Origin of the sequence: Bacillus sp. ISL-51 (assembly GCF_018613535.1) — a bacterium.
GTDB lineage: Bacteria > Bacillota > Bacilli > Bacillales > Bacillaceae > Bacillus.
The window spans coordinates 56996-114666 of record NZ_JAGGQB010000002.1; the positions used below are offsets into that span (position 1 = coordinate 56996).

General features: G+C 46.2%; 55 protein-coding genes and 2 pseudogenes (1 of these 57 cut by a window edge). 24 read left to right on the forward strand and 33 right to left on the reverse strand.

The features are described 5' to 3' along the window. Positions 1-283 precede the first annotated feature (283 nt). From J7E26_RS00430 to J7E26_RS00440, 3 genes are all read right to left on the reverse strand, one after another. The gene (locus J7E26_RS00430; protein WP_214800599.1) at positions 284-1270 is read right to left on the reverse strand and encodes a tRNA dihydrouridine synthase; all 987 of its coding nucleotides are present in this window, start codon (positions 1268-1270) and stop codon (positions 284-286) included. A gap of 401 nt (positions 1271-1671) precedes the next feature. Then, entirely contained in the window at positions 1672-3072 is a 1401-nt protein-coding gene (gene rlmD / locus J7E26_RS00435; RefSeq protein WP_214800399.1) for a 23S rRNA (uracil(1939)-C(5))-methyltransferase RlmD, read from the reverse strand. A 107-nt stretch (positions 3073-3179) separates the two neighbouring features. Continuing rightward, positions 3180-4055 carry a DNA-3-methyladenine glycosylase family protein gene (locus tag J7E26_RS00440; RefSeq protein WP_214800400.1) on the reverse strand — a complete coding sequence of 292 codons (876 nt, stop codon included), beginning with the start codon at positions 4053-4055 and terminating at the stop codon, positions 3180-3182. A 105-nt stretch (positions 4056-4160) separates the two neighbouring features. Between J7E26_RS00440 and corA the strand changes: the two genes are divergently transcribed. From corA to J7E26_RS00455, 3 genes are all read left to right on the forward strand, one after another. After that, positions 4161-5120, forward strand: coding sequence for a magnesium/cobalt transporter CorA (gene corA / locus J7E26_RS00445; RefSeq protein WP_214800401.1), 960 nt, complete (start codon positions 4161-4163; stop codon positions 5118-5120). 61 nt (positions 5121-5181) lie between these two features. Continuing rightward, positions 5182-5823, forward strand: a complete 642-nt coding sequence (locus tag J7E26_RS00450; protein ID WP_214812864.1) for a hypothetical protein — start codon at positions 5182-5184, stop codon at positions 5821-5823. Positions 5824-5876: 53 nt separating this feature from the next. Next, on the forward strand, positions 5877-6755 hold the full coding sequence (locus J7E26_RS00455) for an NAD(P)-dependent oxidoreductase (RefSeq protein WP_311379895.1): 879 nt from the start codon (positions 5877-5879) through the stop codon (positions 6753-6755). Positions 6756-6790: 35 nt separating this feature from the next. On the opposite strand, the gene pdaA is transcribed toward J7E26_RS00455, so the two are convergent. Together pdaA and J7E26_RS00465 are read right to left on the reverse strand one after the other, a co-directional pair. Further along, positions 6791-7582, reverse strand: a complete 792-nt coding sequence (pdaA, locus tag J7E26_RS00460; protein WP_214812868.1) for a delta-lactam-biosynthetic de-N-acetylase — start codon at positions 7580-7582, stop codon at positions 6791-6793. Between the two features lie 100 nt (positions 7583-7682). Next, positions 7683-7868, reverse strand: coding sequence for an SE1561 family protein (locus tag J7E26_RS00465; protein ID WP_003155558.1), 186 nt, complete (start codon positions 7866-7868; stop codon positions 7683-7685). A 145-nt stretch (positions 7869-8013) separates the two neighbouring features. On the opposite strand from J7E26_RS00465, the gene yfkAB reads away from it, so the two are divergent. Both yfkAB and J7E26_RS00475 read left to right on the forward strand, forming a co-directional pair. Beyond that, positions 8014-9135 carry a radical SAM/CxCxxxxC motif protein YfkAB gene (gene yfkAB / locus J7E26_RS00470; protein ID WP_214800405.1) on the forward strand — a complete coding sequence of 374 codons (1122 nt, stop codon included), beginning with the start codon at positions 8014-8016 and terminating at the stop codon, positions 9133-9135. 6 nt (positions 9136-9141) lie between these two features. Then, positions 9142-9975 (forward strand): mechanosensitive ion channel family protein, encoded by an 834-nt coding sequence (locus tag J7E26_RS00475; RefSeq protein ID WP_214800406.1) that lies wholly within the window; start codon positions 9142-9144, stop codon positions 9973-9975. A 27-nt stretch (positions 9976-10002) separates the two neighbouring features. Here the strand turns inward: J7E26_RS00475 and J7E26_RS00480 are convergent, their stop codons facing one another. Both J7E26_RS00480 and cax read right to left on the reverse strand, forming a co-directional pair. Further along, positions 10003-10797 (reverse strand): YfkD famly protein, encoded by a 795-nt coding sequence (locus tag J7E26_RS00480; protein WP_214800407.1) that lies wholly within the window; start codon positions 10795-10797, stop codon positions 10003-10005. A 70-nt stretch (positions 10798-10867) separates the two neighbouring features. Then, complete coding sequence (gene cax, locus J7E26_RS00485; RefSeq protein WP_214800408.1) at positions 10868-11923, reverse strand: calcium/proton exchanger; 1056 nt, start codon at positions 11921-11923, stop codon at positions 10868-10870. A gap of 160 nt (positions 11924-12083) precedes the next feature. On the opposite strand from cax, the gene J7E26_RS00490 reads away from it, so the two are divergent. Then, positions 12084-13262: an MFS transporter gene (locus J7E26_RS00490; RefSeq protein WP_214800409.1), complete on the forward strand. Its 1179-nt coding sequence runs from the start codon at positions 12084-12086 to the stop codon at positions 13260-13262. Between the two features lie 186 nt (positions 13263-13448). Here J7E26_RS00490 and J7E26_RS00495 read toward each other — a convergent pair whose 3' ends face one another. Genes J7E26_RS00495 through J7E26_RS00505 form a run of 3 tightly spaced genes read right to left on the reverse strand, consistent with a single transcriptional unit; the run spans position 13449 to position 15117 of the window. Then, the gene (locus J7E26_RS00495; RefSeq protein WP_214800410.1) at positions 13449-14288 is read right to left on the reverse strand and encodes a YihY family inner membrane protein; all 840 of its coding nucleotides are present in this window, start codon (positions 14286-14288) and stop codon (positions 13449-13451) included. A gap of 11 nt (positions 14289-14299) precedes the next feature. Continuing rightward, positions 14300-14629, reverse strand: coding sequence for a hypothetical protein (locus tag J7E26_RS00500; protein ID WP_214800411.1), 330 nt, complete (start codon positions 14627-14629; stop codon positions 14300-14302). 14 nt (positions 14630-14643) lie between these two features. Next, positions 14644-15117, reverse strand: a complete 474-nt coding sequence (locus J7E26_RS00505) for a low molecular weight protein-tyrosine-phosphatase (RefSeq protein WP_214800412.1) — start codon at positions 15115-15117, stop codon at positions 14644-14646. 155 nt (positions 15118-15272) lie between these two features. Between J7E26_RS00505 and J7E26_RS00510 the strand changes: the two genes are divergently transcribed. The 5 genes and pseudogenes from J7E26_RS00510 (at position 15273) to J7E26_RS00530 (ending at position 19667) form a co-directional block, all read left to right on the forward strand. Then, a complete protein-coding gene (locus tag J7E26_RS00510) occupies positions 15273-15488 on the forward strand; it encodes a DUF1128 domain-containing protein (RefSeq protein ID WP_214800413.1) in 216 nt (71 codons plus the stop codon). Between the two features lie 312 nt (positions 15489-15800). Beyond that, positions 15801-16791, forward strand: a pseudogene (locus tag J7E26_RS00515) (MFS transporter). Between the two features lie 26 nt (positions 16792-16817). After that, the gene (gene aroD, locus J7E26_RS00520) at positions 16818-17579 is read left to right on the forward strand and encodes a type I 3-dehydroquinate dehydratase (protein ID WP_214800414.1); all 762 of its coding nucleotides are present in this window, start codon (positions 16818-16820) and stop codon (positions 17577-17579) included. A gap of 41 nt (positions 17580-17620) precedes the next feature. Then, positions 17621-18505: a shikimate dehydrogenase gene (locus J7E26_RS00525; RefSeq protein WP_214800415.1), complete on the forward strand. Its 885-nt coding sequence runs from the start codon at positions 17621-17623 to the stop codon at positions 18503-18505. 133 nt (positions 18506-18638) lie between these two features. After that, positions 18639-19667, forward strand: coding sequence for a LacI family DNA-binding transcriptional regulator (locus J7E26_RS00530; protein WP_214800416.1), 1029 nt, complete (start codon positions 18639-18641; stop codon positions 19665-19667). A 19-nt stretch (positions 19668-19686) separates the two neighbouring features. Here the strand turns inward: J7E26_RS00530 and J7E26_RS00535 are convergent, their stop codons facing one another. Further along, a complete protein-coding gene (locus J7E26_RS00535) occupies positions 19687-20202 on the reverse strand; it encodes a type 1 glutamine amidotransferase domain-containing protein (RefSeq protein WP_214800417.1) in 516 nt (171 codons plus the stop codon). 224 nt (positions 20203-20426) lie between these two features. Here J7E26_RS00535 and J7E26_RS00540 point away from each other — a divergent pair, with 224 nt between their 5' ends. Next, positions 20427-24704 (forward strand): multifunctional 2',3'-cyclic-nucleotide 2'-phosphodiesterase/3'-nucleotidase/5'-nucleotidase, encoded by a 4278-nt coding sequence (locus J7E26_RS00540; protein ID WP_214812870.1) that lies wholly within the window; start codon positions 20427-20429, stop codon positions 24702-24704. Between the two features lie 36 nt (positions 24705-24740). Here J7E26_RS00540 and J7E26_RS00545 read toward each other — a convergent pair whose 3' ends face one another. The 4 genes from J7E26_RS00545 to treP form a co-directional block, all read right to left on the reverse strand. After that, the gene (locus J7E26_RS00545; RefSeq protein WP_214800419.1) at positions 24741-25406 is read right to left on the reverse strand and encodes an NAD(P)H-dependent oxidoreductase; all 666 of its coding nucleotides are present in this window, start codon (positions 25404-25406) and stop codon (positions 24741-24743) included. A 134-nt stretch (positions 25407-25540) separates the two neighbouring features. Then, positions 25541-26257 (reverse strand): trehalose operon repressor, encoded by a 717-nt coding sequence (gene treR, locus J7E26_RS00550; RefSeq protein WP_214800420.1) that lies wholly within the window; start codon positions 26255-26257, stop codon positions 25541-25543. A gap of 23 nt (positions 26258-26280) precedes the next feature. Then, complete coding sequence (gene treC / locus J7E26_RS00555; protein WP_214812873.1) at positions 26281-27966, reverse strand: alpha,alpha-phosphotrehalase; 1686 nt, start codon at positions 27964-27966, stop codon at positions 26281-26283. 75 nt (positions 27967-28041) lie between these two features. Continuing rightward, positions 28042-29457: a PTS system trehalose-specific EIIBC component gene (treP, locus tag J7E26_RS00560; RefSeq protein ID WP_214812875.1), complete on the reverse strand. Its 1416-nt coding sequence runs from the start codon at positions 29455-29457 to the stop codon at positions 28042-28044. A gap of 276 nt (positions 29458-29733) precedes the next feature. On the opposite strand from treP, the gene J7E26_RS00565 reads away from it, so the two are divergent. The 3 genes from J7E26_RS00565 to J7E26_RS00575 are packed head-to-tail and all read left to right on the forward strand — an operon-like array spanning position 29734 to position 30696. Next, positions 29734-29994 (forward strand): spore germination protein, encoded by a 261-nt coding sequence (locus tag J7E26_RS00565; RefSeq protein ID WP_214800423.1) that lies wholly within the window; start codon positions 29734-29736, stop codon positions 29992-29994. Between the two features lie 13 nt (positions 29995-30007). Continuing rightward, complete coding sequence (locus J7E26_RS00570; RefSeq protein WP_214800424.1) at positions 30008-30250, forward strand: spore germination protein; 243 nt, start codon at positions 30008-30010, stop codon at positions 30248-30250. 14 nt (positions 30251-30264) lie between these two features. Beyond that, positions 30265-30696 (forward strand): Hsp20/alpha crystallin family protein, encoded by a 432-nt coding sequence (locus J7E26_RS00575; protein ID WP_214812877.1) that lies wholly within the window; start codon positions 30265-30267, stop codon positions 30694-30696. 10 nt (positions 30697-30706) lie between these two features. On the opposite strand, the gene J7E26_RS00580 is transcribed toward J7E26_RS00575, so the two are convergent. Beyond that, positions 30707-31084 carry a DnaJ family domain-containing protein gene (locus J7E26_RS00580; protein ID WP_214800426.1) on the reverse strand — a complete coding sequence of 126 codons (378 nt, stop codon included), beginning with the start codon at positions 31082-31084 and terminating at the stop codon, positions 30707-30709. Between the two features lie 247 nt (positions 31085-31331). On the opposite strand from J7E26_RS00580, the gene ltaS reads away from it, so the two are divergent. Next, a complete protein-coding gene (gene ltaS / locus J7E26_RS00585; RefSeq protein WP_214800427.1) occupies positions 31332-33269 on the forward strand; it encodes a lipoteichoic acid synthase in 1938 nt (645 codons plus the stop codon). Between the two features lie 38 nt (positions 33270-33307). Here the strand turns inward: ltaS and J7E26_RS00590 are convergent, their stop codons facing one another. Together J7E26_RS00590 and nagE are read right to left on the reverse strand one after the other, a co-directional pair. Further along, positions 33308-33754: a YfmQ family protein gene (locus J7E26_RS00590; RefSeq protein ID WP_214800428.1), complete on the reverse strand. Its 447-nt coding sequence runs from the start codon at positions 33752-33754 to the stop codon at positions 33308-33310. Positions 33755-33885: 131 nt separating this feature from the next. Then, positions 33886-35262 carry an N-acetylglucosamine-specific PTS transporter subunit IIBC gene (gene nagE / locus J7E26_RS00595; protein WP_214800429.1) on the reverse strand — a complete coding sequence of 459 codons (1377 nt, stop codon included), beginning with the start codon at positions 35260-35262 and terminating at the stop codon, positions 33886-33888. Positions 35263-35426: 164 nt separating this feature from the next. Between nagE and map the strand changes: the two genes are divergently transcribed. The 4 genes from map to J7E26_RS00615 all read left to right on the forward strand — a co-directional run bounded on the left by map (position 35427) and on the right by J7E26_RS00615 (position 37096). Further along, positions 35427-36176 (forward strand): type I methionyl aminopeptidase, encoded by a 750-nt coding sequence (map, locus tag J7E26_RS00600; protein WP_214800430.1) that lies wholly within the window; start codon positions 35427-35429, stop codon positions 36174-36176. A gap of 56 nt (positions 36177-36232) precedes the next feature. Beyond that, positions 36233-36544 (forward strand): DUF3243 domain-containing protein, encoded by a 312-nt coding sequence (locus J7E26_RS00605; protein WP_214800431.1) that lies wholly within the window; start codon positions 36233-36235, stop codon positions 36542-36544. An 82-nt stretch (positions 36545-36626) separates the two neighbouring features. Next, positions 36627-36782 carry a hypothetical protein gene (locus tag J7E26_RS00610; protein ID WP_214800432.1) on the forward strand — a complete coding sequence of 52 codons (156 nt, stop codon included), beginning with the start codon at positions 36627-36629 and terminating at the stop codon, positions 36780-36782. A gap of 179 nt (positions 36783-36961) precedes the next feature. Next, positions 36962-37096 (forward strand): YflJ family protein, encoded by a 135-nt coding sequence (locus J7E26_RS00615; RefSeq protein WP_214800433.1) that lies wholly within the window; start codon positions 36962-36964, stop codon positions 37094-37096. A 41-nt stretch (positions 37097-37137) separates the two neighbouring features. On the opposite strand, the gene J7E26_RS00620 is transcribed toward J7E26_RS00615, so the two are convergent. Continuing rightward, positions 37138-37800: an MOSC domain-containing protein gene (locus J7E26_RS00620; RefSeq protein WP_214800434.1), complete on the reverse strand. Its 663-nt coding sequence runs from the start codon at positions 37798-37800 to the stop codon at positions 37138-37140. Positions 37801-37866: 66 nt separating this feature from the next. On the opposite strand from J7E26_RS00620, the gene J7E26_RS00625 reads away from it, so the two are divergent. Beyond that, a complete protein-coding gene (locus J7E26_RS00625) occupies positions 37867-38139 on the forward strand; it encodes an acylphosphatase (RefSeq protein WP_214800435.1) in 273 nt (90 codons plus the stop codon). Here the strand turns inward: J7E26_RS00625 and nosA are convergent. From nosA to J7E26_RS00675, 10 genes and pseudogenes are all read right to left on the reverse strand, one after another. Continuing rightward, positions 38133-39224, reverse strand: coding sequence for a nitric oxide synthase oxygenase (gene nosA / locus J7E26_RS00630; RefSeq protein WP_214800436.1), 1092 nt, complete (start codon positions 39222-39224; stop codon positions 38133-38135). The genes J7E26_RS00625 and nosA overlap by 7 nt on opposite strands. A 124-nt stretch (positions 39225-39348) precedes the next feature. Next, entirely contained in the window at positions 39349-40143 is a 795-nt protein-coding gene (locus tag J7E26_RS00635; protein WP_214800437.1) for an MBL fold metallo-hydrolase, read from the reverse strand. Between the two features lie 51 nt (positions 40144-40194). After that, entirely contained in the window at positions 40195-41493 is a 1299-nt protein-coding gene (gene citM, locus J7E26_RS00640) for an Mg(2+)/citrate complex secondary transporter CitM (RefSeq protein ID WP_214800438.1), read from the reverse strand. Positions 41494-41688: 195 nt separating this feature from the next. Then, positions 41689-42651: a tripartite tricarboxylate transporter substrate binding protein gene (locus tag J7E26_RS00645; protein WP_214800439.1), complete on the reverse strand. Its 963-nt coding sequence runs from the start codon at positions 42649-42651 to the stop codon at positions 41689-41691. A gap of 12 nt (positions 42652-42663) precedes the next feature. Further along, positions 42664-43344, reverse strand: a complete 681-nt coding sequence (locus J7E26_RS00650; protein ID WP_214800440.1) for a response regulator — start codon at positions 43342-43344, stop codon at positions 42664-42666. Continuing rightward, entirely contained in the window at positions 43341-44945 is a 1605-nt protein-coding gene (locus J7E26_RS00655; RefSeq protein ID WP_214800441.1) for a sensor histidine kinase, read from the reverse strand. The genes J7E26_RS00650 and J7E26_RS00655 overlap by 4 nt, the downstream gene beginning before the upstream one ends. A gap of 304 nt (positions 44946-45249) precedes the next feature. Further along, positions 45250-46498 (reverse strand): annotated as a pseudogene (locus J7E26_RS00660) (IS1182 family transposase). 121 nt (positions 46499-46619) lie between these two features. Beyond that, entirely contained in the window at positions 46620-48056 is a 1437-nt protein-coding gene (locus J7E26_RS00665; protein WP_214812878.1) for an anion permease, read from the reverse strand. 124 nt (positions 48057-48180) lie between these two features. Beyond that, positions 48181-49446 (reverse strand): pectate lyase, encoded by a 1266-nt coding sequence (locus J7E26_RS00670; RefSeq protein WP_214812879.1) that lies wholly within the window; start codon positions 49444-49446, stop codon positions 48181-48183. Between the two features lie 268 nt (positions 49447-49714). Further along, entirely contained in the window at positions 49715-50062 is a 348-nt protein-coding gene (locus tag J7E26_RS00675; RefSeq protein WP_214812880.1) for a YflT domain-containing protein, read from the reverse strand. A 196-nt stretch (positions 50063-50258) separates the two neighbouring features. Here J7E26_RS00675 and J7E26_RS00680 point away from each other — a divergent pair, with 196 nt between their 5' ends. Together J7E26_RS00680 and J7E26_RS00685 are read left to right on the forward strand one after the other, a co-directional pair. After that, positions 50259-50600 carry a DUF3212 family protein gene (locus tag J7E26_RS00680; RefSeq protein WP_214800600.1) on the forward strand — a complete coding sequence of 114 codons (342 nt, stop codon included), beginning with the start codon at positions 50259-50261 and terminating at the stop codon, positions 50598-50600. A 712-nt stretch (positions 50601-51312) separates the two neighbouring features. After that, entirely contained in the window at positions 51313-52320 is a 1008-nt protein-coding gene (locus J7E26_RS00685) for an NADP-dependent oxidoreductase (protein WP_214812882.1), read from the forward strand. 33 nt (positions 52321-52353) lie between these two features. Here J7E26_RS00685 and J7E26_RS00690 read toward each other — a convergent pair whose 3' ends face one another. After that, positions 52354-53484, reverse strand: a complete 1131-nt coding sequence (locus J7E26_RS00690) for a DEAD/DEAH box helicase (RefSeq protein ID WP_214812888.1) — start codon at positions 53482-53484, stop codon at positions 52354-52356. A gap of 168 nt (positions 53485-53652) precedes the next feature. Between J7E26_RS00690 and J7E26_RS00695 the strand changes: the two genes are divergently transcribed. Further along, positions 53653-55209, forward strand: a complete 1557-nt coding sequence (locus J7E26_RS00695) for an ABC-F family ATP-binding cassette domain-containing protein (RefSeq protein WP_214800447.1) — start codon at positions 53653-53655, stop codon at positions 55207-55209. 164 nt (positions 55210-55373) lie between these two features. Here the strand turns inward: J7E26_RS00695 and J7E26_RS00700 are convergent, their stop codons facing one another. From J7E26_RS00700 to J7E26_RS00710, 3 genes are all read right to left on the reverse strand, one after another. Next, positions 55374-56558 (reverse strand): MFS transporter, encoded by a 1185-nt coding sequence (locus J7E26_RS00700; protein WP_214812890.1) that lies wholly within the window; start codon positions 56556-56558, stop codon positions 55374-55376. 63 nt (positions 56559-56621) lie between these two features. Continuing rightward, on the reverse strand, positions 56622-57044 hold the full coding sequence (locus tag J7E26_RS00705) for a MerR family transcriptional regulator (RefSeq protein WP_214800449.1): 423 nt from the start codon (positions 57042-57044) through the stop codon (positions 56622-56624). A 121-nt stretch (positions 57045-57165) separates the two neighbouring features. Continuing rightward, on the reverse strand, positions 57166-57671 hold the 3' end of the coding sequence (locus J7E26_RS00710) for an ABC-F family ATP-binding cassette domain-containing protein (protein ID WP_214812892.1). 1384 nt of this gene lie beyond the right edge of the window; only the last 506 of its 1890 coding nucleotides appear in the window; its start codon lies off the right edge, out of view; the stop codon is at positions 57166-57168.

Below are 57671 nucleotides of genomic sequence, written 5' to 3' on the forward strand. Positions count from 1 at the left end.
TCCCCTTATGTAGTTTCTCATATCAATGTACCATTGTTTCCTTATTTCTGCATGTCTAAACGATAAAAGAGAGAGTGACCGCTCCAGCGGCTGGATACTTCTCGGCAGACAGAAACCCTTGGCGAACGGGACATAGATCTGTGCTTTCTGTAATCAGGGTGTCATTTCACCTTTTTTGCTTCTCCGATTAGAGAAGGATTCGAGAAAAGGCAGGCTGGAAGGCTGAACACAAAAAGACCCGGAATTCGTACCGAAATCCAGGTCGGATGAGGAATTGTTTATGTCACTTCTGCTGCTCCATCCCATCAAGATACTTTCTCTCAAAGTCATCGAGCAATGCACGCACTTCATCTGTTGACTTTGTATTCATGCATTGATTTCTTAATTCACTTGCTCCCCGGAATCCACGGAGATAAATCTTGAAAAAGCGGGGAAGAGGTTTGTATGGACGGGCTTCTAATTTTGAATATTTATCATGAAGATCCAGATGCAGCCTTAAGAGATCAAGCAATTCCTTACTGCTATGCTCTTTCGGCTCCTTTTCAAAGGCGAATGGATTTGTAAAAATACCTCGTCCAATCATAATTCCATCAACACCATATTGTTCGGCAAGTTTTAAGCCGGTTTCCCGGTCAGGGATATCCCCATTGATCGTCAAAAGGGTATCTGGTGCTATCTCGTCACGAAGTTTCTTGATTTCCGGAATCAGTTCCCAATGCGCATCTACTTTACTCATTTCCGCTCTAGTACGCAGATGAATGGAGAGGTTAGCAATATCCTGCTTCAATACGTGTGTCAGCCAGCCGCGCCATTCGTCTATATCCGTGTAGCCAAGTCTGGTCTTCACACTTACTGGCAGTCCTCCTGCTTTCGCTGCTTGTATTAATTCGGCTGCAACTTCAGGACGGCAAATAAGTCCGCTTCCCTTTCCATTCCCCGCCACATTAGGTACAGGACAGCCCATATTGATATCTAGACCCTCAAACCCTAATTCCGCCATCCCAATACTCATTTGGCGAAAGTTTTCAGGCTTATCTCCCCATATGTGGGCAACCATCGGCTGTTCATCCTCCGTGAAAGTCAAACGGCCGCGCACACTATCCTTCCCATCCGGGTGACAATAGCTTTCCGAGTTTGTAAACTCCGTAAAGAACACATCGGGTCTGCCTGCTTCACTCACAACATGGCGGAAAACAACATCCGTCACATCTTCCATTGGTGCCAGTACAAAAAATGGCCGTGGTAATTCACGCCAGAAATTATCTGTCATAACAAATCCAAATCCTTTCATGATGGGATACAGCCAAACCTTTATCCCAAAATTAAAAAACTGACCATGCTTCTTTTACACTTATAGCATGTGTCAGCACTTCTTATCAAACGATAGTAAATTTTGAACATTTAAATCTTTACTAAATAACACACATAAATTGTATCAGTTGAAACAAATCATTCACGGTATTCTTATTGAAAAAAAATCGAGAAATTATTTGATACAAAAGCGAAAAATTAAGAGTTTACTTTTTACGTCAATTTTCATCTTTTAAAATAAAGATCTCTGAAAAGAAATTCTAGAAAAGACAGTCAGGACAAGGGCTGCGCATGAAAAAGACCCGGAAAGCGGCAATGTTCATTCTGCCGAAATCCAGATCTGATGAGGAATCGTTTATATTAATGAGACGATTTCAATACAAGCTTCGCCACAGCTTCCACATGAGCCGTCTGCGGAAACATATCAACAGGCTGAATATATTCGACGCGATAGTCCTTCGACAGCGCCTGCAAGTTTTTCGCAAGTGTGGAAGGATTGCAGGATACGTAGACGAAGCGTTTCGGCTTTACCTTTTTGATGGTGTCTAGGAACGTTTTGTCACAGCCGGTTCTTGGCGGGTCAACGATGACAACGTCAGGACGGAAGCCTTCTTTTGTCCATCTCGGTAGCCAGTGTTCGGCGGTTCCGGTAACGTAGGTTGCGTTTTTGATGCCGTGTTTTTTGGCGTTTTTCTTGGCGTCGTCGATTGATTCTTTGATGACATCCATGCCGCGGATTTCTTTCGCTCCGCTTGAGACCCACATGCCAATGGTTCCGACGCCGCAGTAGGCGTCAACAACTTTTTCTTTTCCAGAGAGGTGTGCGGATTTTTTGACTTCGTCATACAGCTTGACCGTCTGTTCAGGGTTGAGCTGGAAGAAAGCGCGTGCGCTCAGTTCGAATGACACGTCGCCAAGCACCTCTTGAATGGCGTGGCTTCCGGCAAGCGCTTTTGTTTTGTCTCCGAAGATGACGGATGTCCGCTCGCCGTTGACGTTTTGAATAATGGATTTCACTTCAGGCAGACGCTTTTGGATAGCTTGTACGATTTCGTCTTTATTCGGCAGTGTCTCTTTCGCAGTGACAAGCACGACTTGCACCTCACCTGTTTCGAAGCCGACTCTCGTCACGATTGTGCGTACATCGCCTTTTCGCGTCCGTTCGTTATAAACAGAAACATTATGCTTCTCTAAAATACGGCGGACGATGCCGGTTGTTTTGTTTGTTGCCGGATGCTGCACAATGCATTCTTTGATCGGGACGATTTTATGTGAATCCAGCCCGTATAATCCGGCGATGATGCTGCCGCTTTGGGAACGGCCGACTTGAAATTGGCTTTTGTTCCGGTAATTCCATGGGTTGTCCATGCCGATCGTTTCTTTAATGTCCATCTTACTGACGTCAAATCTCGTATGGCGTTCCAAAGATTGAATGACGATATCGCGTTTTTCCCGAAGCTGCTGGGCGTAGGCAAGATGCTGAAGCTGGCAGCCGCCGCATTGATCATATACCGGACATGGCGGTGTGACGCGATGCTCTGATGGTTTGCGGATTTTTTTGATGCGTCCTTCTGAAAACTTCGGCTGGACGTTTGTCGCTTCGACAACCACCTCTTCGCCCGGCAGCGCGCCGGGCACGAAGACCACTTTTTTCTTGAAATAGCCGACGCCCTCTCCATTGATGCCGAGGCGTTTGATCGTCAGCGGAAATGTCTGTCCGGCTTTCAGCTCAACGGGCGTCTTTTTATGTTGTTGGTTCACGTTATTTCTCTCCGTTTCTATATGAAGCTTTCCGTATTTGGAAAGTGATTGACTAAAACATCACATCTTTCTAGTATAACACGCAGCCGGCACTTCCATCATGTTTTTCAGGAAGATGATGATTCAATGCTCCTCCACAAATACAAGGACGCATAGCTTAAATACGGCTCCCATTCCCTGCTCACCTCAAGCATCTTTTCTTTTGACGGCTTTTCAGCGAGGCCGAATCGGCGTTTGACCGCTTTTTGCAGGCCGATGTCTGCTAAAGGAAACAGATTAGGACGGCCAAGGCCGAACATGAGCACGTTTTGCACAGTCCACGGTCCGATGCCTCTGAGTGTGATCAGTTTTTTCATGATGTCTTCATCCGATAAAAAGGAGAGTTCCGATAAATTGAGTGTTCCGTCTGCGATCATCCGTGAGGTGTCAATGGCATATTCCGCTTTTCTCATGCTGAACTGGAGCTCCCGCAAGTCCTGATAATCAAGCGCCGCTATGGTTTCCGGCTGCGGATAGCACCAGACGCCGTCTTTTTGTTCGCCAAAGGCATGAACGAACCGTTCCGTTAAAGTGAAGGCAAAAGACAGATTGAGCTGCTGGTGAATGATGCATTTCATAAGGCAGTTGTACACACTGTACTCAAGCACGAGAGGCGTTCCCGCATGTTCTTCAAAAAGCGCTGACAGATTGGTTTTGGAGAAATGATCATGCACGGCTTGAAGCGATTTTCCCCATTGAAAAATCTCCTTTATCCGTTCCATCATCTCCTGCTGATTTGTTTCGCCGCTGACGAGAAAGACTGGTTCTGACGCGGTTCCTTCGGCTCGTACGGTTACGATGCATAATTCCCCGGCACCGCTTCTGACCGGCACCTTTACTGATCTCTCCCTGAGATCCACGGCGTTCAGCGGATCGAGTGACAGCCTTTTCAGCACACGGTCAAAATGATACGGAGGCGTAACGGAGACGGTTTCTTTCCACATGAAATCACCCCTTTTTGTCCCAGTATATCATGAAGCGGCAAAGAGGCCATTCGTATACTTTTCTTCATAACGCCGCATGATATAATGACAGGCGGAGGGTTGTTTATGATACACATTACCGCAATCACAACACACAATCAGATATTAGAAAATATCCCCTTATCACGCATAGAACAACCGGACATCGCATGGTACTGGATTGATTTTTTCGGTGCGGAGGTGCACGAAACCGCATTGTTACGAGATTATTTTCATTTCCATCCTCTCGCGATTGAGGATTGTTTTCAGCATATGCAGAGGCCGAAAATCGATCATTATGACGGCTATCGCTTTTACGTGCTCCATGCCCTGAACCCGGATACGCTGGAAACGGAAGAGGTGGACATCTTTCAATCGGATCGTTACGTCGTCAGTTTTCATTTACATGAATCGCTCGGCATCTCAAAGGTCAAAGAGCGGCTTCTCGCTTCCCCGGAGATTGTCAAAAAAGGGCCCGGACACATTACATATATGATTATGGATCAGCTTGTCGATGAATATTTTCCCGTGCTGTATAAAATTGAAGACCGGCTGAATGAAATTGAGGACAGCCGGACCCATAAGTCATACGGCACTTTAATGAGTGAAGTGTTTGAATTGCGGACTGATCTCTTGCACCTCAGACGGACCATAATCCCGATGCGCGATTTGATGTACCGGGTTTTGAGCCTTGACCATGTGAAAGAAAGCCGCGAAACAAAGGCGTATTTCAGCGATATTTATGATCATCTCTTAAAACTGGCGGAGCTGATTGAATCAAACCGTGATATGACGTCTGATTTGCGGGACAGCTATGTGACGCTGAACTCAAACCGGATGAATTCCATTATGATGACGCTGACCATCGTCTCCACCATTTTTATCCCGCTGACATTTATTGCAGGTGTATACGGCATGAATTTTGACAACATGCCGGAGCTCCATTGGAAATACGGGTATTTTATCGTGCTGGGCGTTATGGCCGCCCTTGTGGCCGCGATGCTGTTTTGGTTTGCCCGTAAAGGCTGGTTTAAAATTTTCAAGTAAGAACGGCTGAGGCTGTTCTTTTTTTTGATGACACATGATATGGTGGTAAAAAACGGAAGGGGTGTTCGCCATTACATTCTTTTCTCAAAAAACCGTTTCACTCTTTCTCCTTCTTAGCGGTCTCTTTTCCTCCGTCACATTATACAACGGTTACACGATATCTGATTACATCTTTCAGTTAATCGGTTTTTCCGCCTGGTCAAAAACGGGGACACATCTTTCCGTCATTCCCGGAATCACGCTTTATTTCGGGGCATTGATATGGTGTTCCATTCTGTTCAGACGGACTCTTCCCGCCGCCGCGTTTTCTCTTTTTCTCCTCAGTATGGGGACTGCTTCCTGTGTTCAGCCTGTAAGCGAAAAAATTGCTTTTATTGTGATGCAGGGCGCCTCAGAAAAACAAGCGGTCGAGTACATTAAACCCGACAGTGAATGCAGCCATTACGTGGCAGGAAGGACCGCTCGCATGTCGTGCACCATTCATGTCAATCATTATGGAAAAGAAGAACAAACCATTTCGGTTGTTCCTGCTTTATCAAAAGACATAAAGGGAGTAACATTCTATCCAAAAACATTTACCGTACAGCCCCGTTCGAAAGCGATTATTCATACACGGTTTACGGGTGTTAATAAAGGCAGGATTCAATCAGGTTCGGGTTACAGTTCCGGGCCGGAGGTAATCGTAAAGGCAGCACATCGGTAATCATAGAGTAAGCATTTTCCAAGTCTTTTCTTTATAATGATGGAAAAGGGATCATAAGGAGGAACAAGCGCATGAACATAGGAATGGTGGGACTCGGCAATATGGGACGCCCCATTGCTGAAAATGTGATGAAAGCAGGATATAAACTGACTGTGTATAACCGGACGAAAGAAAAAGCGGCAGAGCTGTTGGAAAAAGGGGCCGATTACGCGGAAACACCCAGAAAGGCAGCTGAACGTGCGGACATTGTGCTCTCAATGCTGGCGGATGACGATGCCGTAACGGACGTTACCTTCGGGGCTGACGGCATTATCGCCGGATTATCTGAAAACGGCATTCATATTTCGATGAGCACCATCAGCGCGGCGCTGTCCGAACAGCTTTCCGCGGCACATTCGAGCAGAGGGCAGTCCTTTATTGCCGCTCCTGTGCTCGGCCGTCCCGACGCCGCTGAGAAAGCCGATCTCCGCATCATCACAGCAGGGCCGAAAGAAGCAAAGAAAACGGCCGAACCCCTTCTCAAAAGCTTGGGACAGCAAATATTTGATGCAGGCGAAGAATCAAAAACGGCAAATGCCGCTAAAATCAGCATCAACTTTTTACTCGTCTCAATGCTTGAAGCATTATCTGAATCATTCTTATTGGCGGAACAATACGGCTTGGAACAAAAGCACTTTTTAGAAATTGCCAACTCTCTGTTCCGCTCCCCGGTGTACGAAAATTACGGAACGATCATGGCCGAACAGACATTTGAGCCGGCGGGCTTTAAGATGAAGCTTGGACTGAAAGATACAAACTTGGCGCTGGCTGCGGCTGATAAGGTGTCTCTTCATCTTCCTCTTGCGGAATTGGCAAAATCCCATTTCGAACACGGGATAGAGAACGGGCTCGGTGAATTGGATTGGGCCGCTTTAATTAAATGCGTGAAATGACAAAAACCTCTCCCTTTTATCGGAGAGGTTTTTTATTACAGCCGCGGCAGCTTCATTTCTTTCTCAAACATCAGGTCATCAATGCTTTTAAACGTGTATCCTTCTTTCTTTAAGTCCGTTATCGCATCATCAAGCGCCTCTGAATTGTCCTTTGAGACGGTATGAAGGAGGTAGATTGCACCGGGGTGCGCCTGCTTCATCATATGATCATAGGCGTATTTCTTCCCTTTTTGCTGGTCGACCTTCCAATCGACAAACGCGACGGACCAAAATACGGTTTGGTATCCGAGCCTTTTTGTTTCTTTCAGCACATATTCGCTGAATACGCCGCGCGGCGGGCGCAGATATAGGTTATCCCGCTTTCCTGTGATGTTATACACCGCCTCGCTCACTGAATCAAGTTCATCTTGAATCTGATCCCCCGTTTTTGTCGTCAGATCAGGGTGATGAAAAGAATGATTGCCTATGATATGGCCTTCCTTAGACATCCGTTTAATCAGACCTGGCTGCTCTTTCACAAAATGGCCCGTGACAAAAAAGGTTCCCGTGACGTGATGCTTTTTCAAAACATCAAGCACTTTCGGGGTATACCCATTTTCATATCCATTATCAAATGTTAAATAAATGGTCTTTTCTTTCGTGTTGCCCAAGTAAAAGGCATCATATTTTTTGACCAGACTGTCCAGCTGTTTGCCGGCATCCGGCGGCTGATGATTAACGCTGCGTTTAAATCCCCAACTAATCGGTTCATTCGGCACGGCCTCTGCGCTTTTTATTCCGCCTGCAAGCAAAACGGCCATGCAGCATACTGAACAAAACCATTTCATGACCAGCACTCCTTCTGCATTTTTCCTTATTTTGCAGAAGCTCTTCTCCTTTTATACAGCCGCTTTATGGAAAGAAAAAAACCCCGGCGCCTGCCGAGGTTTATTCCCAATCCTTTTTAAAGCGTTCGTATTTCGCTTCGAGGTCATCAAGCATCCCGATGAGCCGGTCTATATCTTCAACATCAGTTGATTCAGGGTCTAACGAATCAATGACATTCATAAACATATCGAGTCTGTTCTTTAAATAATCAAGCTGCTGATCTTTGCTGTTTACTGCATTCCCCATGTTTCCACTCCATTCATTTTTTATTATGGTAGCGCATTTTTTGCTGTTTTTCAATCGCTTCGCTACTTGCGATCTTGATGGATCAGGTCTAAAATTAACAGTTGGCAGACGTTAGTATGCCCATTTATAAAGGAGTTAGATAGTCATGACACAAAACACGAAACTGCGTCCGATTACGCCGGAGTACGATCCTTGGGAAGCGTACATGGATGTGGACCAGTATGGAGATATGAAACTCACGAACGTCGAATTTACGACGACGACCTTATGCAATATGAGATGCGAGCACTGCGCCGTCGGCTACACGCTGCAGCCTAAAGATCCGAATGCGCTGCCGATTGACCTGTTATTAAAACGGCTCGAAGAAATTCCTCTTTTACGCTCAATCAGCATTACGGGCGGCGAACCGATGCTTTCATTAAAATCGGTAAAGGAATACGTTGTCCCGCTTTTAAAATACGCGCACGAACGCGGTGTGCGCACTCAAATAAACTCAAACCTGACGCTTGATATTGAGCGCTACGAATGGATTATCCCTTATTTGGACGTCCTGCATATTTCTCACAACTGGGGAACCGTGGAGGATTTTGCCGAGATCGGCTTCGCGATGATGGACAAGAAACCGACCTTACAGCAGCGCGCGCGCTATTTTGACAAGATGATTGAAAACAGCCGCGCGCTTGTCGAGGCCGGTGTCATGGTATCGGCAGAAACGATGCTGAACAAACGTACGCTGCCTCATATCGGGCATATTCACCGTCAAATTACGGAAGAGATGAAATGCCAGCGCCATGAAGTCCACCCGATGTATCCGAGTGATTTTGCCAGCGCTCTTGAATCGCTCAGCCTGACAGAAATGAGACAGGCCATTCATCATTTGCTGGACATTCGTGATGAAAAGACATGGATGCTGTTCGGCACGCTGCCGTTTTACGCCTGCAGTCCGAATGACGAGGACCAGAAGCTCCTCAGCCGCCTGCGCGGAGCTAAAAACGTAACGGTCAGAAACGACCCGGACGGCCGCTCACGCCTGAATGTCAACATTTTCGACGGGAATATCATCGTGACGGATTTCGGCGATACACCGCCGCTCGGCAACATTAAAACAGACAGCCTTCCTGAAGCTTACGGCAAATGGAAAGAAACGAAGCTGAGCAAAGAGCTGAACTGCCACTGCGCTCATGTTCGGTGCCTCGGCCCAAACGTTCTCGTCAAAAACAGCTATTATCAGGATACGGATTTTTCATTACGGCAAGCCAGGAGATAAAAGAATATGGAAACAACGGTTATGGACATTTTGAAAAGTAAAGTGGTTGAAGTGATGATCGTCGCTTTGCTGCTGTATGCCGGCGTGTTTATCATCAACCGCTTTGTGCAGCTGTTTTTTAAACGCACTGATTTCTTAGAGGAGCGGAAAGGGAAAACCATTGAGAGCCTCGTCCGTTCCATCACACAGTATACGGCGACGATAGGGTTTATCTTTTACGTCATTTCTTTATTTGTTCATGATTTCGGCAGGATTTTAGCCGGGGCGGGCGTTGCCGGTATCGTGATCGGTTTCGGCGCCCAGTCCTTGATAAAAGACATTCTGGCGGGCGTGTTTTTAATATATGAACGCCAGCTTCATAAAGGCGATTATGTGACAATCAACAATCTATTCAACGGCACAGTCGAAGAAATCGGCCTCCGCTCGCTGCAAATCCGCGAATGGAGCGGCAAGCTTCTCACGATTTCAAACGGTGAGGTCAGGCAGCTTCAAAACTATAACATTGATTTCATGCGGATTACCGAATCGGTGGTCATCAGCTTTAAGGAGGACCCCGAGCGGGTATACGCGGTTTTAGAAAATGCCTGCGACATGCTCAACGATGAACTGCGTGATTCACTCAAGCGGGATGAATTTCTGAATGCGGCGGAACCGTTTCAAGTACACGGGATTATGAGTTTAAATAAGGTGACGAGAGGCATTGAACTTACCGTAAAAGGCATGGTGCAGGACAAAGATTATTTCTCAGCGAGCCTGACGGTCAGACGGGTCCTCGCCCGTGAGCTGTACAAAAACAATGTGCAATTGCTTGAAGAAACATATCGCATGGAAAAAAGCTGATTCCGAAGCAGGAATCAGCTTTTTTATTTATCTTGGCTGCGCGGTAATCTGAAAACCGAATGTCACGTGATCCTGAACCGGAATCCACGCGCCGATGCCTTGTGAGGTTACATTTTTCACGACAAGTTTCCGTTTGCTTCCTTTCAGCACCAAATACACTTCTCCGTACGTCACTTTCCCTTTTTCATTAACCGCAGGGGCATAGGCGTGTAAATAGCCGAGCCGCTGCGGTGAGATTTTATAAATTTGATCGCGTTTCGTCCCGGCGCCGATGACTGTTTCAAATGCGAGCGGCAGGTTCGTTTTTTTCATCGCCTTTTGCATCATCATGCTTTTGACATCTTCTGCGTTCGGCACCTTCGCTGTCAGTCCGCCTTTAATTCTGTATTTCTGCTCTTGCGTATATTTGATTTCCGCCGCCTGCTGTCCGCCGCGGTTATCGGCTCTGTTCGTATTGATTTTTTTATATTCCCAGTTGGCCACGGTTTCGTTCGATTGATATCCGAGCGGCCATTTCCCAAGAAATATTGTCGCACGATAACCGACGGCAAGCGGTGAGCCGGATAGTGAGGATTCGTTCAGCATCTTGATCAGATGCGGGTTTTCGATGTTGATTTCTGATGTATCTAACAATTCCTTAGCCAGTTTACTCGGCTGAAGCGTCGGCTGATCCTGGGAAGCATTCGGATAGGTATTTTCCTTTGAAATGCTTACGACAGAGTTCGGAACCTTAAACGGTTTTTTCGCGTCAGCAGATGGTACACCGAAAAAACTAAAGGATAACAGCAGAATAAGTGTGGCATGAATTAGCTTTTTCATCATATCACTCTTTCTATAGCATTTTCCCTTAGTCTTTTCCTCTCTCAATGTTGTTATCCGCACTTTTTACAGGTTAAAGCAGGAAAAATCCGATCCCCATAATGATGTAAGCGGCAAGGAGCGTGGCGCCTTCAAACCAGTTTGAATCGCCGTCGTTTGAAATCATGGTCATCAATAGGACTGATGATATCATCGCGACAAGTTCCGGAAGTGTAAAGACGAGCGGCATACTCACCGGGAAGAACACAGAACAAATCACAAGAACCGGCGCCACAAACATCGCGATCTGCAGCGTCGAACCGACCGCAATTTCTACGGCGACATCCATTTTATCTTTGTAGGCCATAATAATGGCCGATGCGTGTTCTGCGGCATTCCCGACGATTGCCACGATAATGACCCCGATAAACAGCTCGCTCCAGCCGAACTGTTCGGCAACCGCATGAAACGTATGGACAAGATTTTCAGATATGTAGGCGACAATGACGGTGGCCGCAAATAAGACGGCTGTTGCCCTTTTTCCCGACCACTCAGGCTTTTCTTCTTCCTCCTTGGCTGCGGGCTGGTTCGGCTGGTAAACGCCGCGGTGCGTGACAAGCTTGAAGTAAAGGGCCGCAACATACAGGAGAATCATAATAATACTGATGCCGACGCTTAAATTAAGCTTGCTTTTTTCTCCCATGTCCATCGAAAACACTTCAGGAATGACAAAAGCCACAACAATCGCAAAAATTAACAGGCCAGAATTGTGCCGGGCATCATGAATATTGAACTCCTGCCGCTTATATTTCAGGCCGCCGATAAAAAATGACAGACCGGCGACGAGAAGAAGATTGCCGAGCACCGAACCAGTCAATGAAGCGAGAACAATGCCCGTCAGGCCCTCCTTTAGGGCAAACAGCGAAATAATCAGCTCAACCGCATTGCCGAACGTGGCATTCAGCAGACCGCCGATCCGCGGGCCCGCTATTATGGCCAGCGATTCAGTCGCCCGTCCCATATAACTGGCAAGCGCAATAATCGTTACACAATAAATAATAAACAAAATAGCTGACGGCCAATGCATCAGACTGCCTATAACCGAAAGCGGCACACCTGCCGCGGCCGTAAAGAAAAAAATCCGATTCATGTTTTCACGGGCTCCTTTTTTCGAATGATTATTTTTATATCCTTCTCAAAAACATCCGCGATTACACTTCCCGTGAAAAGCCAAATTGGCATTTTCAGGTTGCCGCCTAGCGTAAATCAGTGTACGATCAAGAAAGATACTGGTGAAGGAGAAATATGCGATGTCTCGACTGCATTTCTTTATTCTGATCCTGCTTGTTTCGATCTCCGGGTTTTCCCAAGGGATGCTTTTGCCGGTGATCTCCGTTATTTTTGAAACGAATGGAGAATCTGCCTCCATGAACGGATTCCACGCCACCGCCCTATACATCGGTGTCCTTTTGGCGTCGCCGTTCATGGAGGCGCCGCTTAGAAAGCTTGGGTTCAAACCGCTGATTGTAACAGGCGGATTTCTTGTCATCATAAGCTTATTCAGTTTCATATGGCTTCAATCCATATGGATTTGGTTTTTTCTGCGCCTTCTTGTCGGAATCGGGGATCATATGCTTCACTTTTCGACGCAGACGTGGGTGACCTCAAGATCAACGGCGCAAAACAGAGGCAGAAATATTTCGCTTTACGGGCTGTCATTCGGTCTTGGATTTGCTTTCGGACCGTTTATGGTTCCTCTCGTGAAAGCAAGCCCGTCGCTGCCGTTTATCGTTTCAGGCTGTATCAGCCTCGCTGCCTGGCTGTTTGTGTTTTTCTTACGTAATGAGTTCCCCGCCGCCAGTCCTGACGAAACATCCGGCGACAACAGCGCAAGACGTTTTTACCGGGCCGTGCTTTTGGGCTGGGTCGCTTTTCTGCCGGCATTCGGCTACGGTTTTTTAGAAACAGCATTAAACGGGAGCTTTCCCGTTTACGCCTTGCGCTTGGGCATTTCTATCGATGCCGTCGCGCTGATACTCCCAGCGTTTGCGCTCGGAAGCATTTTGTTCCAATTTCCGCTTGGCATCTTAAGTGATAAATATGGGAGAAGGCACGTCCTGATTGTCATTTTGATAGCGGGCGCCTTATGCTTTTTCACAGCCGGATTGTATCCGACTCCTTATGTTATCGGCGGCTGCTTTTTCATGGCCGGGATGGCGGTCGGCTCCATGTTTTCCCTCGGCATCAGCTATATGAGCGACCTTCTTCCGTCCCACTTGCTTCCGGCGGGCAATCTGCTCTGCGGCATTTCTTTCAGTCTCGGAAGCATGATCGGCCCTGCGGCAGGGGGCTGGTACATGCAGCGGTTTGAAAGCGCTAATTTGTTTTATTTTATTACGGTGATCCTGATCGGTATTTGGCTTGCGCTCATCTTCGGAAAAACGAAGGAGACGCCGACGGCCGACGGTTATTCCTCCTCTGCTTCATAAAAAAATCCGCCTGATAAATTCAGGCGGATTTTTTCTAGTGATATCCGTTTTGTCCGTTAGCGCTTCCGCTTGTTTTATTCTTCGAACCGTTTTTTGAATTTTGTTTATTGTGGCTTCCGCCTTTTTTCGTATGCTTGGTCATGAACGATTTCCTCCGTTTTTTAGGTTTGAACGTCTTTCGTTCACTTATAGTTTGCGCTCGCGATAGGGATTTTCATCAGGAAGCTTTTTACGTTTATGTAAAAGCGCATTGATTTCTCCGCCTAAAATCAGTAAGGTTCCGGTTAAATAAAACCAGATCATAAGAACGATAATTCCCCCGATGCTTCCGTATGTCGCGCTGTAGTTGGCAAAGGTGCCCACGTAAAATGAAAACAGCATGCTGACGATAATCCAGCCGGCGGCGGCAAAAACAGCGCCGGGAAGCACAAAACGGAAAGACAGCCTTTTATTCGGAGCGAAAATGTAAAGCGCAGTAAACACAATCAGAAGAATGAGCGGACTGATCACCCAGCGGACAACAGACCAAACATTTAAAAACAGATCGGGGGCGCCGATAAAATCAGCGGCCAGCATTCCGATTTCTCTGCCGAATACAGGCAGCAAAAGGGCGATTAAAATCGTGATCACCATCGCAATGGTTAAAAAAATTGAGGTTAGACGAATGATAATAAATGAGCGGTTTTCCTCGACTTCATATGCATGATTAAACGCCCTTACGATGGCGTTCATCCCGTTAGAGGCCGACCAGAGCACGGCGATAACCCCGAATGACAAAAGCCCGCCGCTGCGGTTGTTTAACGTTTGCTCCGTAATGGATTTCACCATCGACATCGCGCTGTCGGGCGCGTATTGATCGACTGCGCCGAGCACGTCTTCTGTTGATATGGGAAGATAGGCGGTGAGCGTCAGCATAAAAATCATTAACGGAAACAAAGACAGAAGAAAAAAATACGCCAGCTCCGCAGATTTACTTTGCCCTTCGTGAAGAGAAAACCTTGCTAACAGCTCCTTTATAAAGCTCATGACATCCCACCTCAATTAATGGTCTTTTTTGAAAAATGCTCCTTCGTTTCTTTCAATAGTTCAATGACTTTCGGCGTCGTTTGTTTCAGCTCGGTGATCTGCCTGTTCAAAAAATCCAGATCATTCGACAGTGTATTGGCGATTTTTTTCGCTTCAGCGATCTTTGCGGCCGCGTCCTCTCTCAATAAGGCCGAGTCACTTCGGTAAAGCTTCACCCGTTCTTTGCATACCTGCATGCTGCGGGCGCATGCTTCTCTTGTCGGCTTATGTAAAAGGGATAATGCTCCGCCGGCGGCAGCGCCGATCAGCATCGCTTTAGCCATCATACGTCTTTGTTTCATCTGTCCGATCCCCCTTATAATTGATGATCTTTTTTAATGGATTCAAGCAAATGGCTGCAGCCGGACTCGACCAAAGCGTACACTTCGCTGAAATTCCCGGTATAGTACGGATCAGGGACATCCGCAAGGTCCGCATCCGGTACGTAATCAAGCAGCCGGGCGATACGGGGGGCCGCTTTTTTATAACCGGCCATGCTGCGCAGATGCCCGATATTTTCAGCATCCATCGCAATCACATAATCAAAATCTGTCAAGTCAGAATCACGCACCTGCCTTGCTGTGATGCCGCTTGTACTGATCCCTTTTTGCTTGAGAATATCCCGTGTTCCTTCATGCGGCGGATTTCCCGTATGCCAAGCGCCGATTCCTGCTGAATCCATTTTAATCTGCCCTTCAAGCCCGTTTTTCTTCACCATATCAGAAAATACCGCCTCTGCCATAGGCGATCGGCAAATATTCCCTAAACAGACAAACAACACATGTATCATATCGATAACCTCCCTATTCTTTCCCCATATTTTGAGGATCAGAAACCTTACCATCATCTTAGCAACTTTTTCACCCTTTCGGAAATAAGCTTTTATTCTAAATGAATTCTGTTAGAATAAAGGATACGAATACGGTCATGAAAGGATGCATGAAATTGCCGAGCCAACAAACAGAAACATTAAACCAAATGATTGAAGATATTTCGCAAAAACTCAACATGCTCAATGTCGGCGTCATCAAAGCGGAAGACTTCAGCGATGAAAAAATCGAAGATCTGACATACCTTCATCAAATGGTAATGAAAAAAGAGTCATTCAGCCCGAGTGAAATGCAGGCCATTGCTCAAGAACTCGCCTCTCTTCGGAAATAGTGTTTTCATACAGACTTGCCGTCAGCGGCGGGTCTTTTTTATGCTAGCTGCTTAAAAAAGTAAAAAATAATGTTCATGCATTTGACATATAAAAAAAAGAAGGAGTATGATAACCCTGAAGTTGGTAGAACGATATACCCGCCTATTAATTTATATTCTCAGCAGGAAGTGTGTTTCCCGCTTGCCCCATATTCTGTTTTATCAATCCAGTTTACAAAAGAAAGGCTGGTTCAATTAAAGGGGATTGTTTCTCGTTTTTTCAATTTAAAAAGGTGATTTAATTGTTAATTAACTATATTAGGGGATGTCATCATGAAGAACAAATACACCAATATGGCAGCGGGGCTTTACATCAACTATTTCCCGCTGGGCATGATCCATATTATCATCGCTTCTAATATGGAGTCATTATCAAAACAGCTCCATACCTCAGCAGCCGGCATCAGCCACTTGGAATCTGAAAGCTGATTCCGCTCCTGTTCGCGGGAAAGCCCTCGGACATTCGGAAGACGTCCGTTTATCGTGTCAGGCGCGTTTATTTATCTTATTTTTCTTATCGGTATTCCGCTCTCAACCAACTATACGGCTGCCTTTATTTTTGCGATTTGCGCGGGGATCGCTAACTCCTTCTTAGATTCTGGAACATACCCGGCTCTTGTTGAAGGTTCCGCTTCCGAATCATAAACAGAAAGAAGATGGCGAAGCTGCCCCATCAGAAAATCAATTCAAGACACAGCCTTCTATTTGGCGCAAAGGTCTTGCCATTATCATTTTAGGTTTTTCATCCACCTCGCTGTTTATGCTTGTTCAAGTATGGCTTCCTAAGTTCGGGCAATCTGTTTTAGGCATGCCTGAAGTACAAGCTGTGAAATTATTAAGTTATTACAGCATCGGCTCACTTGTTTCTGTTATTTTGCTGGCCGTGTTATTAAACAGAGTCATTAAACCGATTACGGTGATGGTCTTGTATCCGGTGATTGCAGCCGTTGCGCTGCTTGCTCTCATTTCTATTCATCAGCCGGCCGCATCCGTCATCAGCTCGTTTGTCATCGGCCTTTCAACTGCGGGCATTCTGCAATTGGCGATGACGGTCATGGCCATTTTATTCCCTAAAAATAAAGGAACTATCACATCTTTTGTTAATATAGCATCAAGCTTATCTTTTATTGTCATTCCGCTTGTAACAGGAGCGATTTCAAAAGCAGCGGGTCTGACGCCTGTATTCCTGCTTGATATCGGGATCGTCAGCGTCCTTCTCGCTTTGTTTATCGGCATCGGCTTTAAACAAGTGATGAAAGCCTAACTATTTTTTAAGGGAGAGGATTTATCATGAATTCCATTACAATCAAAAACAAGGTCATCGGTGAAGGACTTCCGAAAATCATTGTGCCTTTGACGGCATCAGGAGAGAACGAACTTCTTCAAGAAATTGAAGACGTCCATACACTTCACCCTGACATTATTGAATGGCGGGTTGATGTGTACGAGCATGTTGACAGCTTAGACGCCGTTAAGGACATGATTCAGAAAGTGCGAAAAGCGGCGGGTGACACACCTCTGCTCTTCACTTTCAGAAGCCATAAAGAAGGCGGAAAGAAAGTCATTGAAGACAGCTTTTACGTTAAATTGGTGAAAACAGCGATAGAAACAAAGCAGATTGACCTCGTTGACGTTGAATTGTTCACGGGTGAAGCCGAAGTAAAATCGATTGTGGCAACGGCGGAAGCGAACGGCGTGTACGTCGTCATGTCGAATCATGATTTTCATAAAACACCGGAAAAGGAAGAAATCATCTCCCGCCTGCGCAAAATGCAGGAATACGGCGCGCACATTCCTAAAATTGCGGTAATGCCGCAATCTACGGAGGATGTCCTCGTATTATTGGACGCCACACATACGATGAAAACCAAATACGCAGACCGGCCGATCATCACGATGTCTATGGCCGGCACAGGCCTGATCAGCCGCCTTGCCGGCGAAGTCTTCGGCTCCGCGTGCACATTCGGCGCAGGCAAAGAAGCATCTGCGCCCGGACAGATTCCTGTTGATGAACTGCGCAGTGTATTAACGGTTTTAAACAAAAACATGTAATCAAAACCTGAAAACCGCATTGACTAACGGAGGAATACATCATGAAGAAAGACTTAGGACGGATTAACGGAAAAACACAACTCGTCGGATTGTTTGCCACACCGATCGGACACTCATTATCTCCGACGATGCACAACCTGGCATTTAAAAAATTAGGGCTGAACTACGCCTACCTCGCTTTTGAAGTCGGGAATGAACAGCTTCAAGATGTGGTAACAGGCATGCGTGCATTAAACGTAAGAGGCTTTAACGTATCAATGCCGAACAAAATGAAAATCCTTCCTTACCTTGATGAACTCGCCGATTCAGCGAAATTCACCGGGGCGGTTAATACCGTTGTCAATGAAAACGGCACATTGATCGGCCATTCAACAGACGGAATGGGATACGTCCGCAACTTAAAAGAGCACGGCATTGATATTACAGGCAAAAAAATGACGCTTGTCGGCTCCGGCGGCGCGGCTACTCCGATTGCGATCCAATCCGCATTGGAAGGTCTCGGTGAAATTTCCATCTTCGCCCGCAATGACGCCTTTTTCGAAAGAGCGAAAGAAAATGTCCGCATTATTAACGAGGATATGAAAGATTCTCATTGTAAAGCGAATATTTTCCCCCTCGAAGATAAAGAAGCGCTGCGTGCCGAAATCGCATCAAGCGACATTTTCGCAAACGGAACGGGCGTCGGCATGAAGCCGCTGAAAGGCTTGAGTGTCATTGAAGATACTTCGATGCTCCGCCCGGATCTGATTGTGACAGACGTTGTGTACAACCCCGTGAAGTCTAAATTGCTCGAACAAGCTGAAGAAGCAGGCTGCCAAACCATTAACGGCCTCGGCATGATGCTTTGGCAGGGCGCCATGGCGTTTGAATACTGGACAGGCCGGGAAATGCCGGTTCAATACATTAAAGAGCAAATGTTTGAATAAGAAATCATCCAGAAGCGCTGAGAGACACATCGTCTCCCGGCGTTTTTTCATTTTCGCCCTCTCCCCTTTCTTCTCAGACAAGAAAACGATTATAATGGTTGTAAGAATCCATACCAAGTGAGGAATGCGACGTATGAAACAACAAAAAAAACGGGTGACCCTGCAGCAAGTGGCTGAGCATGCAGGCGTGTCAACATCCACCGCCTCTCTGATCGTCCGCAATAATCCGAGAATTTCAGAAGCGACCCGAGAAAGAGTGCTCCAATCCATGCGGGATCTGGGTTATGTATATGATCGGGTCGCCGCGAATTTACGATCACAGACGTCGACGACTGTAGGACTGATCATTACTGACATTTCCAATACATTTTTCTCAGAGTTTCTGATCGGGGTTCAAAATACGCTAGAAGAAGTCGGATTAACGGTGCTATTAGGAACGACGTTCGATTCTGTCGCCAAGCAGGATCAGCTGATTTCAACCATGCTGGAACACCGTGTCGGCGGATTGATTTTGTGTCCTGTTTCAGGAGCAGCCGAGGAGACGCTTTTACGCCTTGAGCAGCTTGATATTCCGGTGGTGCTCGCCGTCAGGGAAATTGCCGATGCCGACTGTGATTTTGTCGGAGCTGATTATGAAGAAGGAACCTATAAAGCCGTTCATCACTTAATAGAAAAAGACCATAAGGACATTGCGTTTCTAGGCGGAGTGAAAAACTCCTCTACATGGACGAAACGAATGAAAGGCTTTGAAAAAGCGCTTCATGAAGCAAATCTTGAGGTAAGGAATGAATTTGTAATTGACAGCGCTCCGACCCGCGAGGAAGGATATGAAGCTGTGATGAAGCTGCTCCGTCAGCCGGCTCGCCCCTCCGCGATTTTCTGCTTCAGTGATTTGGTTGCGTTCGGCGTGATGCAAGGGGTAAGACAGGCCGGTCTCATACCGGGAGAGGATATTGATATTGTCGGATTTGATAACGTGCCGGAAGCTGAGATTTCCTATCCCCCTCTCACCACCGTTTCATCATTTCCTCGGCAGTCAGGCAAGGAAGCCGCTCAATTGCTGCATCATAAGCTCACCGATTCCCAGCACAAAAAACAGCGCATCATCCTGCCGCCTGAGCTGGTCGTCAGGGAATCCTCATCAAAAAAGCGGAACGCCTAAGGGGCGTCCCGCTTTTATTTTAAGCAAGCAATTTTAAAGATTCGCGATTAAACGCAGGAATGTCATCTGGCGTACGGCTTGTGACCAGCTGATTTTGGCAGACAACGACTTCTTCATCCACCACGTTCGCGCCGGCGTTTTCCATATCAATCCGAATGGACGTGAATCCCGTCGCTTTCCGCCCGTCCAATGTTTTCGCGTTGATTAGGAGCTGAGGGCCGTGGCAAATGGCGAATACCGGTTTTTTATCATCCATAAATGTTTTAGCAAATTGAACGAAGCGGTCATCCGCGCGAAGCATATCCGGCGAGAATCCGCCTGGGATCAGCAGTGCATCGAAGTCTTTCGGATTGACATCATCGATGGACGCGTCCACTTTCACTTCCGCTTCCCCTTGCTTGCCCTTTACTGTTTTTCCTTTTTCCTGTTCAATGACCGTTAATTCATGACCTGCATCTTGAAAAGCTTTTGCAGGCTCAGTATACTCGACATCCTCAAAATAGTCTGTTAACACAACTGCAATTTTTTTACCCATGGTTATACTACCTCCTGCTTGATGAAGTCTACATAAAACAATGTACCCCAGCCACACTAAAGTAAAACATACAAGACATCGCCCTCACCATCCGGTTTTACATAGGTCATTATCCTCATTTTTCATCTTTTCACAAGAATCATCATGAAATCTATATAAAGTTTCACAAAATATTCTTACAATGGAACTGCATAACAAAAAATTTGTTGAAAGGTGGAGAACAGGTGAGAATACAGAAAAGACGATGCAGCGTCTATATGACACTCCGTATTCTGCTGCCCCTAGTTATGATAATTAGTCTAATCCTCCCCACATCACCCATTAAAGCAGAAGAAAACAAATCCTCCCGTGTGAACCTTAGTATTTTAGCGACAACTGATGTTCATGCCAACATGATGGATTATGATTACTACAGCGACAAAGCAACAACTGAATTCGGGCTTGCCAGAACAGCTCAGCTGATTTCAAAACACAGGCAGGAAAACCCGAACACACTGCTTGTCGATAACGGAGATTTGATCCAGGGAAACCCTCTTGGAGAATACGCCGTAAAATATGAGAAAAACGATATTATCACAGGCGCGAAGACCCATCCGATTATTGAAGTGATGAACCAATTGCACTATGACGCGGGAACACTCGGCAATCATGAATTTAATTACGGGCTCGACTTTTTGGACGGCACAATCAAAGGCGCTGACTATCCGATCGTCAACGCCAATATTAAAACAATGAGCGGCAAGAACCGCTTTACGCCGTATGTGATTCAAGACAAAGCGGTGACGGATGAAAACGGAGTAAAGCAGCAGATTAAAGTGGGCTATATCGGCTTTGTCCCGCCTCAGATTATGACGTGGGATAAAAAAAATCTCGAGGGCAGCATTCAGGTGCAGGACATTGTCGAATCCGCCAAAGAAACCATTCCGAAAATGAAGGCTGAAGGCGCCGATGTCATCATCGCCCTTGCGCACAGCGGAATTGAAAAAAAGGCGCAATCCGCCGGAGCGGAAAATGCCGTTTTTGATCTGGCTACAAAAGTAAACGGAATAGATGCGATTGTATCCGGCCACCAGCACGGGCTTTTCCCTGATGCGGAATACAAAGGCGTTGATAAATTCAACGTGGATAAAGGAACGATTAACGGCATCCCTGTTGTCATGCCAAGCAGCTGGGGCAAATATGCGGGCGTCATCGACCTCCAGCTCGAAAAAACAGACGGCGAGTGGCACGTGTCTGATTCGAAAGGCAGTATCGAGCCGATCGCCGGCAATGTGACTTCAGAAAACGAAACCGTCGTCAATACGGTAAAAAAAGCGCATGAAGGCACACTGAAATACATCAGAGAACCCGTCGGCCAAACAAAAGCCGGTATCAACAGTTTCTTCGCCCAAGTCAAAGACGATCCGTCCATTCAAATCGTGACGGACGCGCAAAAATGGTATGCCGAAAACAAGATGAAGGATACGGAATATAAAAATCTGCCCATCCTCTCGGCAGGCGCTCCGTTTAAGGCGGGCGGCCGAAACGGCTCCAGCTACTACACCAATATTGCAGCCGGCAATCTTGCCATTAAAAACATTGGTGATTTATACCTGTATGACAATACGGTTCAGATCGTCAAACTGAACGGAAGCGAAGTCAAAGACTGGCTTGAAATGTCCGCTGGGCAATTTAATCAGATTGACGCCGCAAAAGGCGGCAGCCAAGCGCTTCTGAATGACGATTACCGCTCTTATAATTTTGATGTCATTGACGGCGTCACCTATCAGGTCGATGTCACCAAACCGGCCAAGTACAACGAAAACGGGACGGTAATCCATCCTGACTCAAGCAGAATCGTCAATCTTTCTTATAAAGGAAAACCCGTCAGCGCGAATCAGGAATTTCTGATCGTCACAAACAATTACCGCGCTTCAGGAGGCGGCGGCTTCCCTCACTTGAGCAATGATAAAATCGTTTACTCATCAGCCGATGAAAACAGACAAGTATTAATGGATTATATTATCCAGCAGAAAACGATTAATCCGAAGGCCGATAATAATTGGTCCATCCTGCCGGTCAAAGGGACAAACCTGACATTTGAATCCTCCCTGTCTGCGAAACCTTTTGCCGACAGGGCAGACGACGTCGCTTATATCGGCGAATCAAAAAACGCGGGCTACGGACAATACAAGCTGCAATTTAAAGATGAGGAGCCCGGCACAGATCCGCCGAAAGATGAGACGTGGAAGCTCACCGTCATGCATACAAATGACACGCACGCCCACCTGGATAACGCGGCGAGGCGGATGACGAGAATCAAGGAGATCAGAAGCGAAACCGACCGCAGCATTTTGCTCGATGCGGGAGATGTATTCTCCGGTGATCTCTATTTTACAAAATGGCAAGGGCTGGCCGACTTGAAGATGATGAATAAAATGGGCTATGACGCGATGACTTTCGGGAACCATGAGTTCGATAAAGGCCCGGCTGCTCTCGCCAGCTTTCTCAGCGGCAACGGCAGCGCCGTTGATCCGGCCGGCAAATACAATTTTCAAGCGCCGGATTTCCCGATCGTCAGCGCAAACGTTGATGTCTCCAAAGAGGCAAAGCTGAGTCCGTTTATTAAAAAGCCGGACACCTTTACAGCGGGGAAAAAGAAAAAAGCAGGCATCCATCCGTACATTTTGCTTGATGTCAACGGCGAAAAAGTCGCCGTATTCGGCTTAACGACAGAAGACGCATCCACCACATCAAGCCCCGGGAAAAGCATTGTGTTTAATGACGCCTTTGAATCAGCGCAGAAAACGGTAAAAGAAATTCAAGACAAAGAACATGCAAATAAAATTATCGCCTTGACCCATATCGGCCATCAGCGCGATCTCGATCTGGCCAAAAAAGTAAAGGGCATTGACTTAATCGTCGGCGGCCATACGCACACCTTGGTTGACAAAATGGAGGTTGTGAAAAACGAAGAGCCGACCATTGTGGCCCAAGCGAAGGAATATGGCGAATATTTAGGGCGGGTTGATGTCGCCTTCGATCAAAACGGCGTCGTACAACCGGGACAATCCTCCCTTCAAGCGCTGCCGATTGACGAACAGACAAAAGAAGATCCGGACATAAAAAAAGAGCTCGATACGTTTAAAAACGAGCTCGTATCGGTCAAAAATGAAAAAGTCGGCTATACAAAAGTGGCGCTGGACGGCCAGCGCGAGCATGTCCGCTCAAAAGAAACAAACCTCGGCAATTTTATCGCTGACGGCATGCTGCAAAAAGCGAAGGAAGCCGCGGGCGCTCAATTCGCCATCACAAACGGAGGCGGTATCCGAGCAGGGATTGACAAAGGAGACATCACGCTCGGAGAAGTTTTGAATGTGATGCCGTTCGGCAATACGCTTTACGTTTCGGATTTAACCGGAAAACAAATAAAAAAAGCACTGGAACAAGGATTAAGCGGCATTGAAGCTGAAGGCGGCGCCTTCCCTCAGGTTTCCGGATTGACATACACGTTCACGCTGAATCATAAGCCGGGAAACCGCGTTCTTAACGTTGCAGCCGTGCAAGATGACGGCAGCACACAGCGTATTTCCGATGACAAAACCTACAGGGTCGCCACAAATAACTTTGTCGGCGCGGGCGGAGACGGCTATTCCGTTTTTAACGAGGCTTCTCATAAAGAAGATCTGGGCTTTGTCGACTATGAAATTTTCACGGAGCAGCTTGAAAAATTGGGGAAACAGGTCGAACCGAAAGTAGACGGCCGCATTCAGGAAGTCTATCTTCCGACAAAACAAAAAGACGGAACGTGGACGCTTGAAAATGATGACGCGTTTTCCGTCTATGCGAAAAACGCCAACACACCAATTGTTTATTATGATAAAACTGACGGTGCAAAAAAACCGATTGACCTGAAAGTGACTAAAAAGCAGATCGGCCTGTTAAAGGACAGAGAATCCGATCCTTCTCTCACGATATTTCATGACAAGTTCAGCATGAAAATGCCGATGGCCAATGTGAGCGCGGCCGACACCCGATTCGGTGTGACGCCAAAAGGAAAAATGAACGCTGCTCTGTCAAATGTGTACGATTTTAATATGAAGCAAAACAACAAAGAAGTGAAGACATTCAAAGCGCCGGTCAAGCTCACCCTGCGCATTGACAATACGAAAAAAGCAAACCACCCCGGCATTTATCATGTAGACCGGAAAAAGAAAATCTATACGAAAACAGACAACGGCTCGGTCTCACATGATGTCGCCACTGGCTATACCAATCACTTCAGCGAATACACGGTGTTAAATGCGAATGCAAAGAGCATTCCGCCGACAAGCGGAGATAACGGCTCCGGAAAGCAGCCTTCTTCCGGCACCAAACCCGGCGGACATTTGCCGGGCGGCTTATTGCCTGACACCGCTACAACCATGTATTCCATCCTCCTTGCCGGATTTATCATCAGCGCACTCGGTACAGCGCTGTATCTGTATCAGAGAAGAAAAGGAAAAAAGGCAAGCCAGGCATAAAAAAAAAGCCGCTCAGATCGAGCGGCTTTTCTATTTTCACACCCACTTCACAACATCTTCAACGGCAGATCTTGTTTTCGGACGCGGTTCTCTGACCCGGTAGCCGAATGCAGCCATAACGGAGATGTCGAAGCTTCCGTTTTCCAAGAGGCCTTCTTCCTCCAGGATACGGTGAATTTCTTTGTAGTTGAACCCTTCAACCGGGCAGGAGTCGATGCCGATTTGCGCAGCGGCCGTCATCATATTGCCGAGAGCAATATACGTTTGTTTTGATGCCCAGTCAAACATCGCTCTGTCGGATGCAAGCAGATTGAAATCATTTTTCTGGAATTCTTCAGTTTTGCTTAAATAGCCTTCATACATGTCATCCGGCATTTTTTTGACTTGTTTCAAATGATTTTTGACATAGTCGGAGTCAAAGCGAATATCCTTAGCCGTCCGAGCAAGCAGCACAACAAAGTGGCTGGCGGTCGGAAGCTGCTTTTGAGCGCCCCATGTAAATTCACGAAGTTTTTCACGAAGCTCGGGATTCTGGACAACGACAAATTTCCAAGGCTCCAGTCCGAGTGAACTCGGAGACAATCTTCCCGTTTCTAAAATGAATTCAAAATCGCTTTCTGAAATTTTTTTCTCCGGGTCAAATTCCTTTGTGGCGTGTCTGAACTGATACGCTTCAAGGATTTGCTGTTTTTTTTCTGACATACGGTATCTCTCCTTTAGCTGATGTTATGTTCTATTGTAGCCATTATTTTTGAAAGTACCAGTACGCACATTTGTGTTGGATAGTATCCATTTTGATACTTAATAAAAAAACGGGCTGCCGGAGCAGTCCGTTTTTATTTTTCTCTGCGCGCAAAATCGACAAACCGAAATTTATCGAGCCTGTGCCGGCTTTCTGTATATTGAAAGAGGCTGGTGTCTTCCAAAAAGACCCGGTTTTTCACAACCGCCATGTGGCTGTATCCGCCAAGGTCCAAATACTCGCGGTCTTCCTCCGTTGCCGGCTCTACGACAATTTCCTTTTGCGCATAGCTGATGGAAAGACCAAGCTCCCCTTCAAGATATTCGTAAATCGAATCTTCACAAATAGCCTTCGTCAAGAGCGGCACATGCTTTTTGACAAAGTAATCCTTGTCCAAGATGATATGTTCCCCGTCAATGCGCCTCGATCTGACGACTTCCCACACCTCTTCATTCATCTCCTGCTGAAGCTCCTTCGCGACAGAAACCGCAGGCAGTATCAGCCCGAGACGGTGAACCGTTGTTTTCGTCTTTTTGCCGAGCGTCTCCGCCAGCTCCTTAAAACTGATAAGACCGGAGACAGGAAACTGCATTTTTTCTCTGTTTAAAATGACAGAGCCTTTTCCTTTGATTTTCTGGATGTAGCCGTTTTGCGCCAGCATATTGAGCGCTTTGCGGACGGTTTCTCTTGATGTGCTGTATTGATCGCACAATTCATTTTCAGACGGAAGAATGTCTTCAGCCTTCCGCTGTTCGCTTTCGATTTGCTGCACAATGTCTTTATAGATTGTGATATATTTATTCACTTTCATTTATGACCACCCAGATTAGTTTATCACGGTTTGGTGAGATGATAAACGATCGACTCATACGGGCGGAGCGTCAATTGCTTCAGGCTGCCTTCTCTCGGTTCGTCATTTGTCAAAAGCACGGTATACCGCCAGCCGTCCCGGTCTTCAAACGGAAGCGTAAAATCTGCTTCTTTTCCATAGAAATTATTGACCGCCAGCAGCTTTTCATTCGTTCCGTGTCTGATATACGCCAGGATAGCCGGATCGTCCTCAGCCAGCAGTTCAAACGTCCCTTCGGTTACGATGTCATAATCCTTTCTGAGCCTGATGAGCTTTTGATAATGATAGAAAATCGAATCCGGGTCTTTTAAAGCCGCTTCAGCATTGATTTCCCGATAATCGTCTGAAACAGGTATCCACGGCGTTCCGGTCGTGAAACCGCCGTAAGGCTCACTGTTCCATTGAACGGGCGTTCTTGAATTGTCTCTTGATTTTTGTTTTAAAATGGCGATAATGTCTTCCTCCGGCCTTCCCTCTTCCTTCATCTGCCTGTAGATATTCAGTGATTCGACGTCACGGTATGAGCTGATGTCCTCGAACTTCGGATTGCCCATGCCGAATTCCTCGCCTTGATAAATGTAAGGTGTGCCCTGCATCATATGAATGGCCGTCGCCAGCATTTTGGCGGACTTTTTCCGGTACATCCCGTCGTCGCCGTACCTGGAAACGACCCGGGGCTGATCGTGGTTGCACCAGAATAACGCATTCCAGCCCCCGCCCTTATGCATCTCCGTCTGCCAAAACGCCAAAATCTGTTTCAGCTTCAGAAAGTCAAACGGAGCGAGCGCCCATTTTTCGCCGTTCGGATAATCCACCTTTAAGTGATGAAAGTTAAAGGTCATATCAAGCTCTTCATTTGCCGGATTTGTGTAGCGGACACAGTGTTCAGCCGTTGTCGAGGACATTTCGCCGACTGTCATGCTGTCGTATTTTGAAAACACCGCTTGATTCATCTCATGCAGAAATTCATGCACACGCGGGCCGTCGGTATAGTAGGGACGCCCGTCATGGCGATTCTTTGCGTCAGGAAACGATTGATCCTTGGAAATAAGGTTGATGACATCAAGCCGGAAGCCGTCGATCCCCTTTTGAAACCAAAAATGCATCATCTCATAAATCCGCTTTCTCATCTCTTCATTTTCCCAATTCAAGTCAGCCTGAGACACATCAAACAGATGCAAATAATGCTGGCCGGACGCCTGATCGAGTTTCCATGCGGAGCCGCCGAATTTTGATTCCCAATTGTTCGGCGCCGCGCCGTCACCCTTCGCATCTTTCCAAATGTAAAAATCGCGATACGGGCTGTCAGGTGAAGCTATGGCTTCTTTAAACCATTGATGCTCAACAGATGTGTGGTTTACAACGAGGTCCATGACGACCTTTATTCCCCTTTGATGCGCCTCATCCAGCAGGCGTTCAAAGTCCTCCATTGTTCCGTATTCTTTATAAATGCTGTAATAATCGCGGATGTCATAGCCATTGTCATGCTGAGGAGAATCGTAAATCGGCGTAAGCCAAATGACATCAATCAGAAGTTCTTTTATATAATCGAGTTTTTCTATAATGCCGTTCAGATCGCCGACACCGTTTCCGGTCGTATCATTAAAGCTCTTCGGATAAATTTGATACACTGCCGCCTTTTTCCACCATGGTGTTTTTGCTGTTTTCATTTTCATCACCGCCTGTAAAAGTTTGAGTTGAAAGGGAAAAGGGACAGCCTGAAAAGAAGGCGCCCCGAGATTCCTCTATTTTTTTTGCTTCAGCCGCGCATACCCGTATGTTCCTGCAAACGGGAGAATCAGCACGATCAGCATTCCGATCGCAAATGCCCCCCAGTACTGGCTCATAATGGAGAAAATGCCCGGCACGCCGCCGACACCGACTGAGCTTGCCAGAACCCCTTTTACGGAAATGTACATCCCTGCGATTCCCGAGCTGATCATGGCGATCACAAACGGAAATTTGTAGCGCAGATTCACACCGAAAATCGCCGGCTCCGTAATGCCCAAATAAGCGGAAATCCCGGCCGTCAGCGACAGGCCTCTTTGTTTTTTATCTTTGAGAATCAGCATCATTGCCAGCGCAGCCGAGCCTTGCGCAATATTAGAGAGCGCAAGCATCGGCCATAAAAATGTGCCGCCGAGCTTTGAACCGATCAATTGAAGATCAACCGCAAGGAACGTGTGATGCATGCCTGTGATAACGAGTGCAGAATACAAGCCCCCATACAATAAGCCGCCAAGAGCTGAGAATTTTCCGAAAACCGCAATCAGCCCGGATGTCAATGCGTTTCCGATTGCAAATGTAATCGGGCCGATGATAACAAAAGAAAGAAATCCGATCACCAGAAGTGTCACCGGAGCGACGACTAACAGCTGAATGCCTTCTGGCGTCCGCTTTGTCAAAAAGAGCTCCAGCTTGGCAAGCAAATATGATGCAAGCAAAATCGGAAGCACCTGTCCTTGGTAACCGACCTTCTGAACCTCTAAGCCGAATAGATTCCAAACCGGAATATCGCCGCTTTGCTCGGCGGCCCCGTACCCCCATGCGTTCAGCAAATCAGGATGCACAAGCATAACCCCGAGCACAATACCTAAGAGCGGACTTCCTCCGAACCGTTTCACCGCCGACCAGCCGATTAACGCCGGCAGGAAAGTAAAGGCCGTTCCCGCAATCAGGTTAATCATATTAGCGAGATCCGCCCACTGCGGATAAACTTGAACGATGGATTTCGAGCTGAAGAAAATGCCTTCCGCCGTTAATATGTTGTTAAGCCCCATCAAAAGCCCCGCCGTCACAATGGCAGGCAAAATCGGGATAAAAATATCCGCAAGCATTTTCACTGCACGCTGCAAAGGATTCATTTTATGCTCAGAGGCCTTCTTCACTTCCTCCTTCGACGCTTCGCCGATCCCTGTTTCCTTCACCAATTCTGCATATACCTTATTCACGGTCCCTTGCCCGATCACGACTTGAAACTGCCCGTTCACAGCAAACGAGCCCTTTACAACGTCTATCTCATCAAGCACTTTTTGATCCACTTTGCCTTCATCTATTAACGCAAACCGCAATCGCGTAACACAATGAGTTGCCGCCGCAATATTGTCGATTCCTCCGACGGCATCGACAATCTGCCGTGCAGATCGGTTAAGCTCACCCATGCCAACCCCTCCGTAACCGTTTTCATTTTGTCTCATAAACTTGTATATACATGTTTACGACTCTATTGTAATGCTGTATATACATGTCGTCAATCTATTTTTATAGCGCTTTCATCACAAATATACTCCAAAAGGCCTTAAGGGATTAAAAAAAGGCCCCTCTGGCGCCGGGACCTTGTTCGCTTATGTTCTGAAATGCCTGTCCGCATGATCATTCACAACGGAAGCACAAGAAGCATACAGTACTGTACAACTAAGATAAAGAGGTGTGAAGAGATGCCATCCACTGTTATCAACCTGTACTATTTGAAGATTAACAGTATTTCAGGCAACGGATCTATTACGATCGGGGAAGCGGCATACAACAGTCCCACCACCAATAACAAATCACAAGGGCTTAACTCTTCATTCGGTGATACGTCACCTATAGAATCAATGATGGAGAACTTCTTAAATGATCCTGATGTAAACGACCAGACTGCAATCGGAACCGCAGATACCGCAAATATTACTCCGGTGCCGCCCATTATAGATTAAAGGAGTTTTTCATATGCCTTACCAAATTAACGTCGTCAATATAAAGGTAAACGGGGCTACGCAAAACGGGAACGTTGATATCGGCCAGACGGTGCAAAACAGCCACACCGCAAACAGTAAGTTTGTCGGTGCGAACTTTTCCTTAGGAGATTTTTCACCTCCGGCCGGATTTTTAAATTCGGGCCATCTTGATCCTGATGTCAGCGATCAAGACCAGATTGCCAATCCGTCCATGCCGATTGCAAATCAAATTTAGGGGAGTCTGCCGTTATGGATCTTGAAAAAATGAGAAAATGGCTTGAGATTACCAATGAGCACAAGCCAAGCGAATTTTGGACCAATGTCCTGAAACAAAAATCTCCCGAGGATTTTTTCGCCTCACAACAAGACACCCTGATTTACGATGTCTATCAGGATGAACAATACAATTTTATTATTGTTGAGATGCCCGGTGTATATGAAGAAGAATTAACGATGAGGCTGATATCAAAAACACAGCTGAACATTAAAGGAACGGTCACGCCTCTTTTCCCCGCAAATATGGAGCTGCGGCGGAAAAGGCAATACGGGGAATTTGATGAAACGATTCAGCTCCCTGAACCGGCTGAGCCGCAGCTTCTGCAGGCGCAGTGCCTAAACGGCTTATTGCATATTTCTTATCCGAGGCTCGTGGAGCACATCCCTTTTCATAAGAAAATGTGAACGAAAGCGATTACGTGCGTCCGAACCGCTGATATACTTTCTCCTTATAATGAGAGGATGCGGGTTTTGAGAACATATCTTTTTTCTCAATCAGCCGATCGAGTCTGACTTGTTTTTCCGTCCGTTTCTTCTCGAGATGCTCAAGTTCCGTTTCATTACGGCACTTCGCAATCAAATGGTCTAACGTCATCAGCTCTTTTTTCAGTGCCCCTTCATCCTCAGCCATTCCGGCATTTTTTAAAAGGCGGTAGCCCATTCTGAGCGATTCCGGAAGATGTGCGGCATCGTCTTTCGGCAGGGGCTTTCCCATTCCTTTGATGCTCTGAAATTCTCCGTCTGTTATGGCACGCTTAATTTTATCTTCCGCAACAATATGGGCAATATCCATATATGGTCACCTCTTTTTCCGATAATGAAATATGATATCATACACACGCTTCAATCCCCAATTTATTCCTTTTCCGCATTTTCCAAGACAGCATTCTTCAGACAAACCGCTTATGCGACAGCGTTTTTCGCCTCTTTTCCGATGTGACTTTTCCACCTTTTCTATTTGCTGGTTTCATGGTATATTGATTACGTTCGTTTTTTCTATCGTTCCGTTTAAACCGTGATCGGAAAAAAGGAGTGTAACAATGAAAACATTTATAAAAGAAAGAGGACTTGCGTTCTTCTTGATAGCGGTCGTGTTATTGTGGGTGAAGACATATGCTGCTTATATTTTAAACTTTAACTTAGGCATAGACAACACGATCCAGAAAATATTGCTTTTTGTGAATCCATTAAGCTCCAGCTTGTTCTTTCTTGGATTTGGGCTTCTATTCAAGAAAAAATTACAGCAGACAGCCATTATTGTGATTCATTTTTTAATGTCATTTTTACTGTACGCAAATATCGTGTACTATAGATTCTTTAATGATTTTATTACGATTCCGGTTCTCATGCAGGCGAAAACAAACGGCGGCCAGCTGGGAGACAGTGCTTTCTCATTAATGAAATGGACTGACGTCTTCTACTTCCTTGATACCGTCATTTTGATTATTTTAGCCATTAAGATGAAAAAACCGGCTGAGAAAACGGCTAAAAAATCATTCCGAATCGTTTTGGCTTCCGCGGTGCTCGTGTTCTTAATCAACCTGGCCGTTGCGGAATCCGACCGTCCCGAGCTGCTGACGCGCTCATTTGATCGAAATTATTTGGTTAAATATTTGGGAACGTACAACTTTACGATTTATGACGCTGTACAGAATGTGAAATCAAACAGCCAGCGCGCGCTTGCCGATTCAAGCGATGTGACGGATGTGGAAAACTATATGAAGGCCAACTATGACGTGCCGAACAACGTATATTTCGGAAAAGCCGAAGGGAAGAACGTCATTTACGTCTCATTAGAGTCTTTGCAATCCTTTATCATTGATTACAAAATTAACGGCAAAGAAGTCACACCGTTTTTAAACAAACTGGCACATGATCACAACACATTCTACTTTGATAACTTTTTCCACCAAACGGGACAAGGTAAAACATCCGATGCGGAATTTATGATGGAAAACTCTCTGTACCCGCTTGCGCAAGGCTCAGTTTTCGTAAACAAAGCACAAAACACGCTTCAGTCGGTTCCCGCTATACTGAAGGGCAAAAATTACACATCTGCCGCTTTCCACGGAAATACGCAGACATTCTGGAACCGAAATGAAATGTACAAAGCGGAAGGCATCGATAAGTTTTTTGACTCTGCTTATTATGACATGAGCGAAGAGAACACGAAAAACTACGGCATGAAAGACAAACCGTATTTCAAAGAATCCATGCCGCTTCTGAAAAGCCTGCCGCAGCCGTTCTATACGAAGTTCATTACGCTGTCCAACCATTTCCCATTCGGAATGGATAAAGAAGACACGGACTTCCCGGCAGGAGACTTTGGCGATTCTGTCGTCAACAATTACTTCCAGTCAGCAAACTATCTGGATGAGTCGATCGAGCAATTCTTTAAAGACTTGAAAAAAGACGGCCTGTACGATAAATCCATTATCGTCATGTACGGAGACCACTACGGCATCTCTGAAAACCACGATAAAGCGATGGCGAAAGTACTCGGCAAAGATGAAATTACGGATTACGACAATGCCCAGCTTCAGCGGGTTCCGCTCTTTATTCACGCTCCTGGCGTCAAAGGCGGACAGATTCATAAGTATTCCGGTGATGTCGATGTCGCACCGACTGTTCTGCATTTGCTGGGCGTCGATACGAAGGATTATCTCATGTCAGGTTCTGATATCTTATCGAAAGAGCACCGGGAGGTCATTCCGTTCCGTAACGGCGACTTCATTTCGCCAAACTATACGAAAATATCCGGCAAGTATTATGATACAAAAACCGGCAGACTCTTGCAGGATGCAGAAGTTGACAAAAAAGAAGACTCTCTCGTCAAGACTGAACTCGAAATGTCTGATAAAATCATCAACGGCGACCTGCTTCGTTTCTATCAGCCTAAAGGATTCAAGAAGGTAGATCCGACACAATACGATTATACGAAACGTGATGATTCTTCATCAGAGGATCAAAATCAATAAACAAAAGCCAGATCATGAAATGATCTGGCTTTTTTATGTTATAAGCTCCCTGTTACGGCCATAGAGCGCTGTTGAAGGCTGTCGGATAAAAGTGAATACGCGACTACTTTCTTCTTTTGCTGTTTGACGACATCCACGTGATCTTCGTAGCTGTACACAAACAGCGTAACGTCTTTTTTGCCTTTTTTCGTCTCAATGACAAGCGGAGCGGCTCCGTTTTTCGGATGTAAATAAAGCTGTTCATCCCCCGGGTATATATAATGCCGCTCTAAAAAAACGGCTTCGTTCAAATCATGAATAATCCGGCTTTTGTCTTCGCCTTCCAAGGGTTTTCCGCCGCAGGATACGGTGGCAGACGCGTCACTGAGTTTCGAATGAATTTCAAATTTGCGGAGAATCCACTCCACAGCACCGGTCGGAAGGCACGTCAGCACTATCTTAATAAGACTTATGACAATAATAGAAACTACTGCAATCCATGTCACCTTTCATCATCTCCATTATGTTTCTACATGAATCGTAACATAGGACGGTCAGTTGTTTTTTGTACATTATGTGAAACTTGATATGGTTTCCAAATAAAAATCCGGATCAAATGAATGATCCGGATTTTCTATTACGGCTGATCGGCACGCCGGACAGCCTCTCTCAATTCCTCCGCGGCAAATTCCACGTTCGGCCCGATAATGACCTGTGCCGTTTTGCTTCCCGTTTTGATGACCCCTTTTGCCCCGGCTTTTTTAAGAACACCTTCATCAATAAGGGACGTATCCTTCACTGTCAGTCTGAGACGTGTCGCACAGTGGTCGATGGTTTCGAGGTTTTGTCTTCCGCCGAGCCCCTTGAGCATTACATTCTCCTGAACGGCACCGGCCGTATCCTCGCCGAGCACCTCTTCTTCATCTTCATCATCTTCCCGCCCCGGCGTTTTCAAGTTTAACGTTTTGATCAGCACGTAGAAGACGACAAAATATAACACCGCATAACAAATTCCGACGACGAGCAATAGCAGCGGTTTTTCCGCAATGCCGTAGCTGAGCAGATAATCAATCGCCCCCGCTGAAAATGAAAAACCGGACCGTATGCCGAGAACATTTACGATAAATAAAGAAAAACCGGTTAATAAAGCATGTACTCCGTATAAGAGCGGTGATAAAAACATAAACGCGAATTCAATCGGTTCTGTAATTCCGGTAATAAAGGCGGTCAGCGCGAGACCGATCATCATTCCCGCCGTCGCCTTGCGTTTACTCGGCTTAGCCGTTGCAATCATCGCGAGACATGCGGCCGGAAGCCCAAACATCATAATCGGGAAGAACCCCGTCATATATGTGCCGGCTGTCGGATCTTTGGCAAAAAAGCGGGCCAAGTCTCCCGTCTTTCCGTGAAACTCGCCGAACTGAAACCAAAAAATATTGTTGAGCACATGATGAAGCCCGAATGGAATTAAAAGTCTGTTAAAAAATCCGAAAATTCCCGCTCCGATTCCGCCAAGCCCGATCATCCACTCTCCAAATGAGGTAATGACCGACTGAATCGGCGGCCAGACAAACCCTAAAAGCCCTGCCAAAATGATGGTGATAACGGCCGTTACGATCGGAACGAGCCTGCGGCCGCTGAAAAACCCGAGATACTCAGGCAGCTTCGTATCTTTAAAACGGTTATACGTGTACCCCGCGATTAATCCCGCGATAATTCCCCCGAATACGGCCATGTTATTCGTATTGTTAATTGATTTAACAGCCGCATCCAGCATAGTATAGGAGATTGCTCCTGATAAAGCGGCAGCCCCGTTGCTGTCCTTGGAAATGCCGATGGCGATACCGATCGCGAAAATTAAAGGCAAATGATCAAATACCGCTGTCCCCGCCGCGTAAATAAACGGAATATTTAATAAGTCCTCCCTGCCAATGGCCAAAATGATGCCCACTGCGGGCAGAACAGCAATCGGAAGCATAAAAGATTTCCCAAGTTTTTGCAAAAATTGAAGCATAACTCCCATCCCCCTTCTTTTTTCTCAAATATACCATATAAGATAACTAGTTATCTATACCAATTTTCCTTATCTTTTTGTGACAAGTCTTGTTGGTTTTCTATTTATAAAGCAGTTGTGGTAAGCTTGAATCAGATGATTAAAAATAGAAAGTAGGAATGACAATGATTGTAACCAACGATCAAGAATTAGAAGGCCTAAAAAAAATCGGCAGAATCGTGGCGCTGGCGCGTGAAGAAATGAAGAAAAAAGCGGAGCCCGGCATGAGCACAAAGGACCTTGACCTGATTGGAAAGGCAGTGCTTGACGAGCACGGTGCCGCTTCCGCTCCGGAGAAGGAATACGACTTTCCCGGCGTGACGTGCATCAGCGTAAATGATGAGGTGGCGCACGGCATTCCGAGCACCTCCAAAATATTAAAAGCGGGAGATCTCGTTAATATTGATATTTCAGCGGAGTTCGGCGGTTTTTACTCTGATACGGGGATTTCGTTTGTGCTTGGCGAAGGTGACGAACTCCTGCAAAAGCTCTGCAATTGCGCAGCTTCTGCATTTGAAAAAGGGCTTGAACAGGCAAAAGCCGGCAAGCGGCAAAACCAAATCGGCAGAGCCGTCTATCATGAAGCGCGCTCTAACGGCTTTACGGTCATCAAAACGCTGACAGGCCACGGCATCGGCAGAAGCCTGCATGAAGCGCCGAACCACATTATGAATTACTATGATCCGTTTGATAACGCGCTGTTCAAAAATGGCACGGTCATCGCGCTTGAGCCGTTTATCTCAACAAAGGCCGAAACGACTGTTGAAGCGGGAGACGGCTGGACCTATAAAACGCCGGATAAAAGCCTTGTCGCCCAAGTGGAGCATACAATCGTGATTACAAAAGACAAACCGATCATTTTAACAGCGCTATAATGTTTGATCTCCCTCCGAAACAGGTATACAACAACTAACCCGAAGGAGGGAGACGCATGAAAAAAGACAAAGAAAAAATTCAAATTGAAAACGAGATACACGCCATGCACGGCGTAACGAAACAGCAGATATTAGAGGATTTTGAGGAATTTAAGGCATACTTGCACCAGAAAATTTCTGTCGGCAAAAAAATAGGCTTAGATGACAGTAAAATTACCAAAAGCGCCGCCATCCTCGGGGACTATCTCGCAAAGCACGAGGAGCCTCATAATGCGGAAGAAAAGTTATTACAGGAGCTGTGGCGGATTGCGGATGAAAACGAAAAACAGCATTTGGCGCAGCTTTTAGTCAAACTTGCCGGGCACTGATGACAGTGTCCGTCTTTTTATGCTCCTTGATAAAAGATGTGCTACACTGGACATATGTCTGTGAAAGGAGCCATTTCTCAACATGTGGTTTATTATCTTCGGATTGATTTTCTTTATCGAAAGCATCATTCTGACCGTTTACGGGGTTAAGAAAAAGAAAGGGCTGCTGATTTATTTCGGCATCGTTTTCGGCATTATGACTCTCGGTACGGTGCTGTTAAAATTAACCGGTCATTAAGCATGAAAAGACAGTCCTTCACATATATATGTAAGAAAGCTTACCGTCTCTGAATCGAAAGTCTCAGTTTTTGCTTCATCCCTTTTCAGCGTCTTTTTATAGATGTTACAATGCCAAAAGTTTGGCAAAAACTGAAGAAACTCTCCTGTACGGGAGAGCGGGGAAAGGAGTTTTCTGACATGCATTATGGCAGTAAAGGCTGGTATGTAGCAGAATTAAAGAAAAAAGGGATTACTCATTATGAAGGAAGAAAGCTTCAAAGCTTTAAAACCTATTTTCTTGCCAATCTGCTCGAAACGAAAAAACAATCATAACGTGTGTAAGCCGTGCTTTTTAACAGCACGGCTTTTTTCATTTATACTTCGAGCAGCCTGTCCCTTTTTTTCAGAAAGGATGCCCTCCAGCTTTCTGACAGCGCCTCTTCCCTTAATATCTCTTCAATCGCAGACAGATTATGTTTATCACGGTAGTTCAGTTCGTTCGCATACCAAACGGAAATGCCTTCTTTCCCCCTGGACAGCCGTTTCAGCTCAGGACGGGGATCGACGCGCCCTTCTTGAAGCACCCTGAAATAAAAGCCGGTAAAGCCCGTCTTCTGGACTTGGAGCACCATGTCCTTTACCTCATATTTCAGCGCGAGCTTGACACAGGGCTGGCGCGGCTGGCTCACTTGGACAACCGCTTCGCCCAGCTGAAATACATCGCCGATCCACACATCTTGCTCCGGCAGCCCTTTTACCGTTACATTCTCGCCAAATGCGGCAGCCGGAAGTTTTCTCTTCAAGGCGTTTTCCCAATAGGGGTAATGCTCGGCCGGATACACACAAACCGCTTTATCAGGACCGCCGTGATGCTTCAGGTCGGCTTGTCCGTCTCCTTCGAAATGCGTTTTCCGCAGCATCACGGGCGAGTCCGCCGGACGCTTGACGATGCCGGATTCAACTTGCTTGCCGGCGAATTCATGAAGCTCGGGTTTTCCGAGATTGATAGATAATACAGAATAAGAAACAGGCTGCATCTCATTCACATCCTTTGCGAAAATAAAAAGCTTTCTTTATCATAGTTAGAAAAAGGTGGTTTTTCCATGCTTCAATATCGTATGATCGCAGACGGCCGGGTTCAGGGCGTAGGTTTTCGGTACTTCGTACAGATGGAAGCTGACAAACAAAAGTTAGCCGGCTGGGTCAAAAACCTCGATGACGGACGTGTCGAAATATTGGCTGAAGGCCCTGAAGAATCTTTAAAAACCTTTGTCAGGGCCGTCAGAAAAGGGAGCCCCTTCTCCAATGTCACAAACGTAACAGTCACAGAATCACACAAACTTGAAGGGTACCGCACCTTTACAATCAGTTACTGATAAGGTTTATCCTGATAAAAATAATTCGGTTTCACAATCGTATTGTCATACGATTTGTGGAAGATGTGGGTGGAGGCCGGCGAGATCGGCGGAATCAGCCAAGTCCAGTCCCCCGTCAGTTTTCTGCCTGCGTCTTGCTCCTGTTCTTCAAAACGCTTAAATTGATTCGCCGCCGTATGATGATCCACAATACTGACACCGTGCTTCTTATAGGAATACAGCACCGCCTTATTCAGCTCCACAAGAACCTGATCCTTCCACAGATCGGTGTTTAAATCGGATGAAATGCCTATGACTGAAGCGATTTTTTTCAGCATATCGTATCGTTTTTCATCGGCGAGATTCCGCGCGCCGATTTCGGTTCCCATGTACCACCCGTTAAAAGGCGCAGCGTTGTAAACCAATCCGCCGATTTCAAGCTTCATATCAGCGATGATCGGAACGCCGTACCACTTTAAATTTAAATTCGCGATGGCTTCGATTTCCGGATGTGTGATCGGCACTTCTTTCACCAGTGACTGGGGCAGCTCATACCAAACAGGCTGCTCGTCCCCCTTCATCCGGAAAAGCAGCGGTAAAATGTCAAAATCAGTCCGCTTTCCGCGCCAGCCTAGCTTTTCACAAACAGCAGTCAGCGCGGCCGAAGCAGGGTCGCCGATTCTTCCCTCTTCCGTCTCGTACCCCGCATAGCGGATCAGCTGATGATTCCAAATTTCAACCTGTTTTTCGCCATGACGTTCAGGGGGGAAAATGGTGATCGTCGGTTTTATTTTTCCGTCATTTGTCGCGATTTCAATGTGTTCGAATAAGGCGTCACGCACCTCTTCTTTCGTCTTCACGCCGCGTTTGTCAATGACATTCAGCGATTGCCAGAACAAACGCCCGATACAGCGGTTGCTGTTCCGCCACGCCATTTTTGCCCCGTGTGCAAGCTCTTCCGGCGTATGGACATAACTTCCCGTCCGTTCTATTTCATCTTTAATTGCGTTAAGGCGCGCATTGATCTGCGGCTCTATTCCAAGCTCCCGATAGCAAACGTCTATAAACGCCTTCGCCTCATTCCAGAGTAATTCCGTATGTCTCAAAAAAACTCTCTCCTTCAATTCACATCTGCTTTTCATTGTATCGTTTTTAGGAGTGAACACAATGGTTTTTTTGTATCATACTGGAAAGACAGCAGAAAAAACACCTGTGATAAACGCAGGTGTTTTACAAAACGGAGTGAAGTTTTTTTGCTAGTATAAGCAAATCCTCACGGTAGTTTTTTCCCGTCATCGGTATCCCGTGCCCCGTGAGGAGCGCTTCCGGTTCAAGCTCTGCCAGCTTCTGAACGGACGCGGCGGCCGTCTTTGTATCAATCGTAAAGTAAGCGGGCGGCCCGTGAAGCTCCTGTTTTTGAATGACAACGTCTGCAAGCGATTCCTGTTCGACAGTGATCACGGCATCGCCGGCAAGCAGGACACGGTCTTTCTCTCGAAATAAAGAAATATGGCCGGGCGTGTGGCCGGGGGTATACACCCATTTCCACTCTTTCAGAAACGGGACAGAACCGTCCGGCGGCAGCGTTTGAACGTTGGGGATCTGAATCGCATAGCGCGGAAAAAGCGGCGACAGCTTCGCGACCAGTCCTTTTTTAGCATCCGGCTTTGCAGGCGGATAATCCGCTTTCCCCGTGACGTACGGCCGCTCCTTCTCATGAATGTAAACCGGCACATCCCAAAGCCTCAGTAACTCTTCAATAGCCCCCACATGGTCAAAATGGCCGTGTGTCAGAATGATGGCTTTCGGCTGATAATCGGCGCCGAACAGCCGTTTTGCTTCTTTTGTTATCATATCCTCAGATTGCGGCATTCCCGCGTCAACTAAGATCACTTCGTTGGGAGCAGCGGGATTTTCAATAAAATAGACATTCGCAATTTGCACGGTCAGCCCGTGAACGCCTTCTGCAGCTTGAAAACCGGCACCGCTTCTGACCGAAAAGAGCGGCATAAACGGATCACTCATCATGGCACCTCCTATGATGCCTTTAGTGTGTGACGATCCGCTTGTTTTATGTTAAGAAATCGTGATCGAACCGATGATAAGCGCACACACCGTCATCACAATTACGGCGAGAACCGCCCATTTCATCGCAAATTTCTGGTGCTCGTCAATGGATACTCCGACAAGCCCGCATAATAAATGCGTAGACGGCACGAGCGGACTGAGCATATGAATCGGCTGGCCGATTATAGAAGCTCTTGCAATCTCCACCTTGTCTACACCGTAAGCCACGGCGGTTTCTGACAAAATGGGAAGCACGCCGTAAAAATACGCGTCATTCGGCATCAAAAAGGTGAAGATTCCGCTCGTTAAGGCCACAATCGCCGGAATAAACCCGCCCATTTGCTCCGGAATGAGCGATACGAGTGAAATGGCCATTTCATCAACCATCTTCGTACCCGTTAAAATTCCGGTAAACACACCTGCCGCAAAAATCATGGAACCGATCGCCAGCACATTGCTGGAATGGGCCGATATGCGTTCCCTTTGATCAGTAAGCTTCGGATAATTCACAATCAGCGCGACACAAAATGCAATCAAAAAGAGCACCGTCAAATTCACTTTTCCGGAAACTAAAAACCCGACTAAAGAAAGCGTTAATAATAAATTGAACCGCCATAATTTCGGCCGCTTCCATTCATCCTCCACTGCCGCTGCGGTTTCATTTGTATGAGACGGCTGCTTCAGTTCAATGACGCCAAGGCGTTTCCGTTCAGCCCTTCCAAGCACATATGAAACCGCGATCATGCAAATCATTCCGCTGGCAATGACCGGAAGCATCGGCCCTGTCAGTTCTGCCGGGTCCACCCCAAGCGCACTCGCCGCGCGCGGCGTCGCTCCGCCCCATGGAATTGTATTCATGATCCCCATGCCGACGCCGGCGATTCCCGCTAAAATGATCGGACGGATTCCGAGCATTAAGTAAAGAGGCAGCATTGCGCTTGTGGTGATCATATACGTCGTTGAGCCGTCGCCGTCGAGCGCGACAAGCATTGTCAGCACGGCGGTCCCGACGACGATTTTTAACGGATCGCCTTTAACAAGCTTTAAAATACGGGCAACCATCGGATCAAATAAACCGGTGTCAATCATAATACCGAAATACAGAATCGCAAACATAATCATGACCGCAATCGGCGCGACCTGTTCAATACCTGAGATCATCATCTCGCCGACCCGATGAAATGAAAATCCGGCGATTAATGCAAAGATGATCGGTGTCAATACAAGCGCTGTTAAAACCGAGAGTCGTTTTGTCATGATCAGGACCATAAAGACAAACATCATAAGAAAGCCTAAGATTGCTAACACATTATGTCCCCCTTATTATGAATACGCTTACATTTTAAAGGCCCGATTCCCCTTTATCCTGCCTTTTTGTCATCTTATGAAATTTAGATATTGAAGTAAATATTTTGGATTTTAAAGATTTTTAATTTTTTATAACCTTTTTGTTCTTTTTGTTCATTCACAAATCAAAAGAGCATTCCGCTTGCTGCAGAATGCTCATTTTTCACTGCTCATCATTTCTCTATAAAACTCCGTTTGCTCTTCTAAAAAACGTTTTGCACCGCTGCTGTTTTTATAAAAGCTTTCCCAATCCTGCCTTTTCATCATTCGCTTCCACTCTGCCGATGAGACAACTTTTTTCAAAGCCTGATCCCAATAGGCAATTTCACCTTCTGTCATCCCTTTCGGCCCCATGATGCCTCGCCAGTGCGCGAAGACAAACGGCACCCCCTGCTCTTTCCAAGTCGGAATATTGCTAAAGCCGGAGAGCCTTTTGTCAGATGTGACGGCCGCTAACGTGATATCGCCTTTTTTATAGGAGTCTCTCGCTTCTGAGATCGTCATTGATGCGGCATCTATGTCGTGCCTGATGAGCGCTTTAATGACATCCTTACTGCTTCCGTATTGAAAAAAGCGGATATCAAACGCAGAAATGCCCGCCATTTCTGCGGCTCTGGCAAAGGAAAGCTGATCATCATTTCCAAGCCCCGGCGCAAAGCCGATTCTTATGGCGCCGGGATGTTTCTTAATTTCATCCAGCAGCTGTTTTCCGCTTTTGATCTTTGAATCTTTCGGAAGAGCGACAGTCTGCCATTCCTTTGCAATAATCGCTAATGGGGTAAAATCGGCGGCCTTCAGCCGGCTTTGTCCCAGAATTTCATTGCTCAGAAGCAGACTTGAGTTCATACTGACGATATTCGTTTTTCGTTCGTTTACATATTTCCAGCCGCTGTCGCCGCCTCCGCCCGGTTTGTAGACGATCTTTACCGGCCTTCCTAAAATGTCTTCGTGCTTGATTACCGATTGCACGGCTTTTGCCGTTGCGTCCCATCCCCCTTGGGGAGCTGCCGGAACGACAATCACAATCGGCCCGCCATCTAAATGGATGCTCGCGGTTTTTCGTCCGTCAAAAGAGACCAGTACCGTTACCATGATGAGAAGCAATCCCAACCGCTTCATTTCTCCCATCCCTTACTCATTTGCTAAATAATACTTCCGTTCCGGCCTGCCGATAATGCCGTATTCCAATTCAGCGAGCGCTTCTTCTTTGGCAACGAGGAACTCGGCGTAACGCCGCGCCGTTGTCCGGGACGCCCCCATTTTTTCACCCAGCTCTTCGGCCGTCATCCCCTTTTGAGCCGTGCGGAGCGCTTCTTTTATTTTCTGAAGTGTGATCGAATTAATCCCTGTCGGCAGATCATGGAGCTGTTTTTGTTCTTTCGCGTCACTTCCAAAATACATATCAACAACGGATTGACTCAGCTCCGGTTGTGAGAGCAGCCATTCTCTTTTCTCACGATATTGCAGAAGCACTTGTGTAAATTTATGAGCTGAGACCGGTTTAATTAAATAATGAGAAATGCCCGATCTAAGCGCTTCTTGCAGCAGCCGGGTTTCGGTCGCCGCGGTAATCACGATAATATCAACGGAAGGAAACCGGCGGCGAATCAGCGGAAGCAAGACGGTGCCAAGCTCGTCAGGCATATAAATGTCCAAAAGCAGCAGATCCGGCTTTTGTTTCTCAAGTAACGCCATAGTGTCTTTTGCGTTTACGGCTTTGCCGATGACATTGAATCCATCGAGATGCTCGATAAATTTTTCATGGATTTGCGCTATTCGAAAGTCGTCCTCCGCAATCGCGATGTTAATCACATGGATTCCCCCTTGTGCCTTTCTTTCGGTATAAATACTGTAAATACTGCGCCGCCGCTTTTTTGATTGGAAATTTCGATCCACCCTTGTAATTCATTGACGGCTTCCTTCAGGTTGGCTAAACCGTAACCTCTCTTCGTTCCCTTTGAAGAGTACCCTTTTTGAAAAATGGTTTGTATTTTATCCGGCGGCACGCCGTCACCTGAGTCCGATACTTCTATGACGATATCCCTGCCGATATCGGTAATGAAAAAGGAAACCTTTCTCACCTTTTTTTCAGCTACGGCTTCGAATGCGTTATCGATTACATTTCCGATGATGGTAATCATCTGGGAAGAGCCTACATGCTTTGGCAGCGATTCCAAAAAACTATTTTCATCAATGGACAGCTGCACTTTTTTCTCAGAGGCCTTTCCCATTTTTCCTAATAATATGGCTTGGACCCGCTGTGAATGAATGTTTTGAAACAGGATTTCATGCTGCTCATTTTGAATGGCGTACTCTTCCTTGATCAGCTCAATGGCTTCATCGTATTCTCCAAGCTCCAGCAGACCGAGTATGGCATATAGCTTATTGGAAAATTCATGCGTTTGCGCACGCAGATCCTCTGAGTATTTTTTCATCTCAGTCAGCTTGCCGATCAGTTTCTTCAGCTCTGTTTTTTCACGGAAGCTTATGACCGCCCCATAATCTTGCCCGGCCTGGCTCATTTTTTTGATGTTCAATATCAATACTTTATCACCGGCGCGAACCTCCTGATTCGGCGCCGCTTCTCCTCCTGCCAAAACCGGCATCAGCTTTGCGTCAGGCATGATGTCTTCTATATGCCGGCCGACCAGCGGCATGGGAAGCTTCAGCATGTCGGCGGCGGATAAATTCATCATCGTTACCGCACCGTCTTTGTTCACGGCGATAATCCCTTCTTTTATGGCAAGAAGCATCGCATTGCGCTCTCTGTAGAGCGATGCTATTTCATGCGGTTCAAGGCCGAGTGTATCTTTGCGGATACTTTTTGCAAGCGCAGCCGCTCCCCCGATTCCGATGAGGAGCACCAAACATGCAAAATAGCTTAAATTCCATAGATGCTCCTTGATTCCTTTTTCAATCTCATCTTGTAAAAATTCGACCGTTACCGTGCCGACAACTTCGTTATGATCCTGTTCTTCCAAAATAACCGGCGCGCTTCCCCTCACGGCCTTCATCCCGTCTGATACGGGTGATCCGCCGAACATGACGGTTTTATTTTGCAGCTTTTGATTCCCGTCAGGAATGCTGCTGCGGGCGGAATGAAATGTGACGTTTCCCTTTTGATCAGTAATATAGACGGCATGCGCGCCTGCCTGCTCTTTCATTTGTTCTATTACGTCTAAATTCTGAAAAGCATATTTATCCGCAAGCTGAAAGGCCTCTTTTACAGGCGGCATGTATGAAATGGTTTTGGCCGTTTGCACCGCCAGCTGTTCAGCCTGCTTTTGGCCTTCGTTTAATTGCTGAAAGGCAAAAATGACAGTAAGAGTACCGATAACAAGTATTAATAAAGCCGCGATTAAACCGGCTATTTTCATTTGCAGAGAGACATAAAACCGCTTCTCTTCTATCACAGCACCAGCCGTCCTTTCTTCCTAAAATCATACCATTTTTTAAATCATTTATTTCTCATTCTTGAGAATTTTCGTGATCTTTTTCTCTTGTGATTTCTTTCGAAAGATGCAGATAGGTATAATTTTCCTCCAGGGCGGGATAAGAAGGATGAATCTTTTATAACTGCGTAAACAAAAAAGACTGACAGAAGTCAGTCTCCAGCTTGTAGAGAAAACAACGTTTTTTCTACAAGCTTTTTTATTTATAACATTTTCTAAAATGATTTCATCAATATTCTAAAACTGAAAAAGAGCTCCCACATACCTAGCCTTGTTTGGCTAGGTATGTGGCAATCTTCTTCATATTTTGGCAAGCAGCTGTGAGGGGAACTTGTTCACTCACATTTTGGTTTCCCCTCAACCTGCCATAGCGAAGCCCATGCAGCTGTTTTGAATCTGTAAAGCTTCGCTCTATTTTTTTCTTTTTTTGTAGAGGCTTTTTCTTGAAACAGACAAGCGATTTTGTGCAATTTTTAAGCATAGGGCATGAGGAGCTTGTTTCGGGATTTGACTTATATGACCTGTAGCCTTTGCGGTCGGTTGTTGAATAAGAGAGTGTTTGTCCATTCGGACAAATGTACCTGTCTTTTTTATTGTCGTACTGAAATTTCCACTTTGGAAACAAGCCTCTGGCAAGATGATAACGTCTATGGGCGATAACGCAAAGGTATGACGGTCAGATCATCCTTTACATATGGGAGTCGTTAAATAGCCGGAATCAAGCGCAACAGCTTCTATTCGAAAACCAAATCGTGCGATTAGGTGCTAATTGGTCAAGATAAGGCACAGAATCATGGACATTTCCAGGTGTTACAAAGGCATCGGTGATAATGTTGTGTTTCATATCCGTTGTTCGGTGATCTAAATAGAAAAAACCTTCTGGTTTGTTTTCACGATACAGGTATCCACTTTCTGGATTGGTTGTGCTGTGTCGGATTTCTTTTTTAGCTTTCACCTCCTCTTTGACTTTTAGTGCCTTTTTTCCGTGTTCCTCCCGATCTTCTTGAATGGCTTCATTTAAATCCTTAATGTAGTTTTGTGTATCCTGTTCAATCGTTTTTCTTGTGTATTTATGTTTGTTGCATTGGCTTTCAGATGAGTTGAATCGGTGAATAGGACACGCCCGCCCACCATATCATGATTGATGGCCTGAAGACGATCTCATCAAATATGTCTTGGAAGATGGTCGTATCTTTAAAGCGAGTGCGCCTGTTCCAGCTGATGGTAGAGTGATGCGGAACTGGATCATTTATGTTCAATCCCAGAAACCATCTGTAAGCCATATTGTAGTAAATTTCTTTTTCAAGCTGTCTTTCTGAACGGATACCATAGAGAATTAGCGGATCGAGTGAGGGGCGGCCTTTGTTTTCACTGTAATAGGGTTTAACTTTTTCAATGATAAAAGAAAAATCTATGTACTTATCAATTTTACGGAGCAGATGATTTTCTTCGACGAGTTGGTCAAGCAGTACAAATTCAGCTTCGTGCTGAGAAGATTTTCTTGTGTGGAACATGAGAAAGATCCTTTTGAAGTCTTTTCTCTATTATAAAATGGGGGAATGGATATTTTAAGGGAAAAATAAAGACTGTCGAGATTTTCTCGACAGTCTGAGGCAGATCGCATCTGCCTTCTTCTTACCACAAACCTAATACTTTCCACCATAAACCGCCGATCACAAGCCATGTGATGATATGGACGATCGACAGAATAAAGCCGATGGACCACCATTTGCTTTGCGATACATAGCCCGCTCCGAAAAAGACCGGAGCCGCACCTGAGCCGTAATGCGTCGTTGAACCGAAAAGGTTGCTGAAAAACGCCAGGCTGAGCGCTGCCAAAAGCGGCGGAGCGCCTGCCGCCACGATCACAGCTAAAAATGCTGCATACATGGCACTGATATGTGCGGTTGCACTCGCAAAGAAGTAGTGGGTGTAATAATACACAATGATTAAAATCATAAATGCCACAATCCATGAGAAACCGGAAACGGAAGATTTCATCATATTACTGAACCAGGATACCATGCCAAGCTCATTCAGGAAATTCGCCAGCATCACAAGCGCCGCAAACCAAGTCAGCGTATCCCATGCGCCTTGTTCTTTTTTGATATCCTCCCAAGTTAATACCTGAGACAAAAGCAGTACGGATAAACCGATTAAAGCCGTTGTCGTTGCATCGATATTCAAGCTTCCTCCGAAAATCCAAAGCACCAAAACCAATAAAAAGACGATGACCATGGACAGCTCGGATTTTTTAAAAGGGCCCATTTCTTTCAGTTTCTCTGTTGCGATTTTAGCCGCATCCGGTGTTTCTTTAATTTCCGGCGGGTACAGCTTGTAAATCACGAGCGGTGTAATAATTAAACTCACCAATCCCGGTACAATCGCCGCAATAGCCCAGCTTGTCCACGTGATGTCCACCCCTGCGACATCGTGTGCCAGCTTGGCGATCAGCGGGTTTGCCGCCATTGCCGTTAAAAACATGGCAGACGTGATCAAGTTCCCTTGAAAGCCGGTTTTTAATAAGAAAGCTCCGATTTTCCGTTCTGTTCCGTCTGCCGGCGTGGATCCGAATGTTTCGGATAATGATCTGATAATAGGAAAAATAATGCCGCCCGCCCGTGCCGTGTTGCTTGGTATGGCAGGTGATAAAATTAAATCACTGAAAAGCAGTGAATAAGAAAGCCCGAGTGTTTTCTTCCCGAACTTTTGTACGAATACGTAAGAAATTCTGGCGCCCAGTCCGGTTTTAATAAATCCCCGGGAAATAAAAAAGGCGATAACAATCAGCCAGATTGTTTTGTTTCCAAAGCCGCTTAACGTATTTTCGATTGATAACGTTCCCGTTAACGCGGTAACTGCCAATGCAAAAACTGCAATTGCGCCCATTGGCAAGGGCTTGGAGATAAAGCCGATAATTGTTGCGACAAAAATAGCGAACAAATGCCATGCTTTAGGTTCAAGTCCGGACGGCGCGGGAATAAACCAAATGATTAATCCCATAGCAACAGTAATAAGTAAAGGAATTAATTTCACTGCCTGCTGTTTTTTTGCGTCTTTTTCTGAAGCCATTACAGGTCTCCTCCTATTTTGTTATCTTCCATCCCCTATCCCATTTTACTACTTAACTAAGTTAATAAACGTTTTTGTTAATTAAAAAACACAAAGGAATTTTTTCCTTTGTGTTCCTTGTTTCTTATTTTAGTTTACCCGCACCCGCTTGGGATATAACATCTGATTTCACATTTGCAGCTGGACCGATTGAACCATACAGAGACGGCGTCCATCCGACAGACTGGCTCAATCCGTTGGCGGCTGACGCGTTAATCGCGGCGCCGTTCAAAAGGGTGCCGTCTTCATGAAGCGCTTTTCCGCCGCTGAAGACGCTGATTGTTTTATCGGCAGAGAGTCCCGGCACTTCAAAGGCGTTATTCTGGGCGTAAATTTTTGACGAATGGCCTACGCCCCATGCATAGCTGAAGGGATATGCAGCGCTTTTGCTGCCTGCATAGAAGTTATTATAAATATGAACCTGTCCGTATCGGACCCGCGGTGCGCGCTGGACGATGTTTTGGTAATAGTTATGGTGAATGGTCACCTTTAATTTTTCGTCATCTGACGTCTTGCTGTCGCTATTTCCGATGACGGAGCCTTTATCATGGTCATTATATTTATTATAGGATAATGTCACATAATTCGCCCCGTTTGATATATCCGTCTGGCCGTCATGGTGCTGATATTTTCGCCCGTAATAGTGGGGAAAACCGCTGTCGGGATTCGATCCGTCATTAAATGTACAATGATCTATCCAGATGTGCGCCGCGCCGTTAATGGTGATATTGTCATATTCCGAATTCCAGTTGCCGCTATCGCCGTCAGTCGGGTCCCATTGCGGAAAATAGTCATATGCGTCTTGAAATTCAATGTTGCGGATGATGACATTATCGACTCCGCTCTTGATATTAAAATTCCCGCCTGTCACCTTGGCATTTGAGCCTGAACCGATGATGGTCGTATTCGAAGGAATATCAATCACGACTCTTGCCTTCTGGTTTTGCTGTGAGCGCTTCCTGGCGTCTTCCTGGGTGCCTGACGGCGCTTTTTTTCCCCATTTGCCCGGATCGTACGCTTTCAGATAGGCATTGAGATCATAAGCCGCATCTTTATAATCGTTAAAACCGAGCGTTTTGTTATGATCATCCGTATTCAGATTAATTGTACCTTGTATGTAAATAATTTTCGGCGTACTGTTGGCGCTTCCTCCTAATGCAGAAACAAGCTGTTGTCTGTTTGTTACAGTATACACATTGGATGAAGAAGCTTTTGCACCGCCGGTTGTTCCGCCGGCATAAGCTCCCCAGCCGTCATTTGACCCTAACGTCTGCCGGCCCAAGTCGGCGGCATGGACACCCGCCGGAATCATACATAAACAAACGGCCAGCATAAAAAGCATTTTTTTCATAAATTGCGTTCCTCCCAGGGCTTATTGTAAGAGTTTATTCCAATTTCTCACAATTTAATTGTACCAAACGAAATTGGAATATTCACCGCAAATTTACTAAAATTGTATTTCAGTTTCATTGCGGCAGCCGCCCGGCAAATTGAGACTCTTCCTTTTCTGAAAACCGATTTCATGACCAACCGCAAACTTGCCAGATGTAAATTTCGTTTTTGCGGAAACGGCAAAAAAAATCCCAAGGGATAGAAATACCCCTTGGGATTGGATCAGCTTACGCCCATGATTTTACTTTTTCATTATCCGTTACGAAGAGAAGCACTTTTCCTTCATCTAAACGCTTTTCAAATTGAGACGCTTCCTCTTCTGAAAAGCCGATTTCATGAATTTTATTGCGAAGCTCATCGCCTTTTTTATTAAACATGTTGCCGACCGCGTGTTTAAAGCCTGTTTCTTTGGCGCCGATTGTGTTTACGTCAGTGTTGTCAGACAGGCGCTCCGTTCTGTCATCATCATGGGAAAGCACATATACGTCCTCTTTTGCCACACCCAATCGCTGCAGCTCTTTCACATCCTGCATCAGCTTTCGATCATTTGTATATTCTCTTACTACCGGTTTCATTGTAAGTCCTCCTTTTGTTTTGTATATTGGGTGTTTACCCGCTCCTTCATTTATCAAACGGAAAAAAGAGAGTTCCGTTAAAAAACAGGAAGATTGTCAGTGGATATTTATCTTCAGGACATGTTACAGTTGAGAAAAACAAACCTTTCAGAAAAATAAAAAATGTCACGCGCTATCAAGCAGGAGGTGGTTCCCTATCCAATATTTTTCACCGGAACAGCAATTCAACGCTTGGGTTGTGAGTGATTTAGTGAAACAGGTATTCCGCAGTCGGACCCGCTGTCCTGAAGGTGTACAGGAACTTGCAAACTTTGCTGAGGAAACCTTTCATATTAATATTGATTTTGTTTTCTCGATTATTATGAATATTGGTGATATAGAATTCGTGCTTCCGAATGAAATTCAAGGAAAACTGTCAGCCTATCTGGCCGCGCTCCGTCCTGTTATCACCCTTGACATGCTTGATTCTTCAAAGGCAAACGCCTACGAATATTTAGAACATGAGAAAAACACCGATGACTATCAATTATTTCTTTGAATGTTTCGATTTAAAACGCTGCCGGATGATAGATCGTGACCATGACAGCGAAGCATTAGGAAGCTCTCTGAAGCTTCTTTTTTTTGTAATAAAAAACTGCAGTGCATTATGAGGGAGCCCCGCGGTCTATAGCGGCTGTTATGGAAGGGCTGAATGATCCTCTTTACCGTTCTGACACTCTCCGAGCTTCGTTAATAATTTGTGAGAGGGAGCATTCTCAAGGAATACAACAGCGTCTATACGAAATCATTTCATAACTTCAAATCGATAGGAAAAAACTTTTGACACTGCTTTCGCTTTCGACCGTCCATGCTTAAGCACCCAAGCATTAAAACCAATTGTCCCTATTATTCCTTCAGCATCTTTTCTTTCAATTCCCCACCGTATTCCTCTTTTTTCGTTAAACTGATGTTCAAACAGTTCGACTCATTTTTCCGCCTGCTCAATTGATTCAAAAGGTTCTTGCCCATAACAGCGTGTCACTTCTGAATTTGAAAAACATGCGAAAATCCGTTCCGCATCATCTTTTACTATTTCTCTTACTATCAGTCTTTCATGTTTCTAATACAGGAAACATGAAACCTTCCCCTTTTACACATATTAACAAACGTTCATAACTTCTTTTTATGTCTCCTGACGGTTTATTTTTGTATTTTGAAAACAATCCATGTTACATTTGGGGTAAATACACGTTTTGACAGGAGGATGCAGTATGCCAGAAACCCAACAGCAAATTCAATTGGCAAGACGGCCTGAAGGCATTCCCGTTCATGAGGATTTCCGTTTTGAAACCATTTCCGTCCCCGAACCGAAAGACGGCGAAGTGCTTGTAAAAACGCTTTATGTCTCTGTTGATCCGTATATGCGCGGTCGTATGCAGGATACAAAATCATACGTCGAACCGTTTGCCTTAGATGCAGCTTTAACAGGCGGCGTCATTGCAGAAGTCATCTCAGACGGCGCCAAGCTGAAAAAAGGCGATGTTGTGATCGGGACTCTTGCCTGGCAGGAGTATTCATCAGTCAGTGAGTCATCCCTCCGCAAAGTTGATACCGGCATCGCACCGGCTCAAGCGTATCTCGGCATTTTAGGGCTGACCGGATTAACCGCCTACTTCGGCCTTTTGGATATCGGCCGTCCGAAAAAGGCAGAAACCGTTGTCGTTTCAGGCGCTGCCGGAGCCGTCGGATCAGCCGTCGGGCAGATCGCCAAAATAAAAGGCGCGAGGGTCGTCGGCATTGCCGGCTCTGATGAAAAAATTTCTTATTTAAAACAGGAGCTGCAGTTTGATGAAGCCATCAATTATAAAACCGCGGAGGATATTCAAAAAGCGCTGGCTGACGCTTGTCCTGACGGGGTCGATGTATATTTTGACAATGTCGGCGGGCCGATTTCAGATGCGGTCATGAACCTTTTGAACGACTTTGCCCGCATCCCGGTATGCGGAGCCATTTCTTCCTACAATGCCAAAAGTGAAGCGGAGGATATAGGTCCCCGCGTCCAATCGAAGCTGATTAAATTAAAAGCGCTCATGCAAGGATTTATCGCCAGTGATTACTCAGACCGCTTTTCTGAAGGCGCAAAGCAATTGGCTGAATGGCTGAAGGACGGAAGGCTGCATTATGAAGAAACGGTGACAGAAGGCTTCAGCAATATTCCCGACGCGTTCCTCGGCTTATTTAAGGGAGAAAATAAAGGGAAGCAGCTGATCAAAGTATAATAAAAAAACGGAGGGCAGTTCGCCCTCCGTTTTTTATTTCTCCGCTAGCTTTCCGCCTGAATAGACAGCCTCGTTCAGCTCGATTCCGAGTGATTTGGCCATTTTTTTCAGTTTGGATTCTTCCATCGGCGTGACAAGGCTGAGTACGGTTCCTTTTTTGCCCGCTCGCCCCGTCCGGCCCGATCTGTGGATATACCCATCTTCATTCGGAATGTCCGCGTGAATGACATACGGGAGATCGTCAATGTCAAGGCCGCGCGCGGCGATGTCTGTCGCCAAAAGCAGCGGAAATTCTCCCTGTTCAAACGCTGATAAAATGCTGGCCCGCTCCATTTTTTTCGCTTCTCCATGCAAAATGCCGAGATCGACATGGTGATAGGTCAGCTTTTCCGCATACACGCTTAAATTCCCGATATCTCTGACAAACACGAGCGCCTGCATGCCATTAAGCCGTGACAGCTTTTGGAGAAGCTTGACCTTATCCCGCTGATCACAGACGAGATACTGATGCTTGACCTGCCCCTTTCCCGCTATATTCCGTTCAACCTTCAGCACGGCCGGTTCCTGAGCGATGTCTTTGAGCACCTCTTCTGTGTCTTGTTTTAATGTGGCTGAGAAGCATAAAAGCTGGCGATCCTTCAGCGTTGTTTTAATGATGTTTTTCATCGTCTCCCGATGCTCTGGTGTGACGAGCTGGTCGGCTTCATCAAGGACGATCGTTTTAACCTCATGCATTTTCAGCTTTTTCGCCCGGATCAATTCAAACACCCTGCCCGGCGTGCCCACAATGATGTGAGGTTTATTTTTGAGCTTTTCCACCTGCTTCTTCACGTTTGCCCCGCCGATTAAAGACAAAGCCCGCAGCTCCGAGCCTTTTTTCCAATCCTGAATCACTTGAAAAATCTGCATGACAAGCTCACGTGAAGGCGCTAAAATAACCGCCTGAGGATGCTTTTGCTCCGGGTTGATCCTTTCCAAAACCGGAAGTGTATACGCCAACGTTTTTCCCGTTCCCGTCGGGGACTCGGCGATGACATCTTTCCCCTCCATGATCACCTGTGCCGCTTTTTCCTGAATGGCGGTCGGCTCCTGAAAACCTGATGCTTCCCAGTTTTCGGCGATGAATGATTGTGTATGTTGTAAAAATGGCCAAGTTTGCGTCATGTCGTTCTCCTCAATTCTTAAAATCTACTCCATAGTATCTCAAATGCACGCTGCAAACGCAATTTTCTTTTTCCTTCCAAGCCTTTTAACAAACCGCTTCCTCCTTTATAATCATAAATGAGAAATACACGTGACATCAGCGTGTTCGATAACGATAGAGGTGTAAAAATGAGTATTTTATCTGTTAAGGATTTAAGCCACGGTTTCGGTGACCGCGCGCTTTTCAACAATGTATCGTTCCGTCTTTTAAAAGGGGAACATGTCGGCTTAATCGGCGCAAACGGCGAAGGAAAATCAACGTTTATGAATATTATTACCGGAAAACTTGAGCCTGATGAGGGAAAAGTCGAATGGTCAAAAAACGTCCGCGTCGGCTATCTTGATCAGCATACGGTCCTTGAAAAAGGCAAAACGATCCGCGACGTCTTAAAAGATGCCTTCCATTACTTGTTTGCCATGGAAGCGGAAATGAATGAGATTTACAACAAAATGGGCGAAGCAGATCCCGATGAGCTTGAACAATTGCTTGAAGATGTCGGTGTCATTCAGGATGCCCTGACGAATAACGACTTTTATGTCATCGACAGCAAAGTGGAGGAAATCGCCCGCGGCCTGGGCTTACACGAAGTCGGGCTTGACCGTGACGTCACCGATTTAAGCGGAGGCCAGCGTACGAAGGTGCTTCTCGCCAAGCTGCTTTTGGAAAAACCGGAAATCCTCCTGTTGGATGAACCGACCAACTACCTTGATGAACAGCACATTGAATGGCTGAAACGCTATTTGCAGGAATACGAAAACGCGTTTATCTTAATTTCTCACGATATTCCGTTTTTAAACAGCGTCATCAATCTGATTTATCACGTAGAAAATCAGGAGCTGACCCGTTATGTCGGTGATTATCATCAATTCATGGAAGTATATGAAGTGAAAAAACAGCAGCTTGAAGCCGCCTACAAAAAACAGCAGCAGGAAGTGGCCGAGCTGAAGGATTTCGTCGCCCGCAACAAAGCGCGCGTCAGCACGAGAAACATGGCGATGTCCCGCCAGAAGAAGCTTGATAAGATGGATATGATTGAGCTGGCGGCGGAAAAACCGAAGCCCGAATTCCATTTCAAGCCTGCCAGAACATCAGGCAAGCTCATTTTTGAGACGAAGGATTTAGTCATCGGCTACGACAGCCCGCTGTCACGGCCGCTCAATCTCAGAATGGAGCGCGGCCAGAAAATCGCCTTGTACGGTGCAAACGGCATCGGGAAAACGACGCTGTTAAAGAGCCTGCTCGGAGAAATCCAGCCGCTTGAAGGCACGGTAGAGCGAGGCGAGCACCAATACACCGGCTATTTCGAGCAGGAAGTGAAAGAAACAAACAACAATACGTGCATCGAAGAGGTATGGAGCGAGTTTCCTTCCTTTACCCAATATGAAATCCGCGCCGCTCTTGCAAAATGCGGACTGACGACAAAACACATTGAAAGCCGCGTCTCCGTCCTCAGCGGAGGAGAAAAAGCAAAGGTCAGACTGTGCAAACTGATCAATTCAGAAACAAACCTGCTTGTGCTTGACGAGCCGACAAACCACTTGGATGTCGACGCAAAAGAAGAGCTGAAACGCGCGCTAAAGGAATACAAGGGCTCCATTCTGCTCATCTCCCACGAACCGGAGTTCTACATGGATATCGCGACGGAAACGTGGAACTGCGAATCTTGGACGACGAAAGTGCTGTAAACACACGAAAACCCGCCCTGCTTAAGGGCGGGTTTTTGTTAATGCCAATTTTGGCGGACAATCCTTAGAATTTTCTATGTTGACTGTACAAACATAACGATTACTCATTTGCTATTTTCCAAATAAAAAAGGAACCCCGCTCTCCCGGAAGTTCCTTTTTTTTCTTAATGTCCGGCTTTTATTCCGGCAAGATGCTTGCGCCCCATGAGCAGGACAAGCATACCCGCCAGCACGACTGCGCCACCGACAAGGTACGGTGTGTGGGCTGTAAAGTGTTCTGACAGCATTCCCGCAATCCACGGCGCAATAGCTCCGCCGATGAAGCGGACAGAGCTGTAGGCCGAGGATGCGATAGAGCGCTCGACAGGGGCTGAACCCATGACGGCGGTGGTCATAATGGTGTTGACCATACCGAGCACCGCACCTGCGATGACAATGCATGTAATGACAAGCGCCATGTGCTCCGTCCAGATGCCCATCATAATTAAGATCACGGCAAAAGCGATAAATAAGACGACGAGCGACCGGACGGTGCCGAGTGCTTTATGCAAGGCCGGCGCTGTAAATACAGACGTGATGGCAAGCAATAGTCCCCAGCCGAAAAAGACGTAACCGAGTCCGTGTTCATCCAAATCAAGCACAAATGGTGAATACGCAAGCAAAATAAAGAAACCGAAGTTGTATAAAAACGCGGAAACCGCCATTGTCAGCAGGCCTTTATATTTCAACGCCTTCATTGCATCAAACATACCGACACGCTTAGCCGGCTTAGAGATTTTCGGCAGCATCAAAGAAATCGCGCATAAGGCGATAAACATTAAGACGGAAACGCCGAAAAACGGAGCGCGCCACGACATGCTGCCCAGTTCGCCGCCTAACAGCGGGCCGACAGAAATACCGAGTCCAAGCGCAGCCTCATACAAAATAACGGCTTTCGCGCTTCCTCCAACAGATACGCCGACGATGACGGCAAGCGCGGTTGAAATAAATAGGGCGTTCCCCAATCCCCAGCCGCCGCGATAGCCGACAAGCTGAGCGATCGAGCCTGAGCTTCCGCCAAGGGCGGCAAATACAATGATAAAAATAAGTCCGAGAAGCAGCGTCCATTTCGCACCGATCCGGCTTGAAATCGCGCCGGAAAAAAACATCATAAAACCGGTAACGAGTAAATAACTTGTAAATAACAGAGATACTTCACTAGGTGAAGCATGTAATTGTGCGGCGATTGCCGGAAGAATCGGATCGACCAGGCCGATTCCCATAAACGAAATAACACAGGCAAACGCAACCGCCCAGACCGCTTTCGGCTGGCTGAGCAAGCCTGTTTTCTGTTGTGGTGAATTATCCATTTTATCAGACCTCCAATTTGATCCATTAAAAGAAACGCTATATACATAGCGTTTACAGCAATATCATTCGATTGACTGAATCGCACGATCGGCTTTTTCTTTCATCCCGTTAAGACGCCCTTTAAAGCTTTGGAATGTGCGGATTTTCTCATCAATCATATCAAGCTGGTGATTCAAAGCATGCTGAATCTCTTCCAGCTTTTCTTTCCGTTCCTTCAGATCCAGTGACAACAAGTACCCCTCTTTGTTTAATTCAAGCTGGCGGCTCATTTCCATAAACTGCTGAAGCTCCTGAAGTGAAAAACCGAGCACCTCTTTCGTGCTGGTGACTTTCTCCAGTTCCTCCATGTCATCCTCGGAGTAAAGCCTTACGCCGCCTTCTGTCCGTTTAGGAGCAGGAATTAAACCAATCTCCTCGTAAAAACGAATGGTGCGTTTTGTCAATCCGCTTCTTTTGGCAACTTGATCAATCTTCATCCATTCCAAGGTCAATCCCCCTCTTGTCGTATCTGTTATCATTATACACCATCTAAACCTTAACGTAAACGTAAACTTTTGAAATAAAAAAATGCCGGTATGTCCCTGGCTTAGGTCATACCGGCTCTTTTTAATTCTCAAGCTCTTCAATCATCAGTGACAATTCGGTCCAGCGTTCCATTGCGGCTTCAAGCACTTCCGACGTTTTCGCCTGCTCCGCCATCAGTTCTTGAATCTTCCCGAAATCGCTTCCTGCTTCGGCGATTTCCGCTTCCAGACGTTCGTGCTTTTCTTCAAGTCCGGCAATCTTGTCTTCAATGCCGTCCCATTCGATCTGATCCTTGTAAGAAAGCTTTTTACGCTTTTTCTTCAGTTCTTCCTCGGGTTTTTTCTCTTCAGCGGGCTGTTTTCCCGCCGTTTTTTTCATTTTCGCTTCTTCCATATATTCACTGTACGAACCTTGGAAACGGGAAATGATGCCTTGTCCTTCAAACACGATCAGGCGATCGATGACGCGGTCAAGGAAGTAGCGGTCATGGGATACTGTAATGACGACGCCCGGGAACTGGTCGATATAATCTTCGAGCACGCTTAAAGTCTCTGTGTCCAGATCATTGGTCGGTTCATCTAAAAACA

Coding starts and splice junctions, on each gene's coding strand:
- J7E26_RS00480 (WP_214800407.1), bottom strand. CDS start 10,797: ATGATGAAAAAGCTAATTCATGCCACACTTATTCTGCTGTTATCCTTT.
- J7E26_RS00530 (WP_214800416.1), top strand. CDS start 18,639: ATGAAACAACAAAAAAAACGGGTGACCCTGCAGCAAGTGGCTGAGCAT.
- J7E26_RS00475 (WP_214800406.1), top strand. CDS start 9,142: ATGGAAACAACGGTTATGGACATTTTGAAAAGTAAAGTGGTTGAAGTG.
- J7E26_RS00695 (WP_214800447.1), top strand. CDS start 53,653: ATGAGTATTTTATCTGTTAAGGATTTAAGCCACGGTTTCGGTGACCGC.
- J7E26_RS00620 (WP_214800434.1), bottom strand. CDS start 37,800: ATGCAGCCTGTTTCTTATTCTGTATTATCTATCAATCTCGGAAAACCC.
- J7E26_RS00685 (WP_214812882.1), top strand. CDS start 51,313: ATGCCAGAAACCCAACAGCAAATTCAATTGGCAAGACGGCCTGAAGGC.
- J7E26_RS00500 (WP_214800411.1), bottom strand. CDS start 14,629: ATGAAACAAAGACGTATGATGGCTAAAGCGATGCTGATCGGCGCTGCC.
- ltaS (WP_214800427.1), top strand. CDS start 31,332: ATGAAAACATTTATAAAAGAAAGAGGACTTGCGTTCTTCTTGATAGCG.
- J7E26_RS00490 (WP_214800409.1), top strand. CDS start 12,084: ATGTCTCGACTGCATTTCTTTATTCTGATCCTGCTTGTTTCGATCTCC.
- J7E26_RS00580 (WP_214800426.1), bottom strand. CDS start 31,084: ATGGATATTGCCCATATTGTTGCGGAAGATAAAATTAAGCGTGCCATA.
- J7E26_RS00645 (WP_214800439.1), bottom strand. CDS start 42,651: ATGAAGCGGTTGGGATTGCTTCTCATCATGGTAACGGTACTGGTCTCT.
- J7E26_RS00495 (WP_214800410.1), bottom strand. CDS start 14,288: ATGAGCTTTATAAAGGAGCTGTTAGCAAGGTTTTCTCTTCACGAAGGG.
- J7E26_RS00465 (WP_003155558.1), bottom strand. CDS start 7,868: ATGGGGAATGCAGTAAACAGCAAAGATCAGCAGCTTGATTATTTAAAG.
- J7E26_RS00635 (WP_214800437.1), bottom strand. CDS start 40,143: ATGAGTGATCCGTTTATGCCGCTCTTTTCGGTCAGAAGCGGTGCCGGT.
- J7E26_RS00670 (WP_214812879.1), bottom strand. CDS start 49,446: ATGAAAAAAATGCTTTTTATGCTGGCCGTTTGTTTATGTATGATTCCG.
- J7E26_RS00545 (WP_214800419.1), bottom strand. CDS start 25,406: ATGTCAGAAAAAAAACAGCAAATCCTTGAAGCGTATCAGTTCAGACAC.
- J7E26_RS00690 (WP_214812888.1), bottom strand. CDS start 53,484: ATGACGCAAACTTGGCCATTTTTACAACATACACAATCATTCATCGCC.
- J7E26_RS00610 (WP_214800432.1), top strand. CDS start 36,627: ATGTGGTTTATTATCTTCGGATTGATTTTCTTTATCGAAAGCATCATT.
- map (WP_214800430.1), top strand. CDS start 35,427: ATGATTGTAACCAACGATCAAGAATTAGAAGGCCTAAAAAAAATCGGC.
- cax (WP_214800408.1), bottom strand. CDS start 11,923: ATGAATCGGATTTTTTTCTTTACGGCCGCGGCAGGTGTGCCGCTTTCG.
- J7E26_RS00535 (WP_214800417.1), bottom strand. CDS start 20,202: ATGGGTAAAAAAATTGCAGTTGTGTTAACAGACTATTTTGAGGATGTC.
- aroD (WP_214800414.1), top strand. CDS start 16,818: ATGAATTCCATTACAATCAAAAACAAGGTCATCGGTGAAGGACTTCCG.
- pdaA (WP_214812868.1), bottom strand. CDS start 7,582: ATGAAATGGTTTTGTTCAGTATGCTGCATGGCCGTTTTGCTTGCAGGC.
- J7E26_RS00605 (WP_214800431.1), top strand. CDS start 36,233: ATGAAAAAAGACAAAGAAAAAATTCAAATTGAAAACGAGATACACGCC.
- treR (WP_214800420.1), bottom strand. CDS start 26,257: ATGAAAGTGAATAAATATATCACAATCTATAAAGACATTGTGCAGCAA.
- J7E26_RS00430 (WP_214800599.1), bottom strand. CDS start 1,270: ATGACAGATAATTTCTGGCGTGAATTACCACGGCCATTTTTTGTACTG.
- J7E26_RS00615 (WP_214800433.1), top strand. CDS start 36,962: ATGCATTATGGCAGTAAAGGCTGGTATGTAGCAGAATTAAAGAAAAAA.
- J7E26_RS00665 (WP_214812878.1), bottom strand. CDS start 48,056: ATGGCTTCAGAAAAAGACGCAAAAAAACAGCAGGCAGTGAAATTAATT.
- J7E26_RS00525 (WP_214800415.1), top strand. CDS start 17,621: ATGAAGAAAGACTTAGGACGGATTAACGGAAAAACACAACTCGTCGGA.
- J7E26_RS00675 (WP_214812880.1), bottom strand. CDS start 50,062: ATGAAACCGGTAGTAAGAGAATATACAAATGATCGAAAGCTGATGCAG.
- yfkAB (WP_214800405.1), top strand. CDS start 8,014: ATGACACAAAACACGAAACTGCGTCCGATTACGCCGGAGTACGATCCT.
- J7E26_RS00505 (WP_214800412.1), bottom strand. CDS start 15,117: ATGATACATGTGTTGTTTGTCTGTTTAGGGAATATTTGCCGATCGCCT.
- J7E26_RS00570 (WP_214800424.1), top strand. CDS start 30,008: ATGCCTTACCAAATTAACGTCGTCAATATAAAGGTAAACGGGGCTACG.
- J7E26_RS00575 (WP_214812877.1), top strand. CDS start 30,265: ATGGATCTTGAAAAAATGAGAAAATGGCTTGAGATTACCAATGAGCAC.
- J7E26_RS00700 (WP_214812890.1), bottom strand. CDS start 56,558: ATGGATAATTCACCACAACAGAAAACAGGCTTGCTCAGCCAGCCGAAA.
- J7E26_RS00625 (WP_214800435.1), top strand. CDS start 37,867: ATGCTTCAATATCGTATGATCGCAGACGGCCGGGTTCAGGGCGTAGGT.
- treC (WP_214812873.1), bottom strand. CDS start 27,966: ATGAAAACAGCAAAAACACCATGGTGGAAAAAGGCGGCAGTGTATCAA.
- corA (WP_214800401.1), top strand. CDS start 4,161: ATGATACACATTACCGCAATCACAACACACAATCAGATATTAGAAAAT.
- nagE (WP_214800429.1), bottom strand. CDS start 35,262: ATGCTTCAATTTTTGCAAAAACTTGGGAAATCTTTTATGCTTCCGATT.
- J7E26_RS00565 (WP_214800423.1), top strand. CDS start 29,734: ATGCCATCCACTGTTATCAACCTGTACTATTTGAAGATTAACAGTATT.
- J7E26_RS00440 (WP_214800400.1), bottom strand. CDS start 4,055: ATGTGGAAAGAAACCGTCTCCGTTACGCCTCCGTATCATTTTGACCGT.
- treP (WP_214812875.1), bottom strand. CDS start 29,457: ATGGGTGAGCTTAACCGATCTGCACGGCAGATTGTCGATGCCGTCGGA.